51 protein-coding genes (1 of these 51 running past the window's edge) are annotated in these 54,423 nt (G+C 64.0%); 37 read left to right on the top strand and 14 right to left on the bottom strand.

Going from position 1 to position 54,423, the window contains the following annotated elements; translation table 11 throughout:
• Window positions 1-457 carry the beginning of an NAD(P)/FAD-dependent oxidoreductase gene (locus RF638_RS09395; protein WP_368841867.1) on the bottom strand. Its footprint begins 554 nt before the window's first position, so the window shows 457 of its 1,011 coding nt (coding positions 1-457); its start codon is at window positions 455-457; its stop codon lies off the left edge, out of view.
• A 34-nt stretch (window positions 458-491) separates the two neighbouring features.
• A complete protein-coding gene (locus RF638_RS09400; RefSeq protein WP_368841868.1) occupies window positions 492-1,982 on the bottom strand; it encodes an APC family permease in 1,491 nt (496 codons plus the stop codon).
• Between the two features lie 273 nt (window positions 1,983-2,255).
• On the opposite strand from RF638_RS09400, the gene RF638_RS09405 reads away from it, so the two are divergent.
• The 5 genes from RF638_RS09405 to RF638_RS09425 all read left to right on the top strand — a co-directional run bounded on the left by RF638_RS09405 (window position 2,256) and on the right by RF638_RS09425 (window position 8,761).
• Window positions 2,256-3,662, top strand: a complete 1,407-nt coding sequence (locus RF638_RS09405; protein WP_368841870.1) for an aldehyde dehydrogenase family protein — start codon at window positions 2,256-2,258, stop codon at window positions 3,660-3,662.
• A gap of 351 nt (window positions 3,663-4,013) precedes the next feature.
• Complete coding sequence (locus RF638_RS09410; RefSeq protein WP_368841871.1) at window positions 4,014-4,424, top strand: hypothetical protein; 411 nt, start codon at window positions 4,014-4,016, stop codon at window positions 4,422-4,424.
• On the top strand, window positions 4,417-5,934 hold the full coding sequence (locus RF638_RS09415; protein ID WP_368841872.1) for an ATP-binding protein: 1,518 nt from the start codon (window positions 4,417-4,419) through the stop codon (window positions 5,932-5,934). The genes RF638_RS09410 and RF638_RS09415 overlap by 8 nt, the downstream gene beginning before the upstream one ends.
• On the top strand, window positions 5,931-7,502 hold the full coding sequence (locus RF638_RS09420) for an SLC13 family permease (protein WP_368841874.1): 1,572 nt from the start codon (window positions 5,931-5,933) through the stop codon (window positions 7,500-7,502). Before RF638_RS09415 ends, RF638_RS09420 begins: the two co-directional genes overlap by 4 nt.
• Before the next feature lie 38 nt (window positions 7,503-7,540).
• Window positions 7,541-8,761 carry a glycerate kinase gene (locus RF638_RS09425; RefSeq protein WP_368841875.1) on the top strand — a complete coding sequence of 407 codons (1,221 nt, stop codon included), beginning with the start codon at window positions 7,541-7,543 and terminating at the stop codon, window positions 8,759-8,761.
• Between the two features lie 50 nt (window positions 8,762-8,811).
• On the opposite strand, the gene RF638_RS09430 is transcribed toward RF638_RS09425, so the two are convergent.
• Complete coding sequence (locus RF638_RS09430) at window positions 8,812-9,069, bottom strand: hypothetical protein (protein WP_368841876.1); 258 nt, start codon at window positions 9,067-9,069, stop codon at window positions 8,812-8,814.
• Window positions 9,070-9,294: 225 nt separating this feature from the next.
• Here RF638_RS09430 and betT point away from each other — a divergent pair, with 225 nt between their 5' ends.
• Complete coding sequence (betT, locus tag RF638_RS09435) at window positions 9,295-11,451, top strand: choline BCCT transporter BetT (protein WP_368841877.1); 2,157 nt, start codon at window positions 9,295-9,297, stop codon at window positions 11,449-11,451.
• Window positions 11,452-11,577: 126 nt separating this feature from the next.
• Complete coding sequence (locus RF638_RS09440; RefSeq protein ID WP_259916658.1) at window positions 11,578-12,663, top strand: alkene reductase; 1,086 nt, start codon at window positions 11,578-11,580, stop codon at window positions 12,661-12,663.
• 164 nt (window positions 12,664-12,827) lie between these two features.
• On the opposite strand, the gene RF638_RS09445 is transcribed toward RF638_RS09440, so the two are convergent.
• Together RF638_RS09445 and RF638_RS09450 are read right to left on the bottom strand one after the other, a co-directional pair.
• Window positions 12,828-14,438 (bottom strand): GMC family oxidoreductase, encoded by a 1,611-nt coding sequence (locus RF638_RS09445; protein ID WP_095797031.1) that lies wholly within the window; start codon window positions 14,436-14,438, stop codon window positions 12,828-12,830.
• A 178-nt stretch (window positions 14,439-14,616) separates the two neighbouring features.
• Window positions 14,617-15,021 (bottom strand): ASCH domain-containing protein, encoded by a 405-nt coding sequence (locus RF638_RS09450; protein ID WP_095797030.1) that lies wholly within the window; start codon window positions 15,019-15,021, stop codon window positions 14,617-14,619.
• 430 nt (window positions 15,022-15,451) lie between these two features.
• Between RF638_RS09450 and RF638_RS09455 the strand changes: the two genes are divergently transcribed.
• A complete protein-coding gene (locus RF638_RS09455; RefSeq protein WP_368841878.1) occupies window positions 15,452-16,699 on the top strand; it encodes an MFS transporter in 1,248 nt (415 codons plus the stop codon).
• Window positions 16,700-16,753: 54 nt separating this feature from the next.
• Here RF638_RS09455 and RF638_RS09460 read toward each other — a convergent pair whose 3' ends face one another.
• Complete coding sequence (locus RF638_RS09460) at window positions 16,754-18,187, bottom strand: MFS transporter (RefSeq protein WP_129701345.1); 1,434 nt, start codon at window positions 18,185-18,187, stop codon at window positions 16,754-16,756.
• 153 nt (window positions 18,188-18,340) lie between these two features.
• Here RF638_RS09460 and RF638_RS09465 point away from each other — a divergent pair, with 153 nt between their 5' ends.
• The 7 genes from RF638_RS09465 (at window position 18,341) to RF638_RS09495 (ending at window position 29,028) form a co-directional block, all read left to right on the top strand.
• On the top strand, window positions 18,341-19,171 hold the full coding sequence (locus RF638_RS09465) for an IclR family transcriptional regulator (RefSeq protein ID WP_368841879.1): 831 nt from the start codon (window positions 18,341-18,343) through the stop codon (window positions 19,169-19,171).
• Between the two features lie 91 nt (window positions 19,172-19,262).
• A complete protein-coding gene (locus tag RF638_RS09470; RefSeq protein ID WP_368841880.1) occupies window positions 19,263-20,168 on the top strand; it encodes a shikimate dehydrogenase in 906 nt (301 codons plus the stop codon).
• A complete protein-coding gene (locus RF638_RS09475) occupies window positions 20,165-22,039 on the top strand; it encodes a bifunctional sugar phosphate isomerase/epimerase/4-hydroxyphenylpyruvate dioxygenase family protein (protein ID WP_095797025.1) in 1,875 nt (624 codons plus the stop codon). Before RF638_RS09470 ends, RF638_RS09475 begins: the two co-directional genes overlap by 4 nt.
• 175 nt (window positions 22,040-22,214) lie before the next feature.
• Window positions 22,215-23,303 carry a maleylacetate reductase gene (locus RF638_RS09480; protein WP_368841913.1) on the top strand — a complete coding sequence of 363 codons (1,089 nt, stop codon included), beginning with the start codon at window positions 22,215-22,217 and terminating at the stop codon, window positions 23,301-23,303.
• The gene (locus RF638_RS09485; RefSeq protein ID WP_368841881.1) at window positions 23,303-24,595 is read left to right on the top strand and encodes a D-serine ammonia-lyase; all 1,293 of its coding nucleotides are present in this window, start codon (window positions 23,303-23,305) and stop codon (window positions 24,593-24,595) included. Before RF638_RS09480 ends, RF638_RS09485 begins: the two co-directional genes overlap by 1 nt.
• 113 nt (window positions 24,596-24,708) lie before the next feature.
• Window positions 24,709-25,368, top strand: a complete 660-nt coding sequence (locus RF638_RS09490) for a TetR/AcrR family transcriptional regulator (RefSeq protein ID WP_368841882.1) — start codon at window positions 24,709-24,711, stop codon at window positions 25,366-25,368.
• A 102-nt stretch (window positions 25,369-25,470) separates the two neighbouring features.
• A complete protein-coding gene (locus RF638_RS09495; protein ID WP_368841883.1) occupies window positions 25,471-29,028 on the top strand; it encodes an MMPL family transporter in 3,558 nt (1,185 codons plus the stop codon).
• Between the two features lie 169 nt (window positions 29,029-29,197).
• On the opposite strand, the gene RF638_RS09500 is transcribed toward RF638_RS09495, so the two are convergent.
• A complete protein-coding gene (locus RF638_RS09500) occupies window positions 29,198-29,767 on the bottom strand; it encodes a YqaA family protein (protein WP_368841885.1) in 570 nt (189 codons plus the stop codon).
• A 145-nt stretch (window positions 29,768-29,912) separates the two neighbouring features.
• On the opposite strand from RF638_RS09500, the gene RF638_RS09505 reads away from it, so the two are divergent.
• The 4 genes from RF638_RS09505 (at window position 29,913) to RF638_RS09520 (ending at window position 33,167) form a co-directional block, all read left to right on the top strand.
• Window positions 29,913-30,848, top strand: a complete 936-nt coding sequence (locus RF638_RS09505) for a cation diffusion facilitator family transporter (protein ID WP_368841914.1) — start codon at window positions 29,913-29,915, stop codon at window positions 30,846-30,848.
• A 97-nt stretch (window positions 30,849-30,945) separates the two neighbouring features.
• Window positions 30,946-31,629, top strand: coding sequence for a CDP-alcohol phosphatidyltransferase family protein (locus RF638_RS09510; protein ID WP_368841886.1), 684 nt, complete (start codon window positions 30,946-30,948; stop codon window positions 31,627-31,629).
• A gap of 23 nt (window positions 31,630-31,652) precedes the next feature.
• Complete coding sequence (locus RF638_RS09515; RefSeq protein WP_368841887.1) at window positions 31,653-32,651, top strand: phosphatidate cytidylyltransferase; 999 nt, start codon at window positions 31,653-31,655, stop codon at window positions 32,649-32,651.
• A gap of 96 nt (window positions 32,652-32,747) precedes the next feature.
• Window positions 32,748-33,167 (top strand): ChaB family protein, encoded by a 420-nt coding sequence (locus tag RF638_RS09520; RefSeq protein WP_368841888.1) that lies wholly within the window; start codon window positions 32,748-32,750, stop codon window positions 33,165-33,167.
• On the opposite strand, the gene RF638_RS09525 is transcribed toward RF638_RS09520, so the two are convergent.
• Window positions 33,164-33,643 carry a GNAT family N-acetyltransferase gene (locus RF638_RS09525; protein WP_368841889.1) on the bottom strand — a complete coding sequence of 160 codons (480 nt, stop codon included), beginning with the start codon at window positions 33,641-33,643 and terminating at the stop codon, window positions 33,164-33,166. The genes RF638_RS09520 and RF638_RS09525 overlap by 4 nt on opposite strands.
• Before the next feature lie 62 nt (window positions 33,644-33,705).
• On the opposite strand from RF638_RS09525, the gene RF638_RS09530 reads away from it, so the two are divergent.
• The 7 genes from RF638_RS09530 to RF638_RS09560 all read left to right on the top strand — a co-directional run bounded on the left by RF638_RS09530 (window position 33,706) and on the right by RF638_RS09560 (window position 37,775).
• Window positions 33,706-34,668 carry a 1-phosphofructokinase family hexose kinase gene (locus RF638_RS09530; RefSeq protein ID WP_368841890.1) on the top strand — a complete coding sequence of 321 codons (963 nt, stop codon included), beginning with the start codon at window positions 33,706-33,708 and terminating at the stop codon, window positions 34,666-34,668.
• A gap of 48 nt (window positions 34,669-34,716) precedes the next feature.
• Window positions 34,717-35,565, top strand: a complete 849-nt coding sequence (gene surE / locus RF638_RS09535; RefSeq protein ID WP_016997961.1) for a 5'/3'-nucleotidase SurE — start codon at window positions 34,717-34,719, stop codon at window positions 35,563-35,565.
• A gap of 101 nt (window positions 35,566-35,666) precedes the next feature.
• Window positions 35,667-36,206: a hypothetical protein gene (locus RF638_RS09540; RefSeq protein ID WP_223286579.1), complete on the top strand. Its 540-nt coding sequence runs from the start codon at window positions 35,667-35,669 to the stop codon at window positions 36,204-36,206.
• Window positions 36,207-36,414: 208 nt separating this feature from the next.
• Window positions 36,415-36,951 (top strand): hypothetical protein, encoded by a 537-nt coding sequence (locus RF638_RS09545; protein ID WP_368841891.1) that lies wholly within the window; start codon window positions 36,415-36,417, stop codon window positions 36,949-36,951.
• Complete coding sequence (locus RF638_RS09550; RefSeq protein ID WP_368841892.1) at window positions 36,948-37,268, top strand: hypothetical protein; 321 nt, start codon at window positions 36,948-36,950, stop codon at window positions 37,266-37,268. Before RF638_RS09545 ends, RF638_RS09550 begins: the two co-directional genes overlap by 4 nt.
• Window positions 37,265-37,459: a hypothetical protein gene (locus RF638_RS09555; protein WP_368841893.1), complete on the top strand. Its 195-nt coding sequence runs from the start codon at window positions 37,265-37,267 to the stop codon at window positions 37,457-37,459. The genes RF638_RS09550 and RF638_RS09555 overlap by 4 nt, the downstream gene beginning before the upstream one ends.
• Before the next feature lie 10 nt (window positions 37,460-37,469).
• The gene (locus tag RF638_RS09560; protein WP_368841894.1) at window positions 37,470-37,775 is read left to right on the top strand and encodes a hypothetical protein; all 306 of its coding nucleotides are present in this window, start codon (window positions 37,470-37,472) and stop codon (window positions 37,773-37,775) included.
• Window positions 37,776-37,840: 65 nt separating this feature from the next.
• Here the strand turns inward: RF638_RS09560 and RF638_RS09565 are convergent, their stop codons facing one another.
• Window positions 37,841-38,359 (bottom strand): NUDIX domain-containing protein, encoded by a 519-nt coding sequence (locus tag RF638_RS09565; RefSeq protein ID WP_368841915.1) that lies wholly within the window; start codon window positions 38,357-38,359, stop codon window positions 37,841-37,843.
• Window position 38,360: 1 nt separating this feature from the next.
• On the opposite strand from RF638_RS09565, the gene RF638_RS09570 reads away from it, so the two are divergent.
• Window positions 38,361-39,365: a nitronate monooxygenase gene (locus RF638_RS09570; RefSeq protein ID WP_368841916.1), complete on the top strand. Its 1,005-nt coding sequence runs from the start codon at window positions 38,361-38,363 to the stop codon at window positions 39,363-39,365.
• Between the two features lie 108 nt (window positions 39,366-39,473).
• Here the strand turns inward: RF638_RS09570 and RF638_RS09575 are convergent, their stop codons facing one another.
• Both RF638_RS09575 and RF638_RS09580 read right to left on the bottom strand, forming a co-directional pair.
• Window positions 39,474-40,313: an IS5 family transposase gene (locus tag RF638_RS09575; RefSeq protein WP_368841895.1), complete on the bottom strand. Its 840-nt coding sequence runs from the start codon at window positions 40,311-40,313 to the stop codon at window positions 39,474-39,476.
• Between the two features lie 100 nt (window positions 40,314-40,413).
• Window positions 40,414-41,628, bottom strand: coding sequence for a class I SAM-dependent DNA methyltransferase (locus RF638_RS09580; protein WP_368841896.1), 1,215 nt, complete (start codon window positions 41,626-41,628; stop codon window positions 40,414-40,416).
• Window positions 41,629-41,849: 221 nt separating this feature from the next.
• Between RF638_RS09580 and RF638_RS09585 the strand changes: the two genes are divergently transcribed.
• From RF638_RS09585 to RF638_RS09625, 9 genes are all read left to right on the top strand, one after another.
• Entirely contained in the window at window positions 41,850-42,743 is an 894-nt protein-coding gene (locus RF638_RS09585; RefSeq protein WP_368841897.1) for a DUF2971 domain-containing protein, read from the top strand.
• Between the two features lie 360 nt (window positions 42,744-43,103).
• Window positions 43,104-44,123: a hypothetical protein gene (locus tag RF638_RS09590; protein ID WP_368841898.1), complete on the top strand. Its 1,020-nt coding sequence runs from the start codon at window positions 43,104-43,106 to the stop codon at window positions 44,121-44,123.
• Window positions 44,124-44,290: 167 nt separating this feature from the next.
• Complete coding sequence (locus RF638_RS09595) at window positions 44,291-45,091, top strand: hypothetical protein (protein WP_368841899.1); 801 nt, start codon at window positions 44,291-44,293, stop codon at window positions 45,089-45,091.
• A gap of 2 nt (window positions 45,092-45,093) precedes the next feature.
• The gene (locus RF638_RS09600; RefSeq protein WP_058954330.1) at window positions 45,094-46,146 is read left to right on the top strand and encodes an ImmA/IrrE family metallo-endopeptidase; all 1,053 of its coding nucleotides are present in this window, start codon (window positions 45,094-45,096) and stop codon (window positions 46,144-46,146) included.
• Between the two features lie 87 nt (window positions 46,147-46,233).
• The gene (locus RF638_RS09605) at window positions 46,234-46,515 is read left to right on the top strand and encodes a hypothetical protein (RefSeq protein ID WP_368841900.1); all 282 of its coding nucleotides are present in this window, start codon (window positions 46,234-46,236) and stop codon (window positions 46,513-46,515) included.
• 69 nt (window positions 46,516-46,584) lie between these two features.
• Window positions 46,585-47,250: a hypothetical protein gene (locus RF638_RS09610; protein ID WP_368841901.1), complete on the top strand. Its 666-nt coding sequence runs from the start codon at window positions 46,585-46,587 to the stop codon at window positions 47,248-47,250.
• Window positions 47,247-47,684, top strand: a complete 438-nt coding sequence (locus RF638_RS09615; protein ID WP_368841903.1) for a hypothetical protein — start codon at window positions 47,247-47,249, stop codon at window positions 47,682-47,684. Before RF638_RS09610 ends, RF638_RS09615 begins: the two co-directional genes overlap by 4 nt.
• 31 nt (window positions 47,685-47,715) lie before the next feature.
• Window positions 47,716-48,237 carry a hypothetical protein gene (locus RF638_RS09620; protein ID WP_368841904.1) on the top strand — a complete coding sequence of 174 codons (522 nt, stop codon included), beginning with the start codon at window positions 47,716-47,718 and terminating at the stop codon, window positions 48,235-48,237.
• Between the two features lie 204 nt (window positions 48,238-48,441).
• Window positions 48,442-48,960, top strand: a complete 519-nt coding sequence (locus RF638_RS09625; RefSeq protein WP_368841906.1) for a hypothetical protein — start codon at window positions 48,442-48,444, stop codon at window positions 48,958-48,960.
• 534 nt (window positions 48,961-49,494) lie between these two features.
• Here RF638_RS09625 and RF638_RS09630 read toward each other — a convergent pair.
• Complete coding sequence (locus RF638_RS09630) at window positions 49,495-50,691, bottom strand: Fic family protein (RefSeq protein WP_368841907.1); 1,197 nt, start codon at window positions 50,689-50,691, stop codon at window positions 49,495-49,497.
• A gap of 443 nt (window positions 50,692-51,134) precedes the next feature.
• Here RF638_RS09630 and RF638_RS09635 point away from each other — a divergent pair, with 443 nt between their 5' ends.
• Window positions 51,135-51,728, top strand: a complete 594-nt coding sequence (locus tag RF638_RS09635; protein WP_368841908.1) for a recombinase family protein — start codon at window positions 51,135-51,137, stop codon at window positions 51,726-51,728.
• A gap of 176 nt (window positions 51,729-51,904) precedes the next feature.
• On the opposite strand, the gene RF638_RS09640 is transcribed toward RF638_RS09635, so the two are convergent.
• Window positions 51,905-52,945, bottom strand: a complete 1,041-nt coding sequence (locus tag RF638_RS09640; protein WP_368841909.1) for a hypothetical protein — start codon at window positions 52,943-52,945, stop codon at window positions 51,905-51,907.
• A 423-nt stretch (window positions 52,946-53,368) separates the two neighbouring features.
• Window positions 53,369-54,007: a trans-aconitate 2-methyltransferase gene (locus tag RF638_RS09645; protein ID WP_368841910.1), complete on the bottom strand. Its 639-nt coding sequence runs from the start codon at window positions 54,005-54,007 to the stop codon at window positions 53,369-53,371.
• Between the last annotated feature and the right edge of the window lie 416 nt (window positions 54,008-54,423).

Below are 54,423 nucleotides of genomic sequence, written 5' to 3' on the forward strand. Positions count from 1 at the left end.
CGCTACCTTCGTCAGCGGCGAGGAATTGCTGCCGCAGTTCTGGGGAGCTTCCGCTGCGCTCATCGAGGACATGCAGTGGTTCGTAGGGGTACGGGAAGAAATCGCGAGAGTTCTCGAAGATCTTCTGCATCGGGCGGTCGATCGCGGCCTCGAGGTCAGCTTCGGAACCGTGCTTGACCGAGTCGCCGGTGACCCAGTAGGCGTCATCACAGAACGGGCTGGGGTAGATGCTTTGGTCGTACCGGGTGATCTCGGACCACACGTGAGGCTGCATCCAATGCACCCAGGTGGCACCGAGCTCTAGTGGGCGCCCCATTCGTTCCTCGGTCCACGCTCGTCCGCCGATACGGTCGCGGGCTTCAACGATTTCCACGTCTACGCCAGCCATCTGCAGTTCTCGGGCCGCCACTAGGCCAGCGAAGCCGGCCCCGACAACTACGACGTGGGGATTGCTCATGGTGATTCCTCCAGTGAATGGGTTGTTGGACAGATCAGGAATGGGGATGGTTTGCGACTACCGGAAGTTCTTGCGACTCAGGGATCTGGTCCTCGTGCTGCATGGCCCGGTACACGTCCGGGTGGCGTCGGCGAAGGACTTCACCCCAGATCAGTCCCACTACTCCCGAGCCGATGATGATGCCCGGCATAATGGCCACCAGCGGTGATGGGCCCTCCGCCCCGATCATGAGGTCGAAGTTGACCAGGATGAGGATGGCCACGGTGATCAACCCGAGGGCCGAGACCACCGGGGCAACCACTCGCGTGCCCACACCGTGGCCGTGATGACGGCGGGAGAACCATGCGACCACGGCGATAGAAGTAATGGCCAGAAGGAAGACCAGCCCAAAAGCGGCCGCGTTGGTCAGCCAGGTGAAAAGCGTCAGAACTGGGAAAAGATCTCCCAAGGGCGATCCTGCACCGGCCAGTGCGAAAACTACGATGACCACAACCGCCACGGCAGACTGCGCAAGGGACCCCGCGAACGGGGCGCCGGTCCGAGCGGATGTCAGTCCGAGTTTCTTCGGAAGCACTCCGGTGCGGCCTAAAGCGAAGAAATACCTGGCGGCGCCGTTGTGAAAAGCGACCAGTGCGGCAAGCAGGCTGGTGATGAAAAGGACATTAGCGACGTCGGCAAGCAGAGGGCTGCGCTCCGCGAGCCACACGAAGACGAGGTCGGGCCCGAATTCTTGAGACGAGGCCACGATGCTCGAGGCGCCCACGCCTACCGAGAATGCCCATGACGAAAACATGTAAAACACGGCGATTACGGCCACTGCGACGTAGGTCGCGGGGGCCACGGTCTTGCGAGGATTCTTGGTTTCTTCGGAATAGATGGCACCCGATTCGAACCCCATAAACGCAGCGATACCGAAAGCCAGAAGTACGCCAATTCCGGGCGTGAAGAAGTTCTGTGGATCGAGAGTCTGGAACTCGATTCCCTCCGGGGCGGCTACCAGCGCCAGGATGGAGACCACGCCCACGACCAGGAATTCGAGTGCGACCAGAACACCAAGGACCTTGGCGGAGAGATCCACACTATTGACACCCAGAGCGCCAACAATCACCCATCCGAGCAGGGCGGCCAGCCACCACGGGACCGCGATGCCGAACAGCCCTGTGATCAACGCGGCCAGAGAGAAGCCGAATAGTCCATACAGGCCCACCTGCATCATGTTGTAGGAGACCAGCGCCAGGATGGCCGCTGCGATGCCCTGCCTGTTTCCCAGGCCCTCGGCCACGTATGCGTAGAACGCTCCGGCGTTCTGGACATGGCCGCTCATGGCGCCGTATCCAATGGCGAATACAGCCAGGATGAGTCCCAGGATCAGGTAACCCACGGGCACTCCGAGGAGGCCGGATACAGCGAAGCTTGTGGGCACACCGCCGGCCAAGACAGTCAAGGGCGCTGACGCTGCGATGATCATGAACACCAGGGCTGTGGTGGATAAATGACGCCTCGCGAGGCGAGTAGGTTGCTGCACGGTGAGCCTCCGATGCGGGTTTCAGCTGGGTTAGCCCATTGTTAGCCAGGTCACATCCATAAGGTGTTGTCCAGGAGTGCTCGACAGTTGTCTTTGACTGCGCGGTGCCGATCAAGGTGCCGTCATGTAAATGTTCAGGGCCCCTCCTGCACCTGGGGCCAAAACTGCTGCGCGGGCTGACAACATCAGTGCGCGTGATCCACGCCACAATGGGTACAGAGACAGGCCTTCGCCAGTCGGTGGTGGGCCGCCGTTGCAATCCAAGGAGCACCCATGAGCGCGTATCAGGAACTGTTGTCAGCCATTGAAAATCCAGCCGGTCGCGAGATTCTCGACCCGGCCACGGGGGAGCTCGTGGGCAAGGTCCACGAGTCCACGGTGGCTGAACTGAACCAGGCGATCGAAGCGGCCCGCGCCGCGCAGCCAGAGTGGGCGGCGTCGGGCCATGCCAAGCGGTCCGAGTTCCTGCATCGAGCGGCGGATGCGGTGGAGGCCAACGCGGAAGCGCTCGCGGAACTGCTCTCACGTGAGCAGGGCAAACCAATCAAGAACGGCCCCAATGCGGCCTTTGAGGTCGGTGCTTGTGCCGCATGGCTGCGAGCGAATGCGGACACCCCCATGGAGCCGGAAGTCCTCGTGGACGACGAATCCGGCAAGGCCGAACTGCACTACATGCCGCTGGGTGTTGTCGGGGCGATCGGGCCGTGGAACTGGCCCATGATGATCACCGTGTGGCAGGTCGCTGCGTCTTTGCGCATGGGCAGCACGGTGGTGGTCAAGCCCTCCGAGTACACGCCGCTGTCCGTGCTGGGCCTCATTCACGTGCTCAACCAAGCGCTGCCATCGGATGTACTCCACGTGGTTCCGGGTGGCGGAGAGATCGGTCAGGCGCTGACCGAGCACGACGGCATCGACAAGATCATGTTCACGGGTTCAACCAAGACCGGTCAGGCGATTATGCGCTCCGCCGCGGATGGCTTGGCTCGCCTCACTCTCGAGTTGGGCGGTAATGACGCGGGCGTTGTGCTGCCCGATGTGGACGCCCAGAAAATCGCGGGCGACCTGTTCTGGGGCGCCTTCATCAACACCGGACAGACTTGTGCCGCCCTCAAGCGCCTCTATGTGCATGAGGACGTTTACGACGACGTGTGTGACGCCTTGGTCGCGGTGGCCCAGCAGATGCCCATGGGCAATGGTCGCGAAGAGCAGAACGTGCTGGGCCCGTTGCAGAACAAGCAGCAGTACGACATCGTGGCCGGGCTTGTCGAGGACGCCAAGAATGGCGGCGGCCGCGTGCTCATCGGTGGCGATCCGGAGGCTGAGCAGGCCGGCTACTTCTATCCGACCACCTTGGTCGCGGACCTGCCCAATGACAATCCCCTGGTCGCGCAGGAGCAGTTCGGCCCCGCCCTGCCGATCATCAAATACTCGGATCTTGACGAAGCGATCGCCATGGCCAACGGGCTGGACGTGGGGTTGGGTGCGTCCGTGTGGTCCTCCGATCCGGACACCGCCGTCGAGGTCGCTCAGCGGATCGAGGCGGGCACCGTGTGGATCAACAAGCACGGGGCGGTGGACCCGCGCGTTCCCTTCGGTGGCATCAAGAGTTCCGGTTACGGTCTGGAATTCGGGGTTGAGGGGCTCAAGTCAGTTGCCGCGCCCAAGGTGATTTCTAGGTAGCGGATGCCGACGCCGCTCGGTCCCACTGTCGAGGCCGGTGATCTCAGCCGTGTGCTGAGGTCACCGGCTTCTTCAGAATGTCGGGTTCGTAATCGAAGTGTTATCTGACGCGTTTCACTGTTCTCGGCTAAAGGCCCTTGGAAATCCGCCATAAATGCGGATTAGCCCCTCTAATCATTCGATGCAATGTCAAAATAAATTTGATGAGGGGGCTCGTTGCCTCCGGGGTACGAGCCGCGAGCAGAACCGCATGCCGGGGGGGGGTTCACGGCTTCCGATAGGGGCGGCAACATGAGAACACCTTAATGATTAGTTAACCCCGCTTTCACCTGGTGCGGTAATCCTTACGGCGTGATCCGAAAAATTCTCATGCTGCTGGGCGTCATTTGCGTACCCATCGCGCTCGCCCTCGCGAGTCAGTCCCTTGCGTCGACTGCGGAACCCCCGCGGTTGCCGCAGGAAACCATCGAAGTGCAATTGAGCGGTTCCGGAGAACCGTCTGAGCCCGCAGCATCCGCGTCCTCGTCAGCCACGCCGTCAGGTTCTGCTGAGCCCCGCGATGCGGCGTCAGTGGCACCGGATCAAGCCGAGGAATCCGACGCTCCCTCGCCTGCACCGGCCACCGAGGCGCCCGTAAGCCCGGGTGTCCCCGTGCCCAACGTGGGCGAAATTCCGCAGCAGGTCTACCAGAACCCGCACCCGGTGCAAGTCCCTGGCGATGACGACATGGATGACGAGTGGGATGGGGATCTCGATGACTAAAACACCGCAGAACTCCACCATGGAAATGACCCGGGTCTCGGCCCGTTGGCGCATCGTGGGCTGGATCGTGTTGACCACACTGCTGGCTCTACTGGCAGTCACGGTCACCATGCGCTCGTTCCTCATGGGTCAGGTTTCGGAGTCCGCCAATGCTGCGATCTCGCAGGAGTTCGACGAGTTCCGGGTCTTCGCCCAAGAAGGTGTCGACCCCACCACCGCAGAACCGTTCACCTCCCTGGAACCGTTCATGCAGCGCTACCTGTCCCGGCAGACCCCGGCCACCGGTGAAGCCATCATTGCCGTGGTGGGTGACCAGGTCATGTACACGGACAACGCCCGTGACGATCCGGGGGAGTTGCTTGCCCGCGACCGGGCACGCCTGAACGAACTGGTGCAGTCCAGCGAGAATTCCGGCGTCTCGGACAGTGAGCACGGCGAAATGCGCTGGGGCAAGATGTCCGCCGGTGCCCCAAATGGCGATGAACAGGGCACCCTGATCGTCGTGCACTTCACGCAAGAGGCGCGCGAAGCTGTGAACCGGCAGGTCGTGGTTCTCGTGGGCATCGCCATGGCCGGGCTCTTGCTGACGGCCGGTATCGGTTGGCTCGCGGCGGGTCGGATCCTGCAGCCCATCCGCACCATGCGTGAGGTCGCGGACTCAGTCACCGCGCAGGACCTGTCCACGCGCATCCCCGTGCACGGCCGCGACGACTTATCTCAGTTGGCGCACACCCTGAACAACATGCTGGATCGTGTGGAACGCGCCTACGGTTCGCAGCAGCACTTCGTGCTGGAAGCACAACAGCACCTGCGGGGACCACTCTCACGCACGGCGCAGGCCATCGAAGTCCTGGCGAGCACGGACGAGAACCCGGCCGAGCGGCGTCGTGCGGCCAAGCAGGCCAACCGCCAGATCCGGTCGATGCGCCGCACTCTGGTGGATCTGGACCTGCTGGCGCAGAGCGACAAGCCGAACTTCGTGAAACCGCAGCGCGTCAGCCTGAAACAGCTGACCGTGGAGGTCTACGCGGACGCCGCCGAGAATAATCCCAACCGGCAATGGAACCTGGAATCCACTGCTAACGGTGAGGCCTGGGTGGATCCCGCGCGCATCGCGGATGCCATGCACCAGGTGGTGCGCAACGCGGTGGACCACACCGATCCGCAGGACCCGATTCGCGTGGGATCGACCCTCACCGATCAGGGCAAGACTCTGAGCATGTGGGTCACCAATCACGGTATTCCGCTCAACCAGGAGCAGGCCGAGGGGCTGTTCGAGGAGTATCGCACCAATTCCGAGAGTGAGGACGAGTCCGGCATGGGCCTGGGACTGGCCGTGGTGCGGGCTGTGGCAGACGCCCACAACGGCAGCGCCTGGGTTGAATCCGGGGGACCGTCCGGCACCCGGTTCGGCATCGACATTCCCGTGGACGCCCTGGCCCCACGCAAGGCGGGGGAGGATGAACAGCTCGCAGAAGAGGTGCACGAATCCATGCGGGAGGAACGATGAGTTCCTCAGCCGCGCCCTCTCCGTCGTCCGAATCTGATCAGCCGCCGGTTCGGTACGCGACCACTCCGCCCCGTCCACCCGGGCTCGCGCCCAAGGACACCCCGATCACATGGGCGAAAGACAACGTTCCGGCCATCATCGGTGCGCTCCTTCTACTGGCCTTCGTGGCCTGGTGCGCTTTCGAGGCCTTCGGGCCGACCCCGGCCGCCGACGTCGCCCGGTTGCCTGCCCAGGGCGCCCTCACCTTGGCCGTGTTCGCGATCGCCATTTGGCTGTGGATCTTCTCGTCCATCGGTGACACCTATGTGGCGTTGGGTGCGGCCATCGTGCTCGTGCTAACCGGCATGCTCTCGGACAGTCAGCTGTTCTCATCGCTGGGTGAGGACACCGTCTGGCTGCTGCTCGCCGCGTTCGTGATTGCTGCCGGCGTGACCGCCACGGGACTGTCCACCAGGGCGGCCGTGTACATCGTGACTGGTGCGACCGGGGTGCGGCAGCTCGTGTATTTGGTGACCGGTGTCCTGGTGGCCACGGCGTTCGCGATCCCGTCCACGTCCGGGCGTGCGGCACTCGCGCTGCCTATTTTCGTGGCCTTGGCGCAGGCGCTGCACGACCGCAAACGGCTCGTGCTGGCCCTGTCTCTATTGTTCCCGTCGGTGATTTTGTTGTCTGCGGTGGCGTCCTATCTGGGCGCCGGCGCGCACATCATCACCAGCCAGATCCTGCAGACGTCCGGCTACGACGGGTTCTCGTTCACCACGTGGCTGATTTACGGCCTGCCCCTCGCGGTGATCTCCTCCTACGCGTGCGCCGAACTGATCATGTGGCTGTTCCTGGATAAAGAGGGTCGCTCGCAGAAGCTGGACGTGAGCGTCGAGAAACTCGAGGAGCACACCTCCATGCCGCTGACCGGTCCGCTCACCGTGGGGCAGTCCCGCGCGGCCCTGCTCACGCTGGCCGTGGTGTTGCTGTGGTGTACGGAGTCCCTGCACGGATTGCACCCTGCAGTCGTGGCTCTGTTGGGCGCACTCTTGGCCACGAGTCCCGGATACGGCCTGGTCACCATGGGTAAGGCATTGAAAACCGTGCCATGGTCGATGCTCCTGTTCATGGCCGCGACCCTGACTTTGGGTACCGCACTCGTGGAGTCCGGGGCTGCGGATTGGCTCGCGCACCGCGTGCTCGGCCCGGTCTCCGACGCGGGTGCCGCGGCGGGGGTGGTGTTCGTGGTGGTGGTCGTAGTGATGTCCACGGCAGCGCACCTGATCATCCAGTCCCGCTCCGCACGCTCCGCCGTGTTGATCCCGATCGTCGTCTCGCTCGCCCCGGGAATTGGGGTTGATCCGATGGCCGCGGCCTTTGCATCCACGGCGGCTGCCGGTTTCTGTCACACCCTGACGAGCTCCGCGAAGCCCGTGACCCTCTTCTCGGACGTTGAATGCATCGAGACCTATCAGCCCAAGGACTTGCTCCGCCTCAGCGCCTTCCTCGCGCCGCTGATGGTGGGCATGGTCCTGTTCTTCTCCTTTGTCATCTGGCCCCTCATGGGCATGCCGCTGTTCCTCTGAACCCGTTTCGTTCACTCTCCACAGAAAGCGAACTCATCATGGTTTCCCATTTCCCGCAGAACATCTTGGTCGCACCCTCCGGCTTCAAGGAGTCCCTGGACTCCAATGCCGTGGCCGCCGCCATTCAGGCCGGCGTGCGCCGTGCCGTGCCCGGCGCCATGATTCGAGCCGTCCCGATTGCCGACGGCGGCGAGGGCACCGCGGAGACGCTGGCCACCGCAACCGCTGGTCACCTGATTCCCATGACCGTGACCGGTCCCGTGGGTCAGCCGGTCGAGTCCCACTACGCCGTGCTCGGTGGCTCCGCCAAGGGCACCGCCGTGGTCGAGATGGCTGCGGCGGCGGGTTTGCGTCTGGTGCCCAAGGACCAACGTGACCCGGGCGCTACGACCACGCGCGGCGTCGGCGAACTCATTGCCGCCGCACTCGACGAGGGCATATTGCAGATCCTCGTCGGCTGCGGTGACTCCGGTACCAGCGACGGTGGCTTGGGTGCGCTCAAGGCTCTGGGCGTGGGGGTGCTGGATGCCGACGGCAAGGAGGTTCCGGACGGCGGTTCCCACCTGACCAAGGTCGACCGCCTGGACATGACCAACCTGCACCCGGCGCTCAAGGACGGTTCGGCCCAGATCACCCTGGCGCTGAATCCGCACAATGTGCTGACCGGGCCCAAGGGCGTGGCGCGCGTGTTCGGGCCGCAGAAGGGTGCGACGCCGGAGCAGGTCGAGCAGCTGTCTGACGGCTTCGACAACTGGGCCGCCGTGCTCGGTCGTGACTGCGTGGAATCGGCTCGCGGTACGAGCTTTGCGCACGGTGTGGGCACGGGTGCCTCTGGCGGTTTGGGGGCGGGCATGGCCGCGGTGGGTGCGGTTCTGATGCCGCGCTTCCAGGCGCTGCTGGATTCAGGGCTTGCCGGTATCGATCTGGACGACCTGCTCAGCAAGGCCGATCTGGTGATCACCGCCGAGGGCGCCATCGACTTCCAGACGCCCAAGGGGAAGGTTCCGGCGGAGATTGCCCGCCGCGCGACGCTGCACGGGGCGCCGGTCATCGGCCTGGCGGGAACGCTGGGCAAGGGTTCGCGGGATGTTTACGACATCGGAATTGATGCAATCGCATCGATTGTGCCGGTGCCCATGTCCTTGCAGGATGCTGTGGCGGACGGCGAGCGGTTGCTGATTGAGGCCACTGAGCGGCTCATGCGCACCCTGATTCTCGGCGCGAACATTGCTGCCGCGCGGATGGGGCGGGACCGGTAACTCGCAGTCTGCGGTGGCACTCGAGTCATTGGTGGGCTGCCGTGCGCGCTCTACTTCTTCCTAGTTGCCCGCACCGCGTCCGCGACGGTCGAGCCCGGGTGCTCCTTTCGGTAGTTCTTGACCTCCTTGGGGTCCACATCACCGGCCGGCCCTGGGGAATGGCCGAGGCCGCTGGGTGCGAATGCCCATACCAGGACGGCGCAGATGGCGAACACCAATGCCAGCACCGGGTTTGACGCCGCAAAGTACGTGATGGCCGCCAGCACCAAGAACAACAAAATCAGCGCGGATGGAATGTACTTTTTCAAGGTCGTTCGTTCCTCTCCATGTCTCCACGCTAAGCACGGGGAACGAGGTTGTCATTAGCCAAACGGCCAGACCGTGTCCGAGCGTGCGCTCGTTGTGCGGCGCCGTCAGTGGGCTCTGTGGCGGACCAGCGGCCACTCGAGAACCGCGTGTAACGCATCACAGGATTTTCTCAGGTGTCCTTCCGGGCTTAAAGTAGGCAGGTTGCCTAACTGGAAGGAAGATGAGTGACTGAACAGATCCGTGACCGCATCCCTGAGAATTCCCTACCCCCACGCCCCGGCGGGAAAACTGACCTCAGATGCGGCTCCCAGGATCTGTTGACCGGACCCGACATCAGCGTGAACTGGCGCGTGATCGGCATTTCCGGAGCCATCATCTTGGCCTTCTCCCTGTGGACGATCTTCGCCCCGACGCAGGCGGACCACGCGATGCTCAAAACGGTCGAGTGGATCTCCACCAACCTGGGCTGGGTCTACGTGGTGACGGTTGCCTCGGTCATTCTCTTCATCTTGTACGTCGCATTCTCACGCGAAGGCACCGTGCGGTTGGGTCCCGATCACTCACGACCGCAGTACGGATTCTTCACGTGGGTGGCCATGCTCTTCGCCGCCGGCGTGGGCATTGATCTGCTGTTCTACGCGGTCGCCGAGCCGGTCAGCCAGTATTACACCCCGCCCACCGGCGAGGGCCGCACGCCCGAGGCCGCCGGGGACGCCGTCGTCTGGTCGATGTTCCATTACGGAATCGGCGGGTGGGCCATGTATGCCCTGCTCGGTATGGCTTTCGGGTACTTCGCCTACCGCTGGAACATGCCGCTCAGCATTCGTTCCGCGCTCTATCCCTTGCTCGGCAAACGCGTGAAGGGCGGGATTGGCGACTCCGCCGCGATCGTTTCGCTGCTCGGCACCATTTTCGGCGTGGCCGCCTCCATGGGCATCGGTGTGGTGCTGCTCAATGTGGGCTTGGAATCCTTGTTCGGGATCCCGCAGTCTGCCGGCGTTCAGATCGCGCTGGTGGTCGTGGCCGTCATCATGACGGTGGCCGCGTGTTCTTCGGGAGTGGACAAGGGCATCCGGATCGTGTCCGAGCTGAACATCCTGATGGCGCTGGTCATGCTGGCCTACATCCTGATCACGGGACAGACCGCGTTCCTGCTCAACGCAACTGTGCAGAACATCGGCCAGTTCGTCTCAAGTCTTCCGGGGATGTCCCTGGACACCCTGGCCTATCAGGAGGACGGTGCTGAGTGGATGTCCTCCTGGACCCTGTTCTTCTGGGCCTTCTGGATGGCTTGGGGCCCGTTCGTCGGCTTGTTCCTGGCCCGCATCTCGCGTGGTCGCACGCTGCGTGAGTTCGTGATCGGCGCGATCACCGCTCCGGTACTGTTCGACATTCTGATCGTGACCATCTTCGGCAATTCGGCACTGTGGCGCGTGATGAACGGCGACGACGAGTTCGGAGCTCTGGCCGTCTCCAGCCCCGAAGAGGGTTGGTACGCACTGTTGGAAACCTTCCCGGGGGCGCCGCTGCTGATCGGTGTGGCCACCATCTCCGGCATGTTGTTCTACCTGACCAGCGCCAACTCCGGGGCCATGGTCATGTCCAACTTCTCGTCCTTCATTCGCGACCCTGGCCAGGACGGACCCAAATGGTTGCGTATTTTCTGGGCGCTGCTGACGGCCCTGCTCACCGTGGCCATGCTGCTGGCCGGCGGAATCGCCACACTGCAGCACGCCACGCTGATCTTCGCCCTGCCGGTGTCCATTTTGATCTACATGGTGATGGCCAGTTTCTGGAAAACCCTGCGCATCGAGCGGGCGCAGCGCGAAGGTATCGAGGCCTCACGACACTCAACCGCGGTATCCAGGGTGGGCGGCGCAGGAGACGGAAGCTGGCGGCGTCGGCTCTCCAGACTGCGCACCTACCCGGGGCGGAAATCCGTGGCGCGTTACTCGAGCGACACCGTCAAACCTGCGTTGGAAGAAGTCTCGCGCGAACTGGGCGAGCTGGATTACCAGGTGAGCCTCACGTCGTCGTTGGTGGGTACCACCGGGATTTCCGAACACACGTTGGTGGTCTCGATGGGCGAGGACCGCGACTTCTACTACCAGGTGTACCCGGTGGCCACGCCCGTGCCGAGGTTCGGATCGCGCGTGGGTCCCGGGCCCGACGACGTGTACTACCGCCTGGTCGTCTTTTCCCAGGTGGGCACCGAGGGCACGGACATCATGGACTGGACGCACGAGCAGATCATCACGGACGTGGTGGACCGTTACGAGGCGCACCTGTCGTTCCTGACGATTGCGCCGGAGGGTGCGACGTCATCGATCGTGCTCACCGAATCCGGTGTTCCCGATTGGGATGAGGACTTCCGGCCGTAGCCGGTGTTTTCCTGGGCGGGGCCTCGCGGCTGTGGAATGTCGCGGGGCCTCATCGTGTTGTTGTCTACGGAAAGTATCCGGGCGGGCTATGTGCCGTGACCCGGTGAGACCTGTGAAAGGACACGTATGACTACTCTTTTCGACCCGCTGACGGTGGGCAAGTACGAACTGAAGAACCGCGTGGTGATGGCCCCGCTTACCCGCATGCGGGCAGATGCGGACGGCGTGCCCACGGACATCATGGTGGAGTACTACGCCCAGCGTGCATCGGCCGGCCTGGTCGTTTCCGAGGGCACGTTCCCCACGCTGGTGAGCCGCGGTTACATGAACGAGCCGGGCCTGGCCACGGATGAGCAGGCTGCCGGCTGGGGTCGCGTGGCCGAGGCTGTGCACAAGCGCGGTGGCCTGTTCTTCATTCAAATCATGCATGCCGGACGTCTGGTCCACCCCGCATTGACCGGCGGGCAGCAGGGTGAAGCTCCCAGTGCCATCGCGTCGGGTGAGCCGATTCACATCCCGGGTGGTAAGGCCGATACTCCGGAGCCGCGTGCCCTGGAACTCGAGGACCTGCCGCACGTGCGCGATGAGTTCGTGGCCGCCGCCCGCCGCGCCGTGGACGCCGGTGTTGACGGTGTGGAACTGCACAGTGCCAACGGCTACTTGTTGCAGCAGTTCCTAACCCCGGCATCCAATCAGCGCACTGATGAATACGGCGGTTCCCCGGAGAACCGTGCGCGCTTCGTGATCGAGGTGACGCGCGCGGTGGCCGAGGAAATCGGTGCCGATCGCGTGGGCATCCGAATCTCGCCGCAGCACAACGTGCAGGGCGCGGTGGAGGCCGATCACGCTGACGCCGTGGCCACGTACGAAGTCCTGGTCGACGGCATCAAGGACCTGGGTCTGGCGTATTTGTCCATGTTGTACAAGGACATCGACAGCCCGTTCGTGCAGGATCTGCGCACTCGCTTCGGCGGTCCGTTCATGCTCAACAGCGGGTTCAGCGAGCACACGGATCTGGAAGAGTCCGAGCACATTGTGCAGGACAACATCGCCGACGCCGTGGTGGTTGGCCGGGCACTCATCGCCAACCCGGATTTGGTCGAGCGCTGGCGCGATGGCCTGGAGCTCAACAAGCCGGACAGCAAGACCTTCTACGGTGGCGGGGCTCGCGGTTACACCGACTACCCGTTCGCGAAGGTGGCGGTGCAGTAGGTTTTACGCGCATCCTTGCCCCAAGTAGCTTGGCTGTGCACGTGGTGGGCCGTTAGAGCCGCCGCGGACATCTCAGGGGCCGGTGGAACCCTTTTCCCAAGCGGGAAGGGTTCCACCGGCCCCTGATGTGTATTTGAGGGTTCTAGCGCGCCAGGAGATGCGGCCTACTCCTCACCCAGCAGCATCCGTGCGCCCTTCTCGCCGATCATCGCCGACGGTGCATTGGTGTTTCCCGTGGTCACGGACGGCATGATCGACGCATCGACCACGCGGAGCCCTTCCACCCCGTGCACCTTGAGGGTCGCCGGGTCCACGACTGCCATCGGATCGGTGCCCATCCTGCAGGTGCCGACTTGGTGGTGGTAGGTAGTCACCGCCCGGTCCATGTAGGCGTTCTCTTCCTCCTCGGTGGCGAGGTCGGACTCGGGATAGACCTCCCGTGCACCCCAGTCCTCGGCCAACGGCGCGCTCCTGACCATCTCCCGCGCTTGCCGGAACGACGCTCGCAACGATTCCCGATCCCGCGGATCTGCGAAGATCTGCGGATCGTACTCGGCGGGATCCGCGCTGCTCGGCCCGGTCAGGCGGATGGTCCCGCGCGAATAGGGCCGCACCAGGCCGCTGTGCAGTGTGAACGCATTGGCGGGTCCGGTCATGGTGTCGTCGTACATCGGGACGCAGAAGTGGATGGGTTGGGTGTCCGGTCGATCCTGCTCCGGTCCCGAGCGCCAGAACAGGTGCGTTTGCGATATCGATTGCTCGTCCACCTGGTGATCGACGGCCCGGCTGGTGGCTTCCGCAATGACGGGCAGCAGCAGATGGTCGTGCAGGTTCTCACCCACACCCGGCAGATCCACGATCGGTTCGATGCCTACTTCGCGCAGATGATCAGCCGGCCCGATACCCGAGCGCATCAGAATCTTGGGGCTGTCCAGCGCCCCGGCGCACAGGATGACTTGATCGGCGCGAATCACATCGCCCGATCCGGTTTCCCTGGCCGCGGGGTCCTCTGATTCCACCCCTTCGACTTCTTGGTTGTTGCCGGCGTGCAGCTCCACACCGACCACCGCGCCGCCCCCGATCAGCAACTTCTCCACGATCGCCCCGGTGCGAACCGTGATCTTCCCCGCCTCGACCAGCGGCTTCACGTACGACGTGTAGGTGGTGCAGCGTTTTCCGTTCCGGATGGTCAGCTGCTCGTAAGAGACGCCGTCCTGTTGGTCACCGTTGTAATCGGGATTGAACTCCACACCCACCGCTTCCGCCGCGGCAATGATCGACTCGAAGATTGGGCTGCGCTTGTAGTTGCCCACCACGGGAATCGGTCCGTCCTTGCCGCGGGGGTTGAGATTGTCAGGCGACGCGGCGCCGTCGTAATTTTCCAGGGCTTCGAAAACGGGGCCGACGTCGCTCCAAGACCACCCGTCGCAACCCGCCGCGGCCCAGTCGTCGTAGTCGAGTGGGTTACCGCGTACCCAGATGGATGCGTTGAGTGCGTGGGAGCCGCCTAGGACGCGGCCCCGTGGCCAGTGGATGACCCGGCCGGAGGCGTGTTCTTGCGGGACGGTGAAGTAATCCCAGTCCTCCGCGCTGTGCCACAGTTCGCCCAGGCGGGGGAGCTCTGCAATGGCGGGGTTCGTGTCCTGCCCGCCGGCCTCCAGAAGAGTCACTGTGTGACCGGCCGCGGCCAACCGCCCCGCAACGATGGATCCTGCTGTCCCGGCGCCAATCACCACGGTGTGCTGGCCGGAGTTGTTCGAATTCGTGTGTGCCATGAAGACACTATGCGCCTAAATGTGATCTACGTCTCGTGCTTCAGTGCATGGGTTTTGGTGGTCCGTGCAGGGTGCACCCGGTGTGCCGTTAGAGCCATCGATTACACGGGAAGTGCCGTTGGAACCTTCATCCCTTGTGGGAAAGGTTCTAGCGGCCCCTGGTGTGCATCTGAGGGTTCTAATCTGCCACCAGCCGCTCCACCACCCGGAACTCCTGCATCACCACTGGCGTGCTGTCATCGAGTTGGCCGGCGGGGGAGTGGGCGGCCCAGTACTCTTCGTGGTCCCGGCGCCAGTCCGTCAACGAGGTGTGGCCCTCACCCTCGGCAACCACATGGGACCAGGGGATATCGCTCAACGGCACGATGGTGACCGCGATGGTCTCAAGGACTGCAACGCCACGGTCATTGGAGTTCAGCAAGAGCTCCAGCTCACCTGGCTCAGGCAGCGGTTCACCTTCAACGTCGTAGTCCGAAACCAGCGAACTCGTCGCCGTCTTCTGACCGCGGAGGATTAGCAACACCAGTCGATTCCGCAGCGGCCCCGGCGGACCGAACTCGGCGGACCTCACACCCTGATCCATGCCCCAAGTATGGCGTGACGCCTCACCTCCGTTGCACCTGGTGTGTCGTTCGAACCTTCGCCTACATCTGAGGTGCCGTTGGAACCCTTCTGCCCAGCGGAAAAGGCTCTAACGACACCTGGAGTGCATCTAAGGGTTCTAACGACCCCTCACATGTGAAGTAGTGCCCCACCGAACCACCAAGTGCTTGAGCCCCGAGTGCCACCGATCCTCCAAGTGCGCGTGCCCCTCACGCGTGAGGAAAGGTCCCGCCGAACCCCCAGGCACGCACCGACGACCGGGCCCACGCCCACTCTCACCCGTGACCAACCCCTCCCCTCCACCCAGCGCCAACCGCCCGATTCGCGAGTACCATTTGAGACGAACTTAGAGGGATCGGTCCGCACGTGTGGTCGGGTGTGCGGTGGTTTGATGTACCCGGAGGATCCTTTTGCCCAGCTCGACCGCCCCGCAGGCGCAGACGCCACTCTCAGCACAGGATTCGCTCGTTGCCGCAGGTGGCTGGCCGTTCCTGATCACGGCCTTCATCGGTCGCCTGCCTGCGGCCACGCTGCAACTCGGGCTGCTGCTGTACGTCAGCGGCGCTGGACTGAGTCTTGGTCTGGCCGGCATCACGGTCGCAGCCGTGGGACTTGGTTCAGCAGTTGGCGCCCCGTTGGTCGGCAGGCTCGTCGACCATTTCGGTCCGCTGCCCGTGGTTGTCAGCGCAACGCTCATCCAGTTGCTGAGCCTCACGGCCCTGCTCCTGACGGTCGTCAACGACGGGCCCACCACCCTCATCCTCGTGTGCGCTGCCCTGGTCGGTTCCGCGAACCCGCAAGTGGGCGCAATCGCGAGGGCGCACTGGTCGGGCTTGGCGCGGCGTCGTCGGCAACCGCGACTGATCAGCCGCGCGCTGGGCTACGAAACTGCCTGCGACGAAACCAGCTTCATCCTGGGTCCCGTGATTGCCGGCCTGCTGGTCGGATTGCTCGGCCCCAATCCCGCTCTGCTCACCATCATGGCGTGGGTGCTCGTGGGCCAGGGCGCGTTCATCGTGTACCTGGTGCGCCACCGCACCGAGCACGGCGCGGCCACGCTCGAGGACACTGCGTCCGGAGGCATCGGCAAGATTTCCATCGCCAAGGCCGTTCCGCCCATGATTGTGTGCCTATGTGTGGGCACCGTGTTCGGCTCGACCCAGACCGCACTGACCGCCGTCAACGCGCTGCGCGGCACCGAGGCCTATACCGGCATCATTTACGGCTTCATGGGCGCGGGCAGCGCGGTCGCGAGCATTCTGGTCTCCCGCCTGCCCGAGCGCTTCCCCTTGTCCCTGCGCGTGGCAATCGGGGCGTCGATCATTGCTGTGGCCTGCGTGGGCCTGTTCTCCCTGCCGAGCGCTCCGGTGTTTGCCGGCCTGTTCGTGATCATCGGCGTGGGTGTGGGCACCATGCTGGTCAGCTCGTTCGGCCGCGGCGAGCGGATCGCGCCGTCACACCGCATTGCCTCGGTGATGACCATGCTCACCACGTGCCTGGTCCTGGGCGTCTCACTAGGTGCCGCGCTGGGCGGCGTTATGTCCGTGCAGCCGGGGCGCGGGTTCTTGCTCACGATGGCTGCTGCCGTGGTCGCCATCTTTGCCTCCGTTGCCCTGCACGTCACCAAACCGGGGCGGCCCGCCACGCACCAGGGGTGACGACGCCGCCCGGGCCGGGTCGCGTGGGTCAGGTCAGGAGATCACGAGGTTGCGTCAGCGACGCCCCGCAGCCGCGGTTTCCTTGCGGTCCAGTGCACCCAGTTCGAGGGCCTCGGTGCGCGTGGTGTGCAGGTCGTCGATCTCGTCCAGGGAACGGTCTTTGGTCTCCTTGGCGGTCAGCGCTGCGACCACCGAGATCAATCCCGCGGCAGCGACGACCAGGGCCACGTTCATCCACTGGGCACCGTCCGCGCCGGCCACGGAGGTGGCCAGGATGGGAGTCAGACCACCGGAGATCGCAAAGCCGATCTGCGTGCCCAGGGCCAGGCCGGTCACGCGGACGCGGGTCGGGAACATCTCCGCGTAGAACGAGGGCCAGATGCCGTTGGCCATGGAGTAGAAGCAGCCGGACAGCAGCGCACCCAGCACGAAGATGAGCGTCCAGTTACCGGCGGACACGGCGGCCAGGTAGGGGAACATGAAGCCCACCGCACCCAGCACGCCCACGACGAACACGGGCTTGCGGCCGATCTTGTCCGCCAGAAGTGCCCACGCCGGAATCGTGAACAGTGCCACGAAGTTCGCGACCACCGAGACCCACAGCATGGTGGAGCGTTCCAGGCCCACGATGGACGTTGCGAAGGACAGCGACCAGACCAGGAACACCACGTTGATGGTGTTGACCATGGCGGCAGCGGCAATACGGAGCACAGCTGCCTTGTGGTACTTCAGCAGCGTGGTAAGGGGAGCGGTGCGCTTGACCTCGGCGCCCTCAGCCTGAGCTTCCTCGAAGGCTGGCGGCTCTTCCAAGTGGCGGCGGATCATGTACGCCACGAAGACCACCACGGCGGAGGCCCAGAACGGTACGCGCCAGCCCCAGCTGAACAGCTGTTCCTCGGTGAGGATCAGGGTGAAGGGAATGAACACGGCGGTCGCGAGCAATGTGCCGAACTGGGTGCCCTGCAGGGTCCAGCTGGTGGTGAAGGCGCGGTGGCGGTCATCGGAGTGCTCGAGTGAGACGGAAATAGCGCTCGCCTGCTCGCCGGAGGCCGAGAGGCCTTGGATCACGCGGCACAGCACCAACAAGGCCGGAGCCAGCAGGCCCGCCTGATCGAAGGTCGGCAGGCAGCCAACCGCGAACGTGGCGCCGCCCATCATGAACAGGGTCAGCATGAGCACGAACTTGCGCCCGTACTTGTCGCCGAGCGGGCCCATGATCAGCGCACCGAGCGGGCGAACTACGTAGGCCACGCCCACGGTGCCCATGGCCAGCAGAATAGCGACGCCAGGGGAGGTTTCCTCCGGGAAGAACAAGTGGTTCAGCACCAGAGCCGCGGCGGTGCCGTACACGGCGAAGTCGTAGTACTCCAGGGCCGAACCGATCCAGCTCGCGAGCGCGGCCTTCTTCGGGGTCTTGGCGGGAGTCCCGGCCGAATGGTTGGGCGGGTTTTCGGCCCCCGGGGAGCCTGTGTGGTGGGTGGTGCTCATGAGAAGTCATCCTTCACAGAAGGCGTGGGATCGAACGTCCCCGCTGCGGTGATTGCCAAATATTGGAAATAGTTTTCAAATACTTGAAACACAAGCATGATGTGAGTCACACTGTTCGTCAAGTACCCGACGAAAAACAATCAGGAGCACATCATGAGCCCCACCCAGACCACCGTCTCGGCGGCGGACGCGGCAGGCGAGGCAGGCACGCAGGACAAGGCGCGCCCCGCCGATCGCTCCGGCACCGTGCGCAAAGGACTTACGCTCCTGGAACTGCTGGCCAACTACCCGCACGGGGCCACCGCGGGCCAGATCGTCGCCGACTCCGGCTACGCCTTCAGCACCTGTTACCGCCTGCTCACCACGCTGGTCGATTCCGGTTTCGCTGAGTTCGATGCCACCACCAAGCAGTACCGCCTGGGCCTGCTCATGTTCCAGATGGGCCAGAAGGTCGCCACGGCCAGGGGATACTCGGGCGTCGCGCTCCCCATTCTCCGCAAGCTCACCGAAGCCACCGGTGAAAGCTCACTGCTGGCCGTTCTGGACGGCGACCGTTTCCTCACCGTGCACACCGTGGACGGCCCCAACCACCGCATCACCACCGACCCGGGAGACCGCGGCGAGCTGCACACCTCATCCCTTGGCCGCGCGCTGCTCGCCTTCAGCCCGCAAGAAACGCGCGACGAGTTGGTCGCCACCATCGACTTGGGCCAGCGCACCGACCGCTCCCTCACCGATCGCGACGACCTGCGGCGGATCCTCGAGGAAACCCGCGCACGCGGCTGGGCCTCCCAGGACCAGGAACACGATGACGGGATGTGCGCCGTCGCCGTGCCCGTCATGACCCCGGGTGGGCCGCTCGTCGCCGCGCTCGCGCTCGCCGCCCCCGTCTATCGCTGCGACCTGGCCGGCCTCGAGGAGCACCTGCCTTTGCTCAACGACGCCGCCGCCCAACTGGCCTCGCAACTCCCGCAGCGTCCGTAGTCACCGATACCTCGCTAGTCGCCGCGGCACCTGCCGACCCATCAACGCATCCAGTCACCTCAGTAGCCACGGATTCCCCGAAAGGAACCGCATGTCCACTCGCAATGAGTCCTTCCTGATCGGTTTGATCGGCGACGGCATCACCGAAAGCCTCACCCCACCCATGCACGAGCGCGAAGCCGATCACCACGGCGTGCGCTACCTCTACCGGCCCGTGGACCTCACGGTGATCAATCGCCCCGGATCGGACGTGGGCGAGTTGCTGCGCGCCGGCCGGGATCTGGGCTTCAACGGCTTCAACATCACTCACCCGTGCAAGCAGATCGTGCTGGAGCACCTGGACGAGGTGGATCCCCAGGCCGCCGCGATCGAAGCGGTCAACACCGTGCTGATCAGGGACGACAAGTTCATTGGCTACAACACCGACTGCTCCGGGTTCACGGCCGGTTTCCGTGCCGGCCTGCCCGGGGTCAACCTGGAACGCGTGGTCCAGTTCGGTTCGGGCGGCGCGGGTTCGGCGGTTGCCGAGGCCCTGCTCACCGTGGGCGTCCAGCGCCTGGATCTGGTGGATGTCGACGTCGCTCGCGCGGCTCAGCGCGCCGCAGCCCTAGCCGGGCGGTACCCGGGCGCCGTCGTCGAGACTGTCTCACCCGAACAGGCGCCCGAGCTCGTGAAGGGGGCGAGCGGCGTCGTCAATGCGACCCCCGTGGGCATGCATCATCACCCGGGCACCCCGTTCGATACCGCCCTGCTCAACGCGCAGCAGTGGATTGCGGACGTGGTTTACCTGCCGCTGGCCACCGAACTCGTGACTGCGGCCAAGGCGCTGGGCTGCCAGGTGCTGGACGGCGGGCACATGGCGGTCGGGCAGGCGGTCGATGCTTTCAGGCTGTTCACCGATCTGGAGCCGGACCGGCAGCGGATGCGCGACCACTTCCTGTCCCTGACCGGACAGGCGCCGGTCGCCACCGCGCAGCAAACCGGAGCGGCCCAATGAGAACCAGCATCGCCACGGTGTGCCTGTCCGGCACGCTCGAAGAGAAAATGCAGGCTGCCGCGCTCGCTGGATTCGACGGGATCGAAGTGTTCGAGCAGGACCTGGTGGTCTCGCCGTCCTCACCCGAACAACTGCGGGACATGGCCGCGGAGCTGGGGCTGTCCCTGGACATGTACCAGCCCTTCCGGGACGGTGTGGAGGTCGCCCCGGACGCGTTCCCCGATTCGCTACGGCGGCTGCGCGACAAGTTCGAGCTGATGAATCGCCTGGGCACCCCGGTGCTGCTGATGTGCTCGAACGTGGCCACGGCGGCTTTGGATGATGACCAAGCGATCGCGGATCAGCTTCGACGGGCCGGCGAACTGGCCGCCGAATACGACATCAAGCTCGCCTATGAGGCCCTGGCCTGGGGCAAGAACGTCAACGACTGGCGCCGCGCCCACCGCATCGTGGAACTGGCCGATCACCCCGCCGTGGGCACGTGCCTGGACAGTTTCCACATCCTCTCCCGCGGGGACACCGTGGACGGGGTGGAGTCGATGGACCCGGAGAAGCTGTTCTTCGTCCAGCTGGCGGACGCGCCCCTGCTCAAACAAGACATCCTCTCGTGGTCGCGGCATCACCGCGTGTTCCCTGGCGAGGGTGACTTCGACCTGGTGGACGTGCTAGCTCGCCTGCACGAATGCGGCTACGCGGGTCCGGTCTCGCTCGAAATCTTCAACGACGCCTTCCGCCAGGCGGATGTTCACCGCACCGCCGTGGACGGGCTGCGCTCGTTGCGCTGGCTCGAAGACCAGACGGCGGACGCCGTGCGCGCGGCGGGGGAGGACCCCGCCCGTGAGCCGCTCGTGCTGACCGACCTGCCGGATCCCCAGCCGCCGCGGGCATGGGATTTCGTGGAACTGCGCACCTCCAAGCTCGGGCAGACCACGCGCCTGTTGCACCAGCTAGGGTTCGAGCTCGCCGGTCACCACCGCAGCAAGGACACCGTTCAGGCGTGGACGCAGGGCCCGGTGCGCATGGTCATCGCGGAGGATCTCGAGGCCTCGCTCGAGCAGCCCACTCGGCTGGCCGCCCTGGGCTTCCAGGTCGACAACCCCGACGACGCCGCCCACCGCGCCTCCCGCTTGCTCGCCCCGGTGGTCTGGCGCACCCAGCAGCCGGACGAAACCGTGCTGCACGGCGTGGTCGCTCCGGATGCCACCGAGATCTTCTTCGGTCCCCACACGGACAGCGGTGTGCCCCCGTGGTTGGAGGAGTTCGGCGCGGACCCGGCCGAGGCGACGTCGGAATCCCTGATCACCGGCGTGGACCACGTGAACCTCGCGCAGCCGTGGCAGCACTACGACGAGGCCGTCCTGTTCCTGACCTCTCTGCTCGACCTGCATGCCCAGCCCGCTCAGGAGGTCGCGGGGCCGTCCGGGCTGGTGCGTTCGCAGGTCATGCGGTCCGCGGATGAAACCGTGCGCATTCCGCTCAACGTGGCCCCCACCGCCGCGGAGCAAGGCGCGTACACGGGAGCGGCCTACCCCGAGCACGTGGCGCTGGCCTGCGCCGACATTGTTGCCGTGGCTCGACGCGCACGACGCCGCGGCCTCACCTTCCTGCCAGTTCCCGAGAACTACTACGAGGACCTCGTGGCCCGCTTCGATCTGGCCCCGGACCTGGTTGCGGAACTACGCGAGCACGGACTGCTTTACGACCGCGACGAGCACGGTGAGTTCCTGCACTTCTACACCGCGACCCTCGGTGAAGTGTTCGTGGAGGTCGTGGAACGCCGCGGTGGCTACCGCGGATTTGGCGCTCCCAACGCTCCCGTGCGGCTGGCTGCGCAGTACCGGACCTGGGAGGAAGCAGCGGGCACCATCTGATCACGGCTTACTGCACGGTAAGCCGCCATACTCGGCAGTAAACCGTCACGAAATGGCTCTGGGGTCGACTCGGCGCACCTGACAGACTGGAGCCAACCAGTCTTCGTGCGTAGAGAGCGGGATGTTCGTGAGTGATCAACGGTCCAATCAGACCAAGCCCGGTGACAATCAGCCCATGGTGTTCGAGCACAGCACCGCCGCCCAGCGGGTGTTGTTTGGCTCCGACAAGGCCGGTGAATTCCTCACAGCCGAACTCGGGCGGCTGGGCAGCACGCGTCCCATGATCATCACGGGTGGATCCGCAGAACGGGCCGCCCGGGAGATCACCGCCCGTCTCGAGCCCGGCCTGTGGTGGGACGAGGTGGTCCAACACGTCCCGGTGGAGCTCGCGGAGAAGGCGCGTGCGGTGGCGTCGGAGGCTAAGGTCGACGCGCTGGTGACCGTGGGCGGCGGCTCGACCATCGGTCTGGGGAAGGCCGTCGCGCTCACGTCCGGTCTGCCGCTGATCGCTGTGCCCACGACCTACGCCGGCTCCGAGGCGACCGACACATGGGGCCTGACCGAGAACCGCACCAAGACCACCGGCCTGGATCCCAAGGTCCTGCCGGTCACCGTGATTTACGACGCCGCTCTCTCACGTTCCCTGCCGGTGGGCCTGTCGGTCGCGTCCGGCCTGAACGGGCTGGCGCACTGCGTGGATTCGCTGTGGGCGCCCAAGGCGGATCCGATCAATCGGACGTTCGCGCTCGAAGGCGCTCGCGCCCTGACGATGGCCCTGCGAGGTATCACCGCCGATCCGGATGATCTGCGCGCTCGCGAGATGGCGCTGTACGGCTGCTACCTCGCGGCGTTGTCCTTCGCATCCGCCGGCTCCGGAATGCATCACAAGATCGCGCACGTGCTGGGCGGAACGTTCAACCTTCCGCATGCGCAGGTCCACGCGACCGTTTTGCCTTACGTTCTGGCGTTCAATGCGCCCGCGGTGCCGGAGGTTTCGTCCCGGTTGGCCGATGCACTGGGCTCCGAGTCCAGCGACGCGACCGCGGCCCTGAATTCCCTGTACCGCGAGATCGATGCGCCCCGGGCGCTCGCGGACATCGGTTTCACCGAGGATGACATAGCGGAGGCGGCGGAACGGTCCCTCAAAGCCATCCCCGACACCAATCCGACCACTCCGACCGAGGAGAACCTCACGGCGTTGCTGCGTGCGGCGTTGAACGGCGACGATCCGGCCACCGTGACCGCGGCGGTGCAGCAGGCGTGATGGCGGCGCGCGGAAACCTACGGGACGATCCGTTCCTCGCCCGGCTGGCGGATCAAGAGCCGTCCGCGTGGTTCAATCCGGCCGTGACCACCACGGCGGAGGGACTGGCCGCATCGGAGTTGTCACCGTCGATCGTGGACGACGCCGCCGCGAGACTCGATCGGTTTGCTCCGTGGATCGCCCAGGCGTTTCCCGAGACGGCGGGGGCGCAAGGGGTCGTTGAATCCCCGTTGGATGCCGCGTTGGGCATGCAACGAGAATTGAACCTGGCTGCGGGACAGTTGCTGCTCAAACGCGACGACATCCTGCCCGTCAGCGGATCCATCAAGGCCCGCGGGGGAGTGCACGAGGTTCTCGAGTACGCGGAGTCACTGGCAAACGAAGCGGGGTTGCTACCGTCCACGGACTACCGAGCATTCAGCTCCGAACCTTTCCGCGAGCTCATAGCTCAGCATCGTGTGGTCGTGGGCTCCACGGGAAACCTGGGCCTGTCCATCGGGATTACGGCCGCCGCGCTCGGGCTGCGAGCCACCGTGCACATGTCCACGCACGCGCAAGCGTGGAAGGAGGAACTCCTCCGCAGTTTGGGTGTTGAAGTGGTAGAGCACAGCACCGATTACACCGCGGCAGTGGAGGCGGGACGGACAGCGGCGCAGGCTGACCCGGCCACCCATTTCGTGGATGACGAGCACTCGGTCAGCCTGTTCGCCGGATATGCCGTGGCGGGCCGACGGCTCGCGCGCCAGCTGACCGATCAGGGCATCACCGTGGATGAGGACCACCCGCTGTTCGTTGATCTTCCGTGCGGGATCGGCGGTGCCCCGGGTGGGGTGGCCTACGGCCTCAAGCTGGAATTCGGAGATTCGGTCCACTGTGTCTTCGCCGAACCGACAGCAGCGCCTTGCATGATGTTGGGTGTCTACACCGGGCTCCACGACGAGATTTCCGTGGCAGAACTCGGCCTGGACACCCACACCGTGGCAGACGGGCTGGCAGTGGGGCGACCCTCCGGATTTGTGGGGCGGCACATGCAAGGCCTCATTGATGGGTACTACACCGTGACCGATCCACGCCTGAAAGCACTGGTCAAAGCGCTATATGCGACAGAGGGCATATTAGTCGAACCCTCCGCTGCCGCAAGTTTGGAGGGCTCACAGTGGATCGCCTCCAATGCGCGGTATCTCCAGCGAATGAACCTCACTGACCAACACCTCCAGAACGCCACTCACATTGCCTGGCTGACCGGAGGCGACATGGTTCCGGACGAGATTCAACGGGGTTATCTGTCCTGATCGCGGCCAGGCCAGTGGGCAGGGAACATCACCAGCATTCCTTTATAAGTCTGCTTGCTCACACTCAGGCCCAGAAGGTGCACAGAGTGCAACAAGTGCCCTACTGTTGACATGTGAACTTTTCATGCCGGGGGGAGGCCCCCAAAGACAAGCGGGGTGCCCTCAAGTGGCACAACCGGCGAGCCATCGTGATGGCCGCCGGTGAGCTCGCTGATCTCCATGGCATTCAGAGGTTCTCGGTGGACGATCTGGCCGAGAAGGCGGGCGTTCCCCGCCGCACGATTTTCAATCACTTCTCGTCTGCGGAAGATGCCGGGTACGAGTACCTGTCGGAACTCGTCTCGCATCTCATCGGGGAAGTTCTCGCGGAACTTCCGGATCCTTCCGAGCAGAGTGAACCGACGCTGGGGCGGGTCTACCAGGATCTCTGCGCGGCCATGCGAGTCCACAGCCTGGTGGAGGCCCTGCGGCCGTTGCTGCTTCAAGCGACAGAGGTCAAAGAATCACCGGCGGCCGCGCTCTGGAGTTTCCGCGTGACCAATGCGGCCACCGAAGAGTTGGAGCGGGTGCTGCAGGAGAGACTCCCGGAGCGCAGCAAGCTCGAACTGCAGTTGGTGGCTACCTCCATCATCAATTCCATGGCCGTGTGCATGGACGCGTGGCTTCTGCGAACTGGCGGGGGACTGAATGATGAAACCCGCCGCGAGTGGGATCAACTCCTCACCGAGGCCCTGGACATTCTGGGCCGTGGCTTCAGAACCTCACATACCTGACCTTTTGTCGACCCGCCCGCGCGAGCGGCGTCGTCGACGAGATCCGCGATTGCGGAACGTAACTGAACATGACCATCGCTACTAAAAAGTAGGAGATCTTTCGTGGCACGACTTCTCTATCGGCTGGGCATCGGCTCGGCCCGTCACGCGTGGGCGGTGATTGTTTCGTGGATCGCTGTACTGGCCATTTCCGTGGGTGCGGTGGCGTTCTCCGGCGTGCAGCTGTCCAACGCGATCACCATCCCGGGCACCGAGACCCAGCAGCTCGCCGACCGCCTGCAGGATGAACTGCCCGAGGCCAATCAGGGCACCGGCCGCATGATCTTCTACACCGAGGACGACTCGGAGTTCACGGAAGAACAGCGGCAGGGCATTGCTGACGCCGTGGCTTCGACCGAGGGCATCGACCAGGTGGACAGCGCCACCAACCCGTTCGAGGCGCAGGCCCAGCTCGACGATGGCCGCCAGCAGCTGATCGACGGACGCGAACAGTTGGAGGAGGGCCAGCAGGCCATCCAGCAGCTGCAGCAGAACCTGCCCCCGGGCGCCAACGCGGATCAAATCCTGGAGCAGCGCGGCATCAATCCGCAGCAGATCCAGGAGCAGCAGGATCAGCTGGAATCCGGTGAGCAGGCCATGGAGCGCATGGGTGATTACCGCGTGGTTTCCGAGGACGGCAACTCCGCCATCTCGGTCGTGAACTTCACCGTGGACCAGACCTCCGTGAGCGCGGACGCCAAGGAAGCCGTGATGAACGCCGTGAAGGACCACCCGGTCGACGGCGTGGGGGTGGACTTCTCACAGGAGCTCTCCCAGGACATCTCGGCGCTGTTGGGCCCCGCGGAAATCGTGGGCGTGGTGATCGCCGCCATCGTGCTGCTGGTCATGCTGCGCGCCTTGGTGCCGGCGATCCTTCCGGTGCTGACCGCGCTGATCGGCGTGGGCATCTCCACCACTGCCACACTCGCGTTCTCCGGCGTGATCGACATGATGTCCGTGACCCCCATGCTCGGTGTGATGCTGGGTCTGGCCGTGGGTATCGACTACTCGCTGTTCGTGCTCAACCGCCACCGCCAGCAGTTGCGCCGCGGCATGGAGGTCAAGGAATCCATCGGCATGGCCGTGGGCACCTCCGGTACCGCCGTGTTCTTCGCGGCCCTGACCGTGATTGTTGCACTGGTGGCGTTGAACATCACCGGCATTCCGTTCCTGGGCCTCATGGGTACCGTGGCCGGCGTGGCGGTTCTGGTAGCACTGCTGATCACCCTCACCCTGACCCCCGCTTTGCTCTCGCTGGCCGGGCGCAAGGCACTGCCCCGAAAGCAGCGCAACGCAGCTCCGAACGAACAGCACATTGACGAGCACGACGTCCCGTTCCACTTGCGCCACCCCTGGATCACCTCGCTGCTGAGCGTGGGCGTGCTGGTCATCCTGGCGCTGCCTGCTCAGGACATGCGCCTGGGGTTGCCGGACGCTTCCACCGAAGCCGTGGACAGCACGTCCTACCAGGCCTACCAGCGCATCGCGGAAGACTTTGGCGCCGGCGAGAACGGCCCGCTCGTGGCCGTGGTCGATATGCCCGAGGGCCTCAGTGATGACGAGGCGACCGAGAAGATCAATCTCGTCTCCGACCGCATCGCTGAACAGGACGACGTGGCCAACGTGTTGCCCGGCGTGACCACCGATGACAACCGCACCGGCGTGATCCAGGTGATCCCGGGATCCGGTCCCGCGGATGCTGCCACCGAGGAGCTCGTCAACAACCTGCGCGAACTCAACGGCGACGCATTGAACGGCGAGGACGTCCAGATCGGCGTGGCCGGCACCACCGCAGCCAACATCGACGTCTCCCAGCTGCTCGACGAGAAGCTCCCGCTCTACCTGGGCGTGGTCATCATCATCTCGCTGCTCCTGCTGCTCATGGTCTTCCGCTCCATCGTGGTTCCGGTCATCGCTTCCCTGGGCTTCCTGCTCTCAGTCCTCGCGTCGCTGGGTGCCGTGGTTGCGGTTTACCAGTGGGGTTGGGGCGGCGACCTGATGGGCGTGCACGATCCCGGGCCCATCCTGAGCTTCCTGCCCACCCTGATGATCGGCATCCTGTTCGGCCTGGCCATGGACTACCAGCTGTTCCTCGGCTCGGGCATGCGCGAGGCCTACGTCCACGGCCACCCCGCGCGCCAGGCCGTGGTGCACGGATTCAAGGCGGGCCGCGCAGTGGTCACGGCCGCGGCGATCATCATGATCTCCGTGTTCGCGGGCTTCATCTTCGCCCACCTCTCCATGATCAAGCCCATTGGTTTCGCACTGGCCATCGGTGTCTTGTTGGACGCGTTCGTGGTCCGCATGTTCATGATCCCGGCCGTCATGCGCATCATGGGCGAAAAGGTCTGGTGGCTGCCGCGCTGGCTGGACAAGATCCTGCCCCGCGTGGACGTTGAGGGCGAGTCCCTGGTGCGTGCCGGTGCTACCGCCGGAGCCACCGGTGGTGCGGCTTCCGCAGTTGCCTCCGGTTCGGATTCTGGCTCCCGCTCCGATCACGACGACGCCGCTCCCACCTCGGATCGCGACATCACCGTGAACGATCGCTCGGCTCAGTCCACCGCACCCGTGGCGGCAGGTGCTACGACCGTGGCGGCCGGTGCGGCTGCCATGGGCGCTGCGTCGGGAACGACCGCCGAGTCCACCCCCGCGAGGGAAGTTGCGGCGGGGAACTCCGCGAGCGGCGTCGTCCCCGTGAAGGCCATGGCGCACTCGGAGGTGACCCTCCGTCAGGCGGATCCGGCGCTCAAGGCGACCGACGCGGTTCTGCCGTTGCTGCCGAGCCTGCCCGAGGAAGAGGACAGCGCGCGGGAGGAGCTGAGCAAGGACAAGCCCGAGGCTGCCCCGCACCGCTCCATGCATGAGCGTGTGAACTTCCGGAAGGTGGTTGTGGCCGGCCGGCCCGTGCTGGTGGCCGAGCCTAAGTCTCGTGCGTGGGGCGCGGTGGCTCCGGTGATCGTGTACTGGCACGGTGGTGGCTATGTGAGTCCCATGGTGCGCACGCACTGGCGCTTCCTGGACGAGCTCATCAAGCGCACCGGTGCCACGGTTGTGGTGCCCAGCTATGCACTGGCCCCCGTGCACACCGTGGACGAAGTTCAGCCGCTCGTGGACGGAACGCTGGAACTGGCCCGCTCCATGGGATCACGCGTGTACTTCATGGGTGATTCTTCCGGTGGCGGTCTGGCGCTGGCTCAGGCGCAGCGCCTGCGTGATCAGGGTGCGGCATCGTTGGCCGGCTTGGTGCTCATTGCGCCGTGGGTCGATGCAACCCTGGTCAACCCGGCGATTGCCGTGTACGAGTCCAAGGACAAGATGCTCAGCGTCAAGAAGCTGCGTGTTTCGGGCCGCTGGTGGGCCGGTGAGAGGGATGCTCGCGATCCGCTGGTCAGCCCCGCGTACGGCACGTTCGAGGGCTTGCCGCGCACGTTGGTGACCCAGGGTGACCATGACATCCTCTACCCGGACACCATGAACACGGTGGCGGAACTGCAGCTCGCGGGCGTGGACACCACCGCGATCGTGACTGAGGATGCTCCGCACACCCACTCGCTGATGGTGTGGACTCCCACGGCCCGCAAGGACGTGGAGGACATCGCTCGCTGGATCCTGGAGCGCTAGCGGCGTCCCACTCACAGTGAAGACCATCTGAAAACGACTGACGGCACGGTAACTCCGGTTACCGTGCCGTCAGTCGTTGTGCAATGGTTCGGGTCGCTCCGACGCCGCCGCCGCTCGGCCGGGCTTTCGGATCCCGCAGGTCCCGATATCCAGACGAGCCCGGCCAGCCCTAGCGGCCCACGTTCTTGAAGAACCACGTATAGAAACCGATCCACCCCGCGGCGAAGATACTCCACCGGACCCATTCCGGCGCGCTCGGCATGAGTTTTCGGCTGAGCCCACCCAAGCTGCCGATCTCCGCTGTCACCAGAATGAACCGCGGCGCCCGCGCCGGAACGGACCACAGCAGGAAGCGCGGCAGCGGGCGGCCCAATAAGCCATTGGTCCGGGCGTAGATCTTGTACGGTGTGCCCCGCAACGGCCCGGTGAGCAAGGCCTTGTACCCCTTGGCGGAGTAGTCGGATTCGACCCGTCGGACCATGGTGGGGGAGACCGCGGGTAAGGCGGCCAACGCCCGTGCGGATCGTCCTCCACCGGTCTTGGCTCCCCACGCATGAGTGACCGCGCCGCCCAGCACGGCGCCCGCTGTGGCAGAGGCAACGCACTTCAGCCCGCGCCTCGGACTCTTCATGGCCAGGGCGGACAACCAGACATCCGGGACGATGAAGAAGGCGGTGGCCTCCGCGAAACCCCAGACGGCTGCCACGGCGTGATCTCTACCTTTAGTGGAACGGCTCATGTGTCCTCCTGGTGCCTTGGCGCGCGTGCGGTCGTTTTGGTCTTTGGCTCGGCGCACCGTAATGTTCACTGTAGGAGGGGTTCGCCCTGCCGTACCGTTATCAACTGGATCGGACAGGTCAGCCGGAAGGGGAGTCAGCATGGGGATGGGTCACGACCACGGGCATTCCCATGTACCCCACGCCGCGGAACGGGGCATGCGGCGTCGGCTGGTCATCGCGTTCGGTATCACCGCCGTCATTGTGATCGCGCAGGCCGTGGGTAGCGTGCTCACGGGAAGTCTGGCGCTGCTCACGGACACCGCCCATGCCGCGGCGGATGCCTCGGGTCTGTTGGTCGCCGTGATCGCCGCAACCATGATGCTGCGTCCGCCCAGCGGCAGACGCACCTGGGGTTTTGCCCGGATCGAAGTCATTGCTGCTCTCGGGCAGGCCGTCCTGCTCCTGGTGGTAGGCACCTACGCAGCCATTGAGGGCATCCGGCGGCTCTTCGAACCCAGTGACATCCCCTCGGTCGAGCTGTTGATTTTCGGTGTCATCGGCTTGGTCGCCAATATCGCGGCAATGGCCGTGCTGGCCTCCTCCCGGGATTCGAATTTCAACATGCGGGCGGCCTTCCTCGAGGTCCTCAATGACGCCCTCGGCTCCATGGGCGTGATCATCGCAGCGATCGTCATCCACACCACCAGTTTCCAGCGCGCGGACACCATTGCTGGTTTGTTCATTGCCGCGTTGATCCTGCCCCGCGCATTCCGTCTGCTGCGCGAAACCATGGGAGTGCTCATGGAGTTCACGCCCAAGGGCGTGGACATGGACGAGGTGCGTGAACACATCATGGAACTGGAACACGTGCGCGATGTTCACGACATGCACGCGTCCACAATCGGTACTGGCCTGCCGGTGCTGTCCGCGCACGTGGTGGTCGAGGACCGGTGCTTCGAATCCGGGCACGCCCCCGAGATCCTGGAGACTGTGCTCGATTGCGTACGGGAGCATTTCCCGGTCTCCTTCGACCACGCCACTATCCAGTTGGAAACTGCCGCGCTCCGGGACAAGGAGTCCCCGGACATGCGCCACGCGTAGCGCGTCGCAATCCACGGGCGGCTACCCGGGTCCGCGCGGGTCGCGGTGGAGTGTGCCAAGGTGGCATCAAGCAATCCGCGCACCTTCGAGGAGATCTATGGGCTCCAGCAGTAATTCCCCCAGCGCGCCAGACCCCCTGCGCCGTCCCATTCCACAGCGCACCACCGGCTGGGCCACGCGCATTGCGTCCGCTCTGCAGCGGGCGGGTCTGAAACCCAATCACATTTCCGTGGCCTCGGTCGGCTTCGCGCTCCTGGGTTGCCTGTGCCTGGTGCTTTCCGTGCATTTCGACGACGCCGCTCGCCTCCTCCTGCTCATCGTCGCCGCCGTGACCATCCCGTTGCGCCTCGTGTGCAACATGTTCGACGGGATGTTGGCGGTGGAGGGCGGACTGAAAACCCCTACCGGCGAACTGTTCAATGAAGTGCCGGACCGGATCTCGGACCTGGCCCTTCTTGCGGGAGCCGGGTATGCGGCGTCGGCAATGGACGGTGGCGTGACCCTGGGCTGGCTCGCGGGAAGTCTCGCCGTGCTGACCGCCTACGTGCGCACGCTGGGAGTAAGCGCCGGAGCGGGGCAGTTCTTCGGCGGGATCATGGCCAAGCAGCAGCGGATGTGGACGCTCATGATAGGAATCCTGGCAACCATGATCGAACCGCTGCTCAACCTACCGCGCGGCTGGATGTTGTTCGTGACGCTGATCCTCATTGCCGCGGCCTCCGCGCTCACCGTTGCCACCAGGCTCCGATGGATTTCTCGCGAACTCAGGAAACAAAGCTGAAACTCAGGAAACGAGGCTGAGCCATGACCGAGATCGGGCTGATCGGTCCGCAGTCGATTCGACTGCTCATCGGCGTTGGGGTGTTCCTGGTGGTGGCCACTCTGGTCGCAGAGATCATGTTTCGACGCACCACCAAAGAGGGGCTGCGGAACACCCTGTTCAATGTCCGGCAACGAATTTTTGCCTGGTGGATCATGGTGGGAGTGCTTGCGGTGAGCTTGGCGCTCGGGGAAACCGTGATGCTCGTACTGTTCATGCTGCTATCGCTCGTGGCACTGCGGGAGTTCATGGCGCTGGTGCCGGCCGGTGAGAAGGACGGCCGCGCGCTGATCTGGATCATGGTCGTGCTGACTCCACTGCACTACTGGTTCGTGTGGGAACACTGGTACGGGATGTTCGCCATCTTCATCCCGGTGTACGCGTTCCTGTTCCTGCCCGTGCTGTTGGCGCTGTCCGGCCGGACGGATCATTTTCTGCATCGTGCGGCCCTGAGTCAGTGGGGGCTCATGGTGTGCGTGTACGCGCTGAGTCACCTGCCTGCAATCCTTCAGTTGCCGGTGGCGTTCAACCAGGGCAAGTCCGCAGCGGACGGATCTCCCCTGGGTTCCGGCGGCGTGGAAGGCGGTGCGCTGCTGCTGTTCGTGTGCGTGGTGGTGCAGGGCTCGGACGTGCTGCAGTACCTGTGGGGTAAGACGTTGGGTCGCCACAAGATCGCTCCGAACGTGAGCCCCAACAAGACGTGGGAAGGCTTCATCGGGGGCGTGCTTTCTGCGACTGCATTGGGTGCTGCACTGTGGTGGCTAACCCCGTTCACGCCGTGGCAGGCCGCGCTGTTGTCGCTGATTGCATGCCTCATGGGTTTCGTGGGCGGCCTGGTGATGAGCAGCCTCAAACGCGACCGCGGTATCAAGGACTTCGGCGCGATCATCCCCGGCCACGGCGGCATCCTGGACCGCACGGACTCCCTGATTTTCGCCGCGCCGGTGTTCTTCCACCTGACGCGGTTCTTCTTCAGCGGTTGATTGACGACGCCGCTCGGCCGCCTTCCGAGCGGCACAGGCCGCGCGTAAAATCGACAGCACACTACCTATTAAGTGTCTCGCGAGAGGAAGCGGATCATGCCCAAGTCCAAGAAGAATGGCCGTGCGATTCAGGATGAAATTCCGTCCACTCTGCAGCGCTCGGATGAGAAGGCCCAGGACACGTTCGCCCAAACCTACGACTCCGCCAAGGACGAGTACGACAGCTCATCGCGCGCTGCACGCACCGCGTGGTCTGCGGTGAAGCACACCCACGAGAAGGTGGGGGATCACTGGGAACCCAAGGACGAAAACGGGCCCTCGGACGACCGTGCCGAAAAAGGTGGCCTGAACAAGGAAGACACCGCGGGCGGCGTCGACGCCAATGCCAGCAAGGATCACCTGTACGAGATCGCCCAGGAACTCGACATCGAAGGCCGCTCGGACATGACCAAGGACGAGTTGGTCGACGCCATCGACAAGGCCAACCAGAAAGAAACTAAGGAGTCCCGGAGCTAGAGTTCGCGCGCCAGGAAAACGGTGGCCGTGGTGTTCTCGTGGAAGGGCTCCACGGGTTCGTAGCCGCGTTTGCGGAACATGGCGATGCCCTCCGTCATCTCCTCATTGAGAGAGACGACCGCGGTGTGGGCACCCAGGGCGCGTACCTTGTTCTCCAGCGAACGGACGAGTGTGCGAGCGTGTCCCTTGCCGCGGTGATCAGGGGTGACCCAGATCCGGCGGAGCTCCACGGTGGAGTCATCAAGTTTGCGCACGGCACCACACGCAATGACCTCTCCGGAGATCAATTCAGTCATGAGGAAGAAGTCGCCGCGGGGCGGTGTGACCTGTTCCGGTGAGGTGCTCTCCGTGAGATCTGGGTCGAAACCGCCGTCAATTCGATGATTGAGCTCGCTGAAGTACGCGGTCAGCACTTTCTGCGTGTGATCGCTGGCGGCTTGGCCCTCCAGGATGCGTACGGGCGCGGTGGCGTTCATTCCACCATGGTGACACCGATGCCTACTGTTCACCAGGGCCTAACTCGTAGTAGTTTTCGGCCATGACTCCCACGTCCACCGGGAACAAGCCCCGCGTATCGATTTTGGTTCCCACCCCGCTATTGGTGGTGGAGATGACCGAGCCCGCTGCTTATCGCAACCGCAGCGACCATGAGTCGGATGTCCATCTCCATCCGGGCGGTCAGGGCCTGTGGGTCGCCCGCATGGCCGGTTCTTTGGGAGCCGAAATCTCCATCAATGGCCCGTTCGGCGGGGAACTGGGTTCACTGATCCGGACCATGCTGGACGGTATGGGCATGCAGGTCAACGCGGTGCGTTACAACTACGGCAACGGCGGTTACGTCTACGATCTGCGCGGTGAGGACCGGGAGACCCAGGCCCACATGCCGCCGCCGGAGCTGTCCCGCCACGAGTTGGATGATTTGTACGGCACGGCCTTTGTGGACGCTCTGGCCTCCGATGTCCTGGTGGTCACGGGTGCGGAGCCGGCCGATGTGGTCCCGTCATCGTTCTTTCGAAGGCTCATTCGTGATACACGGGATGCCGGCACTCCCGTGGTTGCGGATCTGAGTGGGAAGCCTGCCCTGGCCAGTGTCGACGCCGGCGTAGATGTCCTCAAGATCAGCCACGAGGAAATCATGGACCTCGAGATCGTGGAGGACGAGACCGCCGAGTCTCTCACCGAGGCTGGCAAGATGTTGCTGGAACGCGGGGCGGGCGCCGTCGTCATCTCGCGAGCGAAAGATCCGGCCCTGTTGGTCGAGAACGATTCGGTGCGAGAGGTGTCCGCGCCGTCGATCACGCCGCTGGACCACCGAGGTGCGGGAGACTCGATGACTGCGGGAATTTCGGTGGGTCTCGCGCGCGGACTCGATCTCGTCGATGCCGTGGCGCTGGGCGCATCCGCTGGAGCGCTCAATGTGGCGCGGCGTGGGTTGGGCACGGGAAATCGCACGACGATCGAGAAGTTCGCCCGCCAGATCACCATTCGAAAACTGTCCTAAACGCGCTCGGCCCTGGTGACCGGGCGAGCGGCGTGGAAGCATGGGGCCATGCGCATCCTTGTGACCAACGATGACGGCATTGCTTCCCCGGGACTCGCGGTGCTCGCCCAAGCGGCGCTGGACCGAGGCCACGAGGTCAAGGTCGCCGCGCCCGCCGAGGAGTATTCGGGTGCCAGCGCGTCCCTGTCCGGCGAGGAGATCGACGGCAAGATCGCGCTCGTGGATGCCGATCCGCCCAACATGCCGGAGGGCGTGGAATGTGTGGGTGTGAAGGCGGCCCCGGCGCTGATCGCTTTCTTGGCTTCTTACGGGGCGTTCGGTGCGGTGCCGGACATGGTGCTGTCCGGCGTCAACCTGGGTGCGAACACGGGTAAGGCCACGTTGCATTCGGGCACGGTAGGCGCGGCGTTGACGGCCGCTTCGCACGGGATTCCCGGGATCGCGGTCTCGATCACCTCAGGCCAGCCGCAGCATTGGGAGACGGCACTACTGGTCACCAAGTTCGCTCTGGAGCGTTGGGAGACTCGGGAATTCGACGGCAGAATCTTGAACATCAACGTTCCCGACGTCGCCCCCGAACGTCTCCGGGGCCTCAAGCCTGCCGAATTGGCCTCCTTCGGCGCGGTGCAGGCGCAGATCGATCGGGGCGACGACACACACATTGCAGTGACGTACAGCGCCGAGACCGGACGCGAGGAGCCGAACAGCGATCACTACCTGCTGACCCACGGCTGGGCCACAGCCACTCTGCTGCATGCACCGGTGAACGATACGAACGGGCAGCTGCGGACCATTGATTTGGAAGAACTGGGGATTACCCCGAGCTCATCGCCGGATGCCGCGGAATCGCAGGGTGATATCGATGTCGACGCCGCCACGGTGATGCGGAAAACCTAGCCCCGATTGTCCAGAACTGGCCATATGGCCATTGAACGGGCCGGTTAGGGATGAAACGGTGGAATGCCTAGAACGTGACGAGTCACGAGAAGGTGTTTCAGATGTCGACCGCAGTGCCAGAACAGCGAAACGTCCCGAAGCTCACTGATGAGCAAGTTATCGAGCTGGACTGGTGGTATCCACATACGGTGGGGCGAGCAGTCGCGTATGCAGCGTGGACTTACTTTGTTGCGGTAGGTGCAGTCACGGCAATTGAATTGCAATTTTCCCTGCTTCGAGACGGTCTGAACTATTGGAGCATCATTCCTGCTGCTCTAGCCGGCGCTGCAGGCCTGTACTTGTCACGGGGCAATCGTCGTGAGAAGTACCGCGACCATCTGGCTAAGCGGAAGCTTAAGTGGGGCAGTCAAAGCCAAGAGAGTGGGTCTAGATCTCCAGAGTCGGTAACACCCACCTGGAGGTTGGTGGCTTACGCGATATCCATAGGGTTCGCCCTGTTCGGTTTTCTCAGTCTCATGAGCCACTTGGGCGCCTTCGGCCCGCTGAACTGGTTTATCTTCGCCATGTGCTTCATACCAGTGGCACTACTGGTGTGGTTCTTGTACTTGGGTAAAGGCACCAATATTGAGGGCCGCCAGTGAACGGTTTGTTCTACCAGAGTGGCTCGGTCAGTGGTCGAGCGGAACGGGCTGGGCCAGTTGGGCCATCACGCTCTCGGGTGTCACCGCTGTGGGTCTGGTGGCCTATCGCGTAGGAAAGAAAACTGGCCATTTGGCTAGTTGAAGTGGCTGGTCAGACATGCAACGGTGGAATGCCCAGAACGTGACGAGTCACGAGAAGGTGTTTCAGATGTCAACCGCAGTGCCAGAACAGAGAAGTGTCCCAGTGCTCAGCGATGAGCAGGTCATTGAGCTGGACTGGTGGTATCCGTGGACGGCGGGTCGAGCGATTGCATACGCGGCATGGGTGTACTTCTTCACGCTGGGTGTCTTCGCTCTAGTCGAGTTGTTCTCGTCTGGGTTTCAGGCGGGCTCGATCTTCTTCGTCGCCATCGGGCCTGCAGTGGGTAGTGCCATCGGCGGAATACTCGGGAGAGGCACCCGTCGGCAGAAAATAAGAGTCCGCCACGAAAAGAAGGTGCTGAAGGCGGAAGCCAGGGGACAAGCGGTATCCGATCAACCATTTCCTCTGCCCCCATCGAACCTGTATGTGGTCGGGTTCGCAGTGTCCATTGCGATTGCGCTGTTCGGACTTCTCAACCTCATCACCCACGGCGGGCTCTTCGAGGCCACTACGGGTTTCACCCTGACGATGTGTTTCGTAATGGCGGCTATCCAGACCTGGGTTATGTACACGGGCGATGAAATTCCGAAGGAGAGTGCGTGATGGCTACTGACACAGTTAAAACGCCCATGAGCGAAACGGATGAGAAATCCAGGACCGCGATCATTCAGGCGGCGGATCCGTACTTTCCGCATACATTTTGGCGGGCGGTGCTGCTAGCAGTGACTCTGGCGCTCATCATGCTCGGATTTGCGACAGCCATTTCCGTTGTTTTTGATGTCGGAACAGTCAGCCTGTTTCACGTTGTGTCGTTTTTCGTGCAAGGCGCGGTTGTGGCGTCCATCGGGTATTTCGGCCGCGGGGTTCGCATCCGAAATCTTGAGACTCAAGGGAGAATCCCTAAGGAGGAGAACCTGTGAGCGGTTTTTTCAATGTCACGACCATCCCCCGAGCGATCTTCGCCGGGTTCAGCCTTACGTTCTTCACTCTGGGCGTCACGTTGCTCTACCGCCTGATCGTGGGGGATGCTGAGCGGGCGACCCTCAACACTCTGGCGTACTGCGCTTTTGGCGGGGCTTATCGCCGGTCTTACGGGGTATCTCTTCCGTGATCAGCAAATTATGTCTCTCAAGGCGCAAGGCCGTCTTGACCCGGATTCCGACGGTTCCGAGTTACCCATTGGTGGGTCGCCCTCGACCGTCCCCAAGCTGCTGGTCTACATCCTTCTGATGACCTTCGTCGTCCAGGGGATCGTTGCGTTGCTGTCCCTGGTCGGGTTGTGGTGGTCAGGAGGAGCGGACTGGGGCAACTGGTTCATCACTCTCGTCGTTGTCACGACGATCGGCTTGATGACCTACTTCAGGGCAAGGCGGGACCGCGCCGAGATGACACTAACGAGTCACTCGCCGTCCAACGGCCCAGCTTGAACCCAACGCACTCATGGACGAGGCGCGCTCTTCGCCCCGTGACGTAGGAAAGTCCTTCCGGACTACTAAAGCTCTCGGACTGCCGGAATCGCATACCAGCGAGCCAGGGGAGCGAGATCCTCGACATCCTCCACTCCGTTGACCGGCTGCCAGCGCAGTTCGGCGATTTCACGTGCCGGTACGGGGGCCTTGGTCAGAAGAGTGAGTCCCCTGAACACGTGACTGTGCAGGCCGTGGCCGGGTTCGTTCGCGGCATCGGTCATCCATTCGCCCACGGGAACCAGGTCCTCTGGGGCCAGCTTTAGGCCCAGTTCCTCTTCCACCTCACGGATAGCTGTGTCGAGGGGAGTCTCGCCGACCTCGGGTTTTCCACCGGGGAACATGAACATCCCGGTGTTGCGCTTGCGCACGGTCAGCACGTCGCCGTTCGCGCGGCGCAGCACCACCCCGGTCACCTTGATGACGGGACGATCAGCGGTAAGGCCGGGTGCGGCGTCGTCGGAAGTAACTGATGGCGTACGAGAACGGTCGGTGGCAGGGTTGGATTCAGACACCCGACCATCATAGGGAGACACCGTGACCACCATGCTCGACACCCTCTGCCTCCCGCTCATCCAGGCTCCCATGGCGGGTGGGCCGTCCAACGCGGCGCTCGCGGTGGCGGTGTCTCAGGCCGGCGGGCTGGGCATGCTCGCCGCCGGTTACAAGACGGTCGAGGCGATGGCCGCCGAGATCGACGACGTCCGCGCTGGCACACTGAACTTTGGCGTGAACCTGTTCGTCCCCGAAGCGGACCCCTCTGATCCCGAGGCACTCGACGCGTACGCCACCGCGCTCGCCCCCATGGCCGCTGAGCTGGGCATCGAGGCGCCCGAGCCAGGCCCGTTCAACGATGATCAGTACCCCGCCAAGGTTGATTACCTCGTGGCCAACCCGGTCCCGCTCGTTTCGTTCACGTTCGGTCTGCCCACCGCCGACGACGTCGCTCGCTTGCGGTCCGTGGGCACCGAGATAGTCCTCAACGCAACGGATCCTGAGGAGATCAGCGCTGCCGATGCCCTGCATCCGGACGCGATCGTCGTTCAGGGAGCTGAGGCGGGCGGACACCGGGCCACTCATGGACAAGCCAAGGAACCGTCCGAAAGCAGTACCCACGAACTGGTGAGTCTGGCGCGTGAGTACACGGACAGGCACGTGATCGCGGCCGGGGGAGTGACCAGCCCGGAGATCGCGCAGAACCTTCTCGGAGCAGGCGCTTCCGCAGTTCAAGTGGGAACCCTGTTCCTCACCGCCGATGAAGCCGGCACCAAGGACGCGCACAAGGACGCGCTGGTCAACGGCCAGTACCGGGACACCGTGGTGACCCGGGCGTTCTCGGGTCGTGCGGCGCGAGCACTGAGCAACCGGTTCACTGAACGCATGGCCGCGAATCAAGTGGTCGGGTACCCGCAAGTGCACTACATGACGGCACCGTTGCGAGCGGCGTCGGCGGATAATCCGGAAGGTTTGAACCTGTGGGCGGGTTCGGGATTTGGGGCCTGTCAGGCACGGCCCGCGGCGGAGATCGTCGCGGAGTTCCGTAGCCTGTAGCGGGAAATCTCTCCGTGAAAAAGCCCGCCGAGTCGTGTGCATACGACTCGGCGGGCTTTCGTCATCCTGGGGCGAGGCGGGTTACTTCTTAGAGGTTCCGCCGGTAGGTCAGGGTCGTCGGGCCGGTCGAGTGTCCCAACGGTGGCGGGTCCAGGCCTCGCGGATCAGCCGCCGGGTGATGATGATGGCGTTGGCCAGTCCGATGAACGCCTCGATCACCCGGGTGCGTTTCTCGGTGCAGATCGCCAGCTTCTGGAACCCTCTGTTGTGCCAGGAGTTGGTGCGTTCCACCACCCAGCGGGCAGTGTTCTGGATCGGGGCCGGGATGCCCTTGGTGACGATCTCGCCTTCGCAGCCCAGCTCCTCGAGCAGCTCACGGGTGGCCCTCGAGTCGTAGCCGGCGTCCAGGTGCACCGTGATCCGCTCCGGCAGATCGAAGCCAAACCGGGACAGCGTCTCCAGGGTCGGGCGCAGCAGCGGGGAGTCGTGGCGATTGGCCGGTGCGACCACCGTTCCCAGCGGGATCCCGGTGCCCTCGACGAGCACCGAGCGTTTGGTTCCCTGTTTCCCGCGGTCCACCGGGGATCTCCCGGCGGCCTCGCCACCGCACGGGGCCTTGGTGATACACCCGTCCACCGCCAAGTTCCCCAGCTCGAGTCCGACCATCTTGTCGTAGGCGTGAAGGCAGAACTGTTCAAGGGCGGTGAAGATCTCCGCGGCGATCCACTCATCGCGTCGGCGTCTGATGGTGGTGGCCGAGCAGATGGTGTCGGCGACCTTCTCGTAGGCGGCCCCGAGGACGAGGACCTGCACCAGCTTGTCGAACACCACCCGGTCCGGGATGCGTGGCCGGTGGCAACCCAACGGATGCTCGTCCGCCACAGCAGGGATCAACACCTGGAACTGGTCCCAGATGGGCTCGATGATGCACGATGGAACAGCAGGCACGAGTGCTCCTGACAGACATGATGATTCTCGACAAATCCGTGTCTACCAGGCCTCGTGCCTGTCTCATGCCACAGCCGTTCCACGCCTATCGGCGGAACCTCTAAGTCAAAAACAGGTCCGGGGCCTCCAGCAGGGGGGTGCGCCACCACGGGGTGCGGGCCCGGCACTTATAGGCCTGATCCACCCTGGCGGCCTCCCCGGCGGCGATCTTCACCTTCGCCGCCGCCGACGGGTTGATCCCGGGGCGGAACAGGTAGGTGGCCGAGCCGTTCTGGGTGAGTTTCTTTAACCGGGCCGGGGTCAGGGCCAGTTGGCGCAGGTGGCTGGAGCCCGGTGGGGAGATCCGCACCACCTCCTCGCGTCCCAGGCCGAGCTCGGTGACCTCCTCGGCGGTCATGGTGAAGTACCGGTTCCCGCCGGTGACCGCTCCGAGGCTGGTCTTGCCCCACATCCGTAGCTCGGTGAAGGCGGGGGAGTCGGCTACGGTGTGGAACAGGGCGCTGGCGATGGGGGAGACCATCGCGGCCGTCCACTTCTCCCCGGTGCTGGTCGGCACCCAGGTGGCCGGGGTCCCGAGGTGGGCCAAATCCGCGGCGTTGTGCGCGTGGAAGAGCTGGAACCGGTCGGTGGGGCCCTGGGCCCAGCCGCTGGCCAGCAGCAGCACGACCTCTTCCTGGACCGTGGGGAAGACCCGTTCGGAGAACAGCACCAAGTCCACCTTGGCGAAGTTCTCCATCAGGAAGGACCGGACCGGGGCGGCATAGTTGGTTGAGAGCAGCTCCGCCGGCAGCACCAGCCCCAGCTTCCCGCCCTCGCGCAGGAACGCGGTGGAGTGGGCCACGAACGCAGCCCAGGAGGAGGCGAGCTCGGACAGCTGAACCCCGGCGGCTGCGGCTGCGGCTCGGGAGGCGGCCCGGGAGGCCCCGGCGTGGGCCTGGTAGCGGATGTAGGGGGGATTGCCGATCACCGCATCAAAGCGCGGGGAAGCCGGCACTTCGAAGAAGTCCGAGACCTCCAGATGGGCCTGCACCCCGTGATCGGCCAGGAACTCTCCGGCGAAAGTGGCCGAGGACTCGTGCAGCTCCACCCCGACTAGCTCCACCGCCTTACCCACCGCCTGGGCGCGGGTGGCGGCGGAGAGCAGGAACGCGGCCTCACCGGCGGCCGGCTCCAGGACCGCCTCGGTGGTCTCGTCGATGGCCCACTGGGTGATGAAGTCCACGATCGCACCCGGGGTGAAAAACGCACCTCGGGCTTTGCGGAGATCGACGGTGTCCCCGTCACGCAGTACATCAAGAGCCACAGCTTCGGTCATCCCACTATCCTAGGGCGCCCCTCTGTCACACTAGGGCAGGTGCCGGCGCGATGCCTGCACCCGACTCAGCCTGCTGCCTCGCAGGAACCATATGAGCCCCTGTGGGCGGTTGTGAATAGCCTGTACACACGACTGGGGAAGCGACACCTCTGCTCTTGAAAATCGAGATGATGAACCACCTTAACTTTGATGTGCCTCTGGTCCTGGACACTCTTACCGGGATGAGCACCACCGTGCACCGGACGATCCACCCTGTGGACCGCCCACCCTTGACCGTCCAAAGCGGCCGAGGCTGGCACTACACCTCCCTGTCCGCATTGCGCAGTATCATCCAGAGCCAGCAGTTGTGGGCTACCAGCTGGCGGGCGACCAATGATCGTACGGAGTTCCGCCACGGGATCGAGTTCCTGCGGCAGGCATGGGAGCACCATGGCCGTGAAAACTCATTTGCGGACGGGACGCGCGAACTCCTGGAGCAGGCTGGGCCGTTCGAGGGGTACCCAGATTACTTCGAGCATGTCAACATTCTGTGCGCTGCTCGGGAACGGGACAGCCCCTACCAATGGAACTCCTATGCCACCGGCCCTGAAGGTGTGTCCATCGGGTTGGATCTGGGAATCGAACTGGTCACCGACGTCGACGACCGGCCACGGCATGACGGACAGGCAGAGCTGTTGGGCATGCAGTGGCTCAAGGTTGTCTACACCGAGCGACAGAAGCAGTTGACCGCAGCCCGGTTCGTCACGGAGATGGACGACTCGATCCGACAGGGCATGGACATGAACCTGACAAGCTTCATGGTCTTCAACATCCTGACGGCGCTGAACGTTAAGCACTCTGGCTTTCGCCACGAAAAGGAGACCAGATGTGTCAGTCTTTCCGCTGGCGTGGAGTTGCAGGTGATGCCAGCCAATGCGCAAAAGACGATTGTGCCCTGGAAGGGCTTGCCGCTACAGGCCACGCCAGCGACCGCAGAACGCCAACCCCTACCCATTGCAGAGATCTTGGTCGGGCCTCGGGCCAGCGAAGAGACCGTCGCAACGGTCACTCAGTGCCTCATCGACGCCGGCATGGGCACCGTGCCCGTGGAGCGAAGTGAGCTTCCCTTCCGCTGATATCCACTGGTGTGTCCAGGCCGAGGCCCAAGGCCAGTTGCATGCAGTCGGCGTCAAAAGTCACACTCGCGGTGTCACACACCCCGGCCGCCTCATAACCCATGAGCTATAAGACCATTTGCTTGCGAGGCGCCTCTCCTCCGGGCGTATCTGAACAAACGTGGACGACATGAGGATTCCTAGGTTCAGTGCTGGCTAGGCTGTGTCGTCTATTCGAATAGCACGAATGGCAGTTGAAGTGCCAGCATAGGACATGGAGATCACCTCAACTGGGATCTCCACGGATGACCTGAACGGAACGAGGAACTGTCACTCCTCGGCCTGGTCACCAGCTGGTATGAGTGAGGAGTTGAGGCCGACGTGGCAGTCACAGGAAAAACCGATGTGGTCGATGAGCTCCGTGCGCTTGGGCACTTTGGCGGCCTTACGTTCGAACTTCTGGTGAAGCTCACTCGCGAAGAACTTCGCCGGTTTCCCGCGCTGACCTCGGACCCAGTGTCGACGCACGAGGACTACGTTTCCGATTTTTTCGCGGCCCGCGGTAAGGCGCTTACGGCTGCAGCACTGCTCGAGGCAGAAGACAATGACGCTCTGGGACGCATGTTTCGTCGGTGGGTGCGTAATTGGCTGATCGATCTCCACACGAGCACAGCTATAGGGGCGCTACGGGACCGCTTGGAGAAGCGGCTGGCGCGTGATTCACACTTCGAGCGTGCTCCAGCTGAACATCATTGGGGTCTCGCCGAGGGGCCCTCGGATGCGGGGCGCAATGATGTGGCCGCACTGACCACGGTCGCGCGACGGGTTCACGTGACGTTCTACCCCGAACCGCCGGGAGGGAAGCGGCGCGCGCAGCTTGGGAAACCAGGCGAGCTTGAAGCGTTGCTCAGCGAGCTTTTTCTCGCAGCACAAGGAAGTCTGCACATCAGCACCCTCGTCGCAGTTCTCGCGCATCGGTTTCCTCACGTGTTGGACCCGTCTACCGTCTCCACCGACGAGGACGTGGATGCAGAAGCAGTTCCGGCACCGGAACTCTCTCCGCTTGGCGAGATGGTGCAGCAGGAAGAGCACCAACTTCTCGACTCGCTGGCCAGAGGAGCTTTTGATCGCCTGTCCGTGGAAGAGCGTGAGCTTGTGCTTGTCCTCGACGACTCCAAAGCCGCAGCGCAAACGCTTGGTCTCGGACGCAGCGCGACTGCCGTTCGGATTCGCGCCCTGAAGTCGAAGCTCATCGAGATCGCGGGCGATGAGGTGACCACTCCTGAGGTCCTGCGCCGGGTTATTGCTCTCTGCGCAGCGGAACGCCGACCCCAGGAACCGTCGATCATGGACGCCTCAAAACTTGTCCCGTCACTCCAAGATGGAGGACAGAACCCATGAATATGACACCCAGCGCAGCACGGGCACGACTGCTGGAACTAGCGAAGACGAACGTAGCGCCACTCGTTCTGCGTTCCGGAGCACCTAAGGCTTCAGACGTTGACTCTGCCGAGTACGAGGTGCGAAGCAACCGTCTTTGGGCAGCTCGATGGGCAGGTGCCACCATCTTGCTCCTCACGCTCCGGGAGCCATTTAACCCGCGGACCGTCGTCGTCGCGCCTGTAACGATCGAACCCGGACTGGAGGACCAGGAGTCGGTCGTCCTCGACGCATCAACCAATGAGCTTGGATTGCCGATGACCGTTTGGCTCGGGCTCACGAGGGAGATCCCGATTCGCACCCTGGAGCGCCCCCTCGGTGAGGTTCTCGCAGACATACCCGTATCCCCCGGGACGATCGCCGATATGACTGACGCCACCGGGCAATCTGCTGGCACCCGCCCCGGGCACGGCAATTACGGAGACACATCGCCTAGTGCTGAGAAGCGGGCCGAGATGGAAGACCTACTTGACCAGTGGATGGAAGTCCTCGAACCCCTGTCTTCTGAAGTGGAAAAGGCAGGAACAGACCATGAGAAGCCGTCTTTCACGCTGACGCAGGTGATGGAGGCGCTCGACGTTCCCCAGCGCCAGGCCATGAACATCATCCGAGGCCGCCAAGAACTTTCAGCCGAAGAGATTCAGCAACTGGCCGCGCACGTCGGCTCTACCCCCGATGCCATTAGTGCGGTGGCCGAACCCCTGCCCAGCGATCTGCTTCTTGAACTTGAGCAGCCCCGCTGGCGACACCTCGTCCGCACGGAAGCGCAATCGGGCAAAACCGACGAAGCCGACGCACGGCATAGCGTCGCCCGCCAAACCTTCGCACTTGCAGCGCGCCAGCACGGCGAGGGCAGAAATGTCTGGAGACAGCGATTGCGGACCATCGCACTGGGCCGCCTCAGTGAGAGCACCAACCCAGAGGAGTAGTTGTGCCGAAGCTGTTCGAGGGGACCCCCCAACAGGTCGAGGGCATGTTTGCCGCCCTCGACCAGTGCTGGCCCGGAGCTGCTCCGCGGTTGGCCAGCGACGCCTTCTCGGAGATCACCTCCTGGCCAGAGGTACAAATAGCCCCGGTCCCCGAAGAGAGCAACGTCTCCGGCAACGCCCGCCGCGGATGCTCAGTTGCCGGAGGGTATCTCTGGCAAACCACGCCCCCGACGCTCGTGGTCGCAGAATCCATGTCGTTGCGCCGCCAACGATTCACCCTGTTGCACGAACTCGGGCATCACATCCAGAGCACCGACCTCGGTCTCGGAACCACCCTCATGGAGGCCGAGGACTCCGAGGCCTTTGAGGACGCCGCTTGCGACGCTTTTGCCGCCAGGGTGCTCCTTCCGCCGGCGCTTGTCAGCCAAGCCGTGCCACCAGGCGGTCCGACCGCCGAGAGCGCCCTGGACTTGTTCCATCGATCCCAGGCCTCCCGCGCCGCGATCTGCGTTCGCCTTGTCGCCGAGCTCAAGACACCAGGTGTCGTCGCCGTCTTCGACGCGGAAGGAGCCGTGAGCTTCGCCGCCGCCCGAGGCACGGTCTACCCTCCTGCACGCGGCTCGGACCAGTCCGCAAACCCACTGGTCGCGGCGGCGCTAACCGGACCTCCGACGGACCGCATCATCGGGCGCGATGACGCGCAAATCCACTACTCCACGGGCCACACGTCGAACCGGCTCTACGGCCAGATCGCCTGGTGCGACGGACTTCTGTTCGCGGTGATGGTCGAGTACGGCGCCTCCTGGAAGCCTCACTCGCCTCCCCAAGAGGCCACCGCAGCAGCATCTCCTGCTGGCAAATGGGATGACTGCGAGACATGTGGAACCAATTTCGTCGTCAAATTCACGTGTCCCTCCTGTGGCGAGCCCCGCTGCCCCCGAAGCCACTGCGGATGCACGAGAGCCGCCGAACGGCAATGTCTGCGGTGCTTCCTCGTCAAACACCCGTCCCAGTTCGACGGCGACTCCGAAACTTGCTCCGACTGCGCGTCCTGACCTACCGGACACGGCCGGCGTTGTCCCGTCAGACACGGATGAGACGGGAAACCTCCCGCCCTCACGAACGAGAGACGGGAGCCCCCAGTGGGAACCACAGCAGACGTCCTGGCCGAGATCAGGGCAGACATCGACGCCGACCATGACGCACTGACCGAGGCACGCACACGACTGGCGCTGGTACGGGACGCAGGGAGCTCCTTCTACGGAGCGCTGCGCACCTACCAGAGCGGCTCCCTTGCCGTACACACCATGAACGGCCCGGTGAGTGACGGTGACGGCGGACTAGTCCTAGACCGCCGGTGCTATCCGCGGCTGGGGCCTGAAGGAGACAACGAGTCCCCTCTCGAAGTCGTCGAAGACCTCTAAACGCTCATCGGGCCGATCATCCGCGAGACCTACCCGAAGGCGAGGATCAACACCTCCAAGCGCGGCCCCATGGTCACCTTCGCCGAGCCCGTCAACGACCAGAACCCCACCGTCGATCTCGTCGTCGCCCTCACCAGGAAGGAGGGCAACGGGCTGTGGATCCCGAACCTCACCAAGAACATGTGGGAACCCTCCGACCCCGAAGCCCACGTGGCACTCCTTAATTCCGGAACGGCCTCCTTCCGGTCCACCCGGCGCAAGGTCATCCGGCTGGCCAAGGCATGGAATAAGCAGTACGCCACCCCCGGGGTCTCCTCGTTCATGCTGTCGGTCTGGGCGTATGAGTTCATGGAGCCCGGCATGGGAATCCCAGCCGGCCTGCACGCCCTCTTTGAAGGTGCCGCCAACCGCCTCGAATCCCGTCAGGCCACGCCCGACCCTGCGGGAGTCTCGGCGAACCTCAAGCTGTTGCTGCCCGCCGACAAGGTTCGCCCCCGGCTGCGGAAGGCCGCCGACGCGGTAGCAGAAGCGATGTCCAACGAGGGCGACGAGCAGAAGGTCCGTGCCGCGCTGGCGAAGATCTTCTGGAAGTACATCGAGGCCCCGGCCTCCGAAGGTCTCGCGGCCGCCGCCGGATTCATGTCCAGCCGGAAGCCTGTCACAACGGCCGCTCTCGGGTTGAGCGGGGTGGAGGCAACGATCCCGCCGACCCGGTCCTACGGCGGAAACCGGTGACGGCACGCAGCACTTGGCGCCACCCACCCTGGTTCGCCACCCCCGCCAATCGCATCCGGTTCCTCTACGAGTTCGGACTCGACAACCCCGGTGTCAAGGCCATAAAACCGCGCCGCGCATACCGGGGAGGCTTCGCGCTGTCCACCAGCATCACCCCCACGGGAGTCCCCACGCGCCGCATCGAGATCCACTTCTCTCCCGGCTCCCCGGAAGTGCCCCGAGTGTTCGTCGACGGCCCGACCGAGTCACCGCACCGATACAGCGACGACAGCCTGTGCATGTGGTTCCCCTACGACCCGCCCGAAGCACGCTGGCGCCCCAGCAACGGACCATCCGCTCTGCTCGGCCATATCGCCGCTCACCTCATCAAGGAGCAGTGGTACCGCCAGACCGGCGATTGGCCCGGTGACGAAGTCGGACACCTCGACAACTGATGCCACTTCCGCACAGAGAAAGGACAGCTACATGGACGCAATAACTCTCCCGATACTGCTGACCAGCGCCGTGCTGGCTGCAATCCTCACCGGCACCATCAACACCCTTCTGGCCTGGCGGAAAAGTCGGGAAGAAGAACGATCCAGGGTGCGAACAGTTTTCGCAGAAGCATTTGCCGCTTATGCGGAGTACAAGGAATACCCCTACGTAATCCGCCGCCGCAACATCGAAAAGCCAGGGGAAGAGCGAGTCCGGATTTCCGAGCAGATACGCCAGACCCAGGAACACCTCAACTACTACTTGGCGTGGACGCGTGCCGAGTCCGATGACGTTGGACGGGCATACGACGCCCTCATTGAACAGGTGCGCGCCTCCGCCGGCGTCGCAATGAAAGAGGCCTGGCAGCAGCCGGCCATCGCCGAAGACGCGGCCATGATCATTCCGTCATCGCAAGTTGATCTTGGCAGCCTCAAGACATACGAGGCCGCCTACACAACGGCCGTCGGGAAGCACTTGAAGAAGCTTTCGTCCTGGTGGCCCAAGAAGTGCTGAGACCGTCAAGGAAATTCGCGTGTCCGGCAACTCCGGATCTGCAGGGCGCCGCGTCATGCCCCTCCTTGAAAAAAAATGAACTGCCACACGAACAGGGGACGTTGACCGATCGGTGCGTCAGTCCCGAACCCGGTGAACGCCTGCAGGTGGCGGGACCAACCAGCGCATCCGTGAGGACATTATCGACCATGCAGGGGGAGCCTAATGATATTCAATGATAATGAACGGTCCGAGATCGACTGGGATACCTACGAAAGTTTACTCGTACAGGTGGGGGTGCTCTCCTACACTGCGGCCATACTGCTCGGCGTGCTGGGCGGCCTGGCGCTAAGTCTTCCCTTTATCTGGCTAGTATCGAAGTTTTTCACGGGCGTGATTAGCGATCACCTTGACCCCGTGCCAGCGGACCCCGACACGCCTTGGTCCTTACGACTGTTCCACCGGGCGTGCTCCGGGCTCGCCTTGGGGCTCGAATACGTACTGTCCTTCCGGTGGTACTTCAGCATTTTGAAGTTCCTCACCCGATACTTCCTCCCGGTAACCGCCGCAGCCTTGGTGGCCGGGGTCGCTTACTACAGCGCCGTGCGTTTGTCGCTGGACTACCTGTACTGCGTGGCCGACGAGCGGGCGACGGCCCACTACAAGTGCTCCCCCGAGGAAGAGGGGCGGCCAGTGACAGTGCAGATCTTCGACCGGGTCGTGGACAGCGGACTATACGGGTGAGCGCCACCATCCAGCTCCTCTTCATACGTCTTACCCTGGTCCGGTCGCACCCGGTCGGCCACCGCCACCATGGGTGCCGTGTCGATGAGAAACGAGGCCTGCATGACGTTGAAGGGAAGACAAGAACGGCCAGTGCAACGACGACGCGTGGCCCCTATTTCCGAAGCCAACCCGCGCCCGCCTGAGGTGAGATACAGAATGCAGCATCCATACCCTCGCCTCCTCCGTCGCCCGCACACATCGTCCCAACCCATCCCACCGGCGGCCGCAGGCCGGTACCAAGATTCCGTCCACCAACGCCAACCAGGGTTACCGGACCAGCGCAGGAGGTGGAGTGCCAGCCCGCACAAGGCCCATGGCGAGGCATCACACGTCACTGCGACACTGACCCGCAATGTCTCACAACATTCACGTCTCTGACGCTGCGCTCTCCACAGTGAGAGATCCGGTGAGTTTTGCCAGAGACACCACATGGGCCCCTGGCCTGATGACCACAGTGACAGTGATTGGCCCAACACTTTTATGGCCTCAACCTTAGGTCGCTGAGCGTCGACCAGCCCGTTCGGCAAATGCGTCGATCGCCGCAAGCACCTCGTCACTACGCCAAAATGGTCCCAGCTTGTGCTCGGCCTTCGATTTTGCGATACCTGCTTCTACAAGTGCCCGAAGTGGTGGGTATACATTCGGTTGCTGCACTCCGAGTTCTGAAGCAGCGGCGGCACTGTTGAGTACCGGGCGTTGAGCGAGGACATCTAGAAGCTTCCACGCGTTGGAGTTTCGCCGTGCGTTGAGACGATGATTCCAGCTTTCTCGTATGCGATCGATGTCCTCCACGAGTTTACGAGCATTGCGGACAGCACGCAGTGACGCGTCCGCAAACAGGAGAGTTATTGGGTCTACGTCGCCACTTCGATAAGCCGTAAGCGCCGAGTGATATCCGTCTACGTCGGCAAGGAGTCCTGCAGAGACAGGCACAGCTACGTTCCGAGTCACTCCCCTATGACGTAGCATCGACTGCGCTAGAGCTCGACCTGTTCGCCCGTTGCCGTCACTGAAGGGGTGAATGGTTTCGAACTGAGCATGCCCGACAGCAACAGACGTTAGCGCTGGCACTGCTGTGTTGTTTACAAAACCCACGAGATCGTCCATAAGTTTCGCTATATACTCTTGGTGAGGCGCGACATACGAAGCTCCAACGGGAGTATCTGAGCGCACCCCGATCCAGACGGGTTCATCTCGCCACTGCCCTGGTGTATGACGGGGCTGTTGAGCCATAAGTACGGCGTGCAGCTTCCTGATGGACTCCTCTGAGAGGTCTCGTGCTAGGTCAAGAGCAGCCCTCATAGCTTGCGTATTAGCCGCAATTTCCTCAGCATTCCGACTCTTCTTTACACCCAGCTCAGCGCTGAAAATTGCCCGTGCCGACGCCGTAAGATTCTCAATTTGCGACGACGATGCTGCCTCCGAGCGCAACAGCACAGGAGCGAAGGCTGCAACTCGTTTCCCAAGCTCGGCATCGAAGCGAGCAAGTTCGCGCTCGGCCTCCTCTGCCACCTCGCGGACATCGGGACTCGGTGATGGGATGCGATCTGCGATAAGTGGGACGACCGCAGATAGGTATTGGGATCCTACGATGGCTCGTTCCGGACCTACACCCCATGCAGCATGTGCGCTCGGGATCCACGTGCGCTTCTCATGGCTTACGGACGGCCAGTCGATCGGGGAAGTCATAGTCTAGCTCCTCAGAATTATGAGTTTGACTACTATCTCATAATTTTTGATGATAGCTTTATGAGGTTGCTAGCGGATCGGCCTCGAGTGCACATCCCTCGCCAAGGGTCATTGGCGCACTGCGAGACTCGGGCGCGACCATAGACCGACAGTCCGGCGGTCGACCTTCTGATGCACTGCTCCCTACCAACCACCTGCTTCAATAGCAGACTGGCCAGGCTGCTCCCTTCGTACCTGAATCCCTGCCGTCCGGACGATATCCAAAGCCCTCGGCACGAGATTGGGCGTGATATCTGTCTCGCATCCCAAGGGATGCGAGACGTCTCGTCCGAGAAATTTGCGCCCGCATGTTTCCGCGGTTCAGGGTGTCTCGCATCCTTGTGCTTTATCTATGCCCCTAGAATCGGATACTCAACGTTGGTTGCGAGACAGATGGGGTGGACGTGGGGAAGCGGATCGGGTATGCGCGAGTGTCGACGCGCCAGCAAGAAGCAGACCGTCAAGTGTCTGACCTCCTGGGTGCCGGGGTTCGGCGCGATGACATTTACATCGACCATGGAGTGTCTGGAGGGCGCGCGTCCCGCCCGCAGTTCGATCGTGCCGTGGCTGCGCTCGAAGAGGGTGACACGCTGGTGGTCACCACGTTGGACCGGTTGGGCCGCTCCACGCAGAACATGCTGACCTTCGCCGAAGCACTGCGAGGGAGGGGCGCCGGGCTGCGGGTGCTCAACCTCGGTGGGGGAGACGTGGACACCGCCACCCCGATGGGCTCCATGGTCTTCACCGTCATGGCCGCCCTGGCTCAGATGGAACTGGAGATCAAGCGGGAACGGATCACCGACTCGGTGGCCAAGCGCCGGGCTGCCGGCAAGGACCTCGGTGGTCGGCGCCAGACCTTCACCGACTCCCAGATCCGCAACGCGCTGCGGCTCATCGAGGGCGGAGAGCCGGCCACCCAAGTCGCCCGCGATCTCGGCATGTCCCGCGCCACCCTCTACCGGCGGATCCGGGAGCTCCCGCAGGCGACGGCCATCTGAGACCGTCGTTGTCTGTGGACACCGTGATGCGTTTGAGGCACCTGAGCGGGCTCTTCATCGCGCGGGGTAAACGGGCATGACAACCACCTCTGGTTGCCTGAGCTCCGCGTGGGCGCATCCGGGCCCGCTGGAGGCCGGCATGCGGGAGGCGTTGGTGCGGCATGAGGGCTACGACGTCACTGGGGTCGGTTAATCGCATCGCCGTCCCAGGTGAGGTCGGCGTCGGTGCGCAAGGGCAGTACCTCCAAGCCAGGGGTTCGTATGAGTTCGCGTATCAGTGCGGTGGTGCCGGCCACGAGGGTGGAGTCGAAGTCGATCTCGGTGGCCAGCACCCAGGCGTGGTCCTCGGGCCACAGGATGCTGGGGGAGTGCGCCCACAGGGGCTCCTCGACCCAGGGCGCGCGGGCCGGCCAGGTGGGGTCGGCGAAGTCGTGGGCTCCGGCCTCGAACAGGAAGTAGCTCCGCCCGCTGTTCCCGTGCAGTGCGAACCGCGGACCGGCGGCGATCTCCGCAGCCAGCACCCCTGTGCCGGGTGCCGGGTCGTGATGGGCACCCCGGAAGCGGGCCGTCAGCGACACGTGCGCACCGGTGAGTCTCTGCCGCAGGGCCGCAGCCAGCCGGTCGCGCAGCAAGGGGATGGTGACGCGCCTCGTGTCCTCGTCGGTGTCGGGGGCCGGCCACGCGTCGCTGGGCAGGAGCACGAGACGGGCGGCTCCGGCCGAACTGACCAGTCCGCCCCAGCCCTCCCAGATCGCGGCGATCCCGGTATCCGGGGTGCTGGTGTGCCGGGCCAGCACGGCCGCGGCCGCCGCCAGGGAGGCGGTGTCGAGGCGACCCTCGGTGGTGTCGCTGTACCGCCAGCCGTCGGGGGCGATCGTGCCGTCGACCGCACCGTAGTCGGCCCGGACGAGTCGTGCGTACTGGGCCTGGGCGTGCATGGTCGTCCCGAAGGACGCCGCGGCCTGCGCCCAGGTGGCCCGCTCGGTTTCCAGGGCGGCCTCGAGGTCGGGAACATCGGCAAAGTACATCGCCTGGTCCAGGCCCTGCCAGGTCTTCGTTGCCCGTGGCCGGTCGCGCTCAACCGGATGGAACAAGCGCGCGTAGGCCTCGAAACCGCTGGGCACCACCGACAGGACGCTGCCCAGCGGCTCGGCCTCCATCAGGCGCAGCCACTCACCCCGGCCGGGGTCGGGCACCCAGTCGAATCCTGCTGACATGCCCCCATTCTACCCTGCGGCTCGCCCCATTAGGGGTTGGTCCTAAGCGTTTTCAGGTGAGGTCGTAGTCTCGTTAAATGAGTGTTTCCGGTGTGGTGCGGTCTTGGTTCGACGACGCTGGGTGGGGAGTTGTTGACTCCGAGCAAACCCCTGGGGGGTGTTGGGCTCACTTCAGTCATGTCGCTGTTCGCGGATTCAAGTCACTGGTGCCGGGGCAGGCAGTGGAGCTGGAGTGGGAACAGGCTGAGCAGGACGGGTTCACGTATCGAGCGGTTCGGGTGTGGCCATCGGGAGAAAAACCTGCCGATTCCGAGGCGTCCAGCGAATCCGCGTCGGGGGCTTTCTCCAGCACCCTAAAGATTGTCTGGGACCGCTGAGAACTCGATCAGCTACTGGGGTTGTGGCGTGCGGTTGGGATTGCTATCAGGGGCGGAGTACGGCGGCCAGGTGGCACTCCGGGAAGCGGTGCAGCGGGTCGGGCCGACTCATCGTGCGCCAAACCTCGTCGAAGCCGGCTCGAGCGAGCCGTACGCTCATCTCCTCGGGGTGCCATCGCCAAGCCGGTGCCACCGCGTGATCGAACGGCACGACCGGCTGTTCGTCGCTCTTAATGCTCTGGAAGGCCAGGAGCACCACGCCGCCAGCCGGCATGCGCTGCGCCCAGGATGTGAGCACGCCAGCGATCAGGTGAGGAGCGACGTGGATCAGGCTGAAGCGCGCCAGCACACCCCGCAACGGAACCAGGTCGTCGGTCGACTCCGCCGAGTCGTTCAGGTTTGCCGCACCGCGCCGGAACACCACCTCGGGGTGGGACCGCCGGGCGATGCCCAGCATGGCTTCTGACGGATCGACCCCTACGACGTCTAGACTGCGGTGGGCGAGTTCGGCGGTGACGTGTCCGGTCCCGCACCCGATGTCCACCACGGTGCCCTCGTCATGGTGCTCCCGGACCATGTCAGCGAAGGCGGCGACCGCATGCCGTTCCAGGGGTGTCTGGAACGGGTCCGGGAAGGTCAACTCGTACTGTTCGGCCAGTTCGTCGTAGCCGGGTTGGGTATGCACGCCGGCCAGCCTCCCACACCGCGGTATCCACCGGGCGCTTCGCCTGCCCTCGGGGTGGTGGATCGACCGCCCCCGGCAGGCTCGGAAGCACCCCGGTAGGTTCCGGCAGATGCGCAGCACATTCAGGAGCGCAGCAACCCCTAGGCCCACAGCAGATGTGGTGCAGTTGGGGTTCCTTTTCGGGCAACCGCCCTAATCTAATGTCTCGAGTGTGCTCCACTCGGTGCGGTGACCGAGTGCACTCTGCGTGGGCGTACGCCCGGCGTGCGCACCCCGCCTCGCCCCGAACCCTCAAGGATCTGCGGTGTGTTGGGGGAACCTGGCGCTGAGGGCGGGGTGGCTTTTGTGGTCAGGAGCGTACGAGGCGGGCGATGGCGTCGGAGGCTTCCTTGATCTTGGCCTCGGAGGCCTCGCCA

The sequence above is a fragment of the Kocuria sp. CPCC 205235 genome (genome assembly GCF_040980905.1).
Classification (GTDB): Bacteria; Actinomycetota; Actinomycetes; order Actinomycetales; family Micrococcaceae; genus Kocuria; species Kocuria carniphila.

Coding starts and splice junctions, on each gene's coding strand:
- RF638_RS09405 (WP_368841870.1), top strand. CDS start 2,256: ATGAGCGCGTATCAGGAACTGTTGTCAGCCATTGAAAATCCAGCCGGT.
- RF638_RS09415 (WP_368841872.1), top strand. CDS start 4,417: ATGACTAAAACACCGCAGAACTCCACCATGGAAATGACCCGGGTCTCG.
- RF638_RS09420 (WP_368841874.1), top strand. CDS start 5,931: ATGAGTTCCTCAGCCGCGCCCTCTCCGTCGTCCGAATCTGATCAGCCG.
- RF638_RS09425 (WP_368841875.1), top strand. CDS start 7,541: ATGGTTTCCCATTTCCCGCAGAACATCTTGGTCGCACCCTCCGGCTTC.
- RF638_RS09440 (WP_259916658.1), top strand. CDS start 11,578: ATGACTACTCTTTTCGACCCGCTGACGGTGGGCAAGTACGAACTGAAG.
- RF638_RS09445 (WP_095797031.1), bottom strand. CDS start 14,438: ATGGCACACACGAATTCGAACAACTCCGGCCAGCACACCGTGGTGATT.
- RF638_RS09450 (WP_095797030.1), bottom strand. CDS start 15,021: ATGGATCAGGGTGTGAGGTCCGCCGAGTTCGGTCCGCCGGGGCCGCTG.
- RF638_RS09460 (WP_129701345.1), bottom strand. CDS start 18,187: ATGAGCACCACCCACCACACAGGCTCCCCGGGGGCCGAAAACCCGCCC.
- RF638_RS09465 (WP_368841879.1), top strand. CDS start 18,341: ATGAGCCCCACCCAGACCACCGTCTCGGCGGCGGACGCGGCAGGCGAG.
- RF638_RS09470 (WP_368841880.1), top strand. CDS start 19,263: ATGTCCACTCGCAATGAGTCCTTCCTGATCGGTTTGATCGGCGACGGC.
- RF638_RS09475 (WP_095797025.1), top strand. CDS start 20,165: ATGAGAACCAGCATCGCCACGGTGTGCCTGTCCGGCACGCTCGAAGAG.
- RF638_RS09480 (WP_368841913.1), top strand. CDS start 22,215: ATGGTGTTCGAGCACAGCACCGCCGCCCAGCGGGTGTTGTTTGGCTCC.
- RF638_RS09485 (WP_368841881.1), top strand. CDS start 23,303: ATGGCGGCGCGCGGAAACCTACGGGACGATCCGTTCCTCGCCCGGCTG.
- RF638_RS09500 (WP_368841885.1), bottom strand. CDS start 29,767: ATGAGCCGTTCCACTAAAGGTAGAGATCACGCCGTGGCAGCCGTCTGG.
- RF638_RS09505 (WP_368841914.1), top strand. CDS start 29,913: ATGGGTCACGACCACGGGCATTCCCATGTACCCCACGCCGCGGAACGG.
- RF638_RS09510 (WP_368841886.1), top strand. CDS start 30,946: ATGGGCTCCAGCAGTAATTCCCCCAGCGCGCCAGACCCCCTGCGCCGT.
- RF638_RS09515 (WP_368841887.1), top strand. CDS start 31,653: ATGACCGAGATCGGGCTGATCGGTCCGCAGTCGATTCGACTGCTCATC.
- RF638_RS09520 (WP_368841888.1), top strand. CDS start 32,748: ATGCCCAAGTCCAAGAAGAATGGCCGTGCGATTCAGGATGAAATTCCG.
- RF638_RS09525 (WP_368841889.1), bottom strand. CDS start 33,643: ATGAACGCCACCGCGCCCGTACGCATCCTGGAGGGCCAAGCCGCCAGC.
- RF638_RS09530 (WP_368841890.1), top strand. CDS start 33,706: ATGACTCCCACGTCCACCGGGAACAAGCCCCGCGTATCGATTTTGGTT.
- surE (WP_016997961.1), top strand. CDS start 34,717: ATGCGCATCCTTGTGACCAACGATGACGGCATTGCTTCCCCGGGACTC.
- RF638_RS09540 (WP_223286579.1), top strand. CDS start 35,667: ATGTCGACCGCAGTGCCAGAACAGCGAAACGTCCCGAAGCTCACTGAT.
- RF638_RS09545 (WP_368841891.1), top strand. CDS start 36,415: ATGTCAACCGCAGTGCCAGAACAGAGAAGTGTCCCAGTGCTCAGCGAT.
- RF638_RS09560 (WP_368841894.1), top strand. CDS start 37,470: ATGTCTCTCAAGGCGCAAGGCCGTCTTGACCCGGATTCCGACGGTTCC.
- RF638_RS09570 (WP_368841916.1), top strand. CDS start 38,361: ATGCTCGACACCCTCTGCCTCCCGCTCATCCAGGCTCCCATGGCGGGT.
- RF638_RS09580 (WP_368841896.1), bottom strand. CDS start 41,628: ATGACCGAAGCTGTGGCTCTTGATGTACTGCGTGACGGGGACACCGTC.
- RF638_RS09585 (WP_368841897.1), top strand. CDS start 41,850: ATGAGCACCACCGTGCACCGGACGATCCACCCTGTGGACCGCCCACCC.
- RF638_RS09610 (WP_368841901.1), top strand. CDS start 46,585: ATGGTCACCTTCGCCGAGCCCGTCAACGACCAGAACCCCACCGTCGAT.
- RF638_RS09620 (WP_368841904.1), top strand. CDS start 47,716: ATGGACGCAATAACTCTCCCGATACTGCTGACCAGCGCCGTGCTGGCT.
- RF638_RS09625 (WP_368841906.1), top strand. CDS start 48,442: ATGATATTCAATGATAATGAACGGTCCGAGATCGACTGGGATACCTAC.
- RF638_RS09630 (WP_368841907.1), bottom strand. CDS start 50,691: ATGACTTCCCCGATCGACTGGCCGTCCGTAAGCCATGAGAAGCGCACG.
- RF638_RS09640 (WP_368841909.1), bottom strand. CDS start 52,945: ATGTCAGCAGGATTCGACTGGGTGCCCGACCCCGGCCGGGGTGAGTGG.